At 39.7% G+C, this 57,671-nt stretch carries 52 protein-coding genes (1 of these 52 cut by a window edge); 40 read left to right on the top strand and 12 right to left on the bottom strand.

Going from position 1 to position 57,671, the window contains the following annotated elements; all coding sequences use genetic code 11:
• Positions 1-84: 84 nt before the first annotated feature.
• Positions 85-1,296, top strand: a complete 1,212-nt coding sequence (fabB, locus tag ABN256_RS04475; protein WP_072068638.1) for a beta-ketoacyl-ACP synthase I — start codon at positions 85-87, stop codon at positions 1,294-1,296.
• A 565-nt stretch (positions 1,297-1,861) separates the two neighbouring features.
• On the opposite strand, the gene ABN256_RS04470 is transcribed toward fabB, so the two are convergent.
• Positions 1,862-2,782 carry a DMT family transporter gene (locus ABN256_RS04470; protein WP_072068637.1) on the bottom strand — a complete coding sequence of 307 codons (921 nt, stop codon included), beginning with the start codon at positions 2,780-2,782 and terminating at the stop codon, positions 1,862-1,864.
• Between the two features lie 121 nt (positions 2,783-2,903).
• On the opposite strand from ABN256_RS04470, the gene ABN256_RS04465 reads away from it, so the two are divergent.
• From ABN256_RS04465 to ABN256_RS04415, 11 genes are all read left to right on the top strand, one after another.
• Entirely contained in the window at positions 2,904-3,686 is a 783-nt protein-coding gene (locus ABN256_RS04465; protein WP_072068636.1) for an AraC family transcriptional regulator, read from the top strand.
• Positions 3,687-3,835: 149 nt separating this feature from the next.
• Positions 3,836-4,978 carry a 4-phosphoerythronate dehydrogenase PdxB gene (gene pdxB / locus ABN256_RS04460; RefSeq protein WP_349439183.1) on the top strand — a complete coding sequence of 381 codons (1,143 nt, stop codon included), beginning with the start codon at positions 3,836-3,838 and terminating at the stop codon, positions 4,976-4,978.
• Between the two features lie 45 nt (positions 4,979-5,023).
• Positions 5,024-6,034, top strand: coding sequence for an aspartate-semialdehyde dehydrogenase (locus ABN256_RS04455; protein ID WP_196553773.1), 1,011 nt, complete (start codon positions 5,024-5,026; stop codon positions 6,032-6,034).
• Positions 6,034-6,918 (top strand): tRNA pseudouridine(38-40) synthase TruA, encoded by an 885-nt coding sequence (truA, locus tag ABN256_RS04450; protein ID WP_115350038.1) that lies wholly within the window; start codon positions 6,034-6,036, stop codon positions 6,916-6,918. The genes ABN256_RS04455 and truA overlap by 1 nt, the downstream gene beginning before the upstream one ends.
• A gap of 24 nt (positions 6,919-6,942) precedes the next feature.
• Positions 6,943-7,644 (top strand): DedA family protein, encoded by a 702-nt coding sequence (locus ABN256_RS04445; protein WP_072068633.1) that lies wholly within the window; start codon positions 6,943-6,945, stop codon positions 7,642-7,644.
• A 169-nt stretch (positions 7,645-7,813) separates the two neighbouring features.
• Positions 7,814-8,776 (top strand): acetyl-CoA carboxylase, carboxyltransferase subunit beta, encoded by a 963-nt coding sequence (gene accD, locus ABN256_RS04440; RefSeq protein WP_196553772.1) that lies wholly within the window; start codon positions 7,814-7,816, stop codon positions 8,774-8,776.
• Entirely contained in the window at positions 8,769-10,067 is a 1,299-nt protein-coding gene (gene folC, locus ABN256_RS04435; RefSeq protein ID WP_349439181.1) for a bifunctional tetrahydrofolate synthase/dihydrofolate synthase, read from the top strand. Before accD ends, folC begins: the two co-directional genes overlap by 8 nt.
• A complete protein-coding gene (gene dedD, locus ABN256_RS04430) occupies positions 10,057-10,689 on the top strand; it encodes a cell division protein DedD (RefSeq protein WP_197269015.1) in 633 nt (210 codons plus the stop codon). The genes folC and dedD overlap by 11 nt, the downstream gene beginning before the upstream one ends.
• Before the next feature lie 184 nt (positions 10,690-10,873).
• On the top strand, positions 10,874-11,365 hold the full coding sequence (gene cvpA / locus ABN256_RS04425) for a colicin V production protein (protein ID WP_023581692.1): 492 nt from the start codon (positions 10,874-10,876) through the stop codon (positions 11,363-11,365).
• A gap of 30 nt (positions 11,366-11,395) precedes the next feature.
• Positions 11,396-12,913: an amidophosphoribosyltransferase gene (gene purF / locus ABN256_RS04420; RefSeq protein ID WP_072068629.1), complete on the top strand. Its 1,518-nt coding sequence runs from the start codon at positions 11,396-11,398 to the stop codon at positions 12,911-12,913.
• A 119-nt stretch (positions 12,914-13,032) separates the two neighbouring features.
• Positions 13,033-13,614: a UbiX family flavin prenyltransferase gene (locus ABN256_RS04415; protein WP_340893420.1), complete on the top strand. Its 582-nt coding sequence runs from the start codon at positions 13,033-13,035 to the stop codon at positions 13,612-13,614.
• Positions 13,615-13,826: 212 nt separating this feature from the next.
• Here the strand turns inward: ABN256_RS04415 and ABN256_RS04410 are convergent, their stop codons facing one another.
• Positions 13,827-14,732, bottom strand: coding sequence for a TIGR01777 family oxidoreductase (locus ABN256_RS04410; protein ID WP_349439179.1), 906 nt, complete (start codon positions 14,730-14,732; stop codon positions 13,827-13,829).
• A gap of 64 nt (positions 14,733-14,796) precedes the next feature.
• Entirely contained in the window at positions 14,797-15,414 is a 618-nt protein-coding gene (locus ABN256_RS04405; protein ID WP_196553767.1) for a glutathione binding-like protein, read from the bottom strand.
• A 198-nt stretch (positions 15,415-15,612) separates the two neighbouring features.
• On the opposite strand from ABN256_RS04405, the gene yfcD reads away from it, so the two are divergent.
• Complete coding sequence (gene yfcD, locus ABN256_RS04400; RefSeq protein WP_072068625.1) at positions 15,613-16,155, top strand: NUDIX hydrolase YfcD; 543 nt, start codon at positions 15,613-15,615, stop codon at positions 16,153-16,155.
• On the opposite strand, the gene ABN256_RS04395 is transcribed toward yfcD, so the two are convergent.
• Positions 16,152-17,198 carry a LacI family DNA-binding transcriptional regulator gene (locus ABN256_RS04395; RefSeq protein WP_115350033.1) on the bottom strand — a complete coding sequence of 349 codons (1,047 nt, stop codon included), beginning with the start codon at positions 17,196-17,198 and terminating at the stop codon, positions 16,152-16,154. The two genes, yfcD and ABN256_RS04395, sit on opposite strands and share 4 nt — an antisense overlap.
• 227 nt (positions 17,199-17,425) lie before the next feature.
• On the opposite strand from ABN256_RS04395, the gene ABN256_RS04390 reads away from it, so the two are divergent.
• The 4 genes from ABN256_RS04390 (at position 17,426) to alr (ending at position 20,871) form a co-directional block, all read left to right on the top strand.
• The gene (locus ABN256_RS04390; protein ID WP_072068623.1) at positions 17,426-17,869 is read left to right on the top strand and encodes a PTS sugar transporter subunit IIA; all 444 of its coding nucleotides are present in this window, start codon (positions 17,426-17,428) and stop codon (positions 17,867-17,869) included.
• Positions 17,870-17,899: 30 nt separating this feature from the next.
• Entirely contained in the window at positions 17,900-18,187 is a 288-nt protein-coding gene (locus tag ABN256_RS04385) for a PTS sugar transporter subunit IIB (RefSeq protein WP_072068622.1), read from the top strand.
• Between the two features lie 10 nt (positions 18,188-18,197).
• The gene (ulaA, locus tag ABN256_RS04380; protein ID WP_072068621.1) at positions 18,198-19,454 is read left to right on the top strand and encodes a PTS ascorbate transporter subunit IIC; all 1,257 of its coding nucleotides are present in this window, start codon (positions 18,198-18,200) and stop codon (positions 19,452-19,454) included.
• A gap of 193 nt (positions 19,455-19,647) precedes the next feature.
• Entirely contained in the window at positions 19,648-20,871 is a 1,224-nt protein-coding gene (gene alr / locus ABN256_RS04375) for an alanine racemase (protein WP_349439178.1), read from the top strand.
• Between the two features lie 72 nt (positions 20,872-20,943).
• Here alr and ABN256_RS04370 read toward each other — a convergent pair whose 3' ends face one another.
• From ABN256_RS04370 to ackA, 4 genes are all read right to left on the bottom strand, one after another.
• Complete coding sequence (locus ABN256_RS04370) at positions 20,944-21,087, bottom strand: Hok/Gef family protein (protein WP_340893416.1); 144 nt, start codon at positions 21,085-21,087, stop codon at positions 20,944-20,946.
• 378 nt (positions 21,088-21,465) lie between these two features.
• Positions 21,466-21,609: a Hok/Gef family protein gene (locus ABN256_RS04365; protein ID WP_340893416.1), complete on the bottom strand. Its 144-nt coding sequence runs from the start codon at positions 21,607-21,609 to the stop codon at positions 21,466-21,468.
• Positions 21,610-22,023: 414 nt separating this feature from the next.
• Positions 22,024-24,168, bottom strand: a complete 2,145-nt coding sequence (gene pta / locus ABN256_RS04360) for a phosphate acetyltransferase (protein ID WP_072068618.1) — start codon at positions 24,166-24,168, stop codon at positions 22,024-22,026.
• A 77-nt stretch (positions 24,169-24,245) separates the two neighbouring features.
• On the bottom strand, positions 24,246-25,448 hold the full coding sequence (gene ackA, locus ABN256_RS04355) for an acetate kinase (protein WP_072068617.1): 1,203 nt from the start codon (positions 25,446-25,448) through the stop codon (positions 24,246-24,248).
• Positions 25,449-25,839: 391 nt separating this feature from the next.
• Here ackA and yfbV point away from each other — a divergent pair, with 391 nt between their 5' ends.
• The 5 genes from yfbV to ABN256_RS04330 all read left to right on the top strand — a co-directional run bounded on the left by yfbV (position 25,840) and on the right by ABN256_RS04330 (position 30,991).
• On the top strand, positions 25,840-26,295 hold the full coding sequence (yfbV, locus tag ABN256_RS04350) for a terminus macrodomain insulation protein YfbV (RefSeq protein ID WP_072068616.1): 456 nt from the start codon (positions 25,840-25,842) through the stop codon (positions 26,293-26,295).
• Between the two features lie 139 nt (positions 26,296-26,434).
• Entirely contained in the window at positions 26,435-26,929 is a 495-nt protein-coding gene (locus ABN256_RS04345; RefSeq protein ID WP_072068750.1) for a YfbU family protein, read from the top strand.
• Between the two features lie 34 nt (positions 26,930-26,963).
• Positions 26,964-27,626, top strand: coding sequence for a sugar phosphatase (locus tag ABN256_RS04340; protein WP_072068615.1), 663 nt, complete (start codon positions 26,964-26,966; stop codon positions 27,624-27,626).
• A gap of 109 nt (positions 27,627-27,735) precedes the next feature.
• Entirely contained in the window at positions 27,736-29,565 is a 1,830-nt protein-coding gene (locus ABN256_RS04335; protein ID WP_072068614.1) for an SLC13 family permease, read from the top strand.
• Positions 29,566-29,755: 190 nt separating this feature from the next.
• Entirely contained in the window at positions 29,756-30,991 is a 1,236-nt protein-coding gene (locus ABN256_RS04330) for a hypothetical protein (RefSeq protein WP_340893414.1), read from the top strand.
• Between the two features lie 47 nt (positions 30,992-31,038).
• Here ABN256_RS04330 and yfbR read toward each other — a convergent pair whose 3' ends face one another.
• Together yfbR and ABN256_RS04320 are read right to left on the bottom strand one after the other, a co-directional pair.
• Positions 31,039-31,620, bottom strand: a complete 582-nt coding sequence (gene yfbR / locus ABN256_RS04325; protein WP_049203494.1) for a 5'-deoxynucleotidase — start codon at positions 31,618-31,620, stop codon at positions 31,039-31,041.
• A gap of 135 nt (positions 31,621-31,755) precedes the next feature.
• Positions 31,756-32,970: a pyridoxal phosphate-dependent aminotransferase gene (locus tag ABN256_RS04320; protein ID WP_072068611.1), complete on the bottom strand. Its 1,215-nt coding sequence runs from the start codon at positions 32,968-32,970 to the stop codon at positions 31,756-31,758.
• Between the two features lie 854 nt (positions 32,971-33,824).
• On the opposite strand from ABN256_RS04320, the gene hexA reads away from it, so the two are divergent.
• The 14 genes from hexA to nuoN all read left to right on the top strand — a co-directional run bounded on the left by hexA (position 33,825) and on the right by nuoN (position 50,506).
• Positions 33,825-34,742: a transcriptional regulator HexA gene (gene hexA, locus ABN256_RS04315; protein ID WP_072068610.1), complete on the top strand. Its 918-nt coding sequence runs from the start codon at positions 33,825-33,827 to the stop codon at positions 34,740-34,742.
• 800 nt (positions 34,743-35,542) lie between these two features.
• Positions 35,543-35,995: an NADH-quinone oxidoreductase subunit A gene (locus tag ABN256_RS04310; protein WP_072068609.1), complete on the top strand. Its 453-nt coding sequence runs from the start codon at positions 35,543-35,545 to the stop codon at positions 35,993-35,995.
• A 17-nt stretch (positions 35,996-36,012) separates the two neighbouring features.
• Positions 36,013-36,687, top strand: coding sequence for a NuoB/complex I 20 kDa subunit family protein (locus ABN256_RS04305; RefSeq protein WP_072068608.1), 675 nt, complete (start codon positions 36,013-36,015; stop codon positions 36,685-36,687).
• Positions 36,688-36,763: 76 nt separating this feature from the next.
• A complete protein-coding gene (nuoC, locus tag ABN256_RS04300) occupies positions 36,764-38,560 on the top strand; it encodes an NADH-quinone oxidoreductase subunit C/D (RefSeq protein WP_072068607.1) in 1,797 nt (598 codons plus the stop codon).
• Between the two features lie 2 nt (positions 38,561-38,562).
• Entirely contained in the window at positions 38,563-39,108 is a 546-nt protein-coding gene (gene nuoE, locus ABN256_RS04295) for an NADH-quinone oxidoreductase subunit NuoE (RefSeq protein ID WP_006533305.1), read from the top strand.
• Positions 39,105-40,469 carry an NADH-quinone oxidoreductase subunit NuoF gene (gene nuoF, locus ABN256_RS04290; RefSeq protein WP_072068606.1) on the top strand — a complete coding sequence of 455 codons (1,365 nt, stop codon included), beginning with the start codon at positions 39,105-39,107 and terminating at the stop codon, positions 40,467-40,469. Before nuoE ends, nuoF begins: the two co-directional genes overlap by 4 nt.
• 53 nt (positions 40,470-40,522) lie before the next feature.
• Entirely contained in the window at positions 40,523-43,255 is a 2,733-nt protein-coding gene (nuoG, locus tag ABN256_RS04285; protein WP_196553763.1) for an NADH-quinone oxidoreductase subunit NuoG, read from the top strand.
• Positions 43,255-44,232 (top strand): NADH-quinone oxidoreductase subunit NuoH, encoded by a 978-nt coding sequence (gene nuoH, locus ABN256_RS04280; protein ID WP_006533300.1) that lies wholly within the window; start codon positions 43,255-43,257, stop codon positions 44,230-44,232. The genes nuoG and nuoH overlap by 1 nt, the downstream gene beginning before the upstream one ends.
• A gap of 14 nt (positions 44,233-44,246) precedes the next feature.
• A complete protein-coding gene (gene nuoI / locus ABN256_RS04275; RefSeq protein WP_036935576.1) occupies positions 44,247-44,789 on the top strand; it encodes an NADH-quinone oxidoreductase subunit NuoI in 543 nt (180 codons plus the stop codon).
• Between the two features lie 12 nt (positions 44,790-44,801).
• Entirely contained in the window at positions 44,802-45,350 is a 549-nt protein-coding gene (nuoJ, locus tag ABN256_RS04270) for an NADH-quinone oxidoreductase subunit J (protein WP_072068604.1), read from the top strand.
• Positions 45,347-45,649: an NADH-quinone oxidoreductase subunit NuoK gene (gene nuoK, locus ABN256_RS04265; protein WP_023581731.1), complete on the top strand. Its 303-nt coding sequence runs from the start codon at positions 45,347-45,349 to the stop codon at positions 45,647-45,649. Before nuoJ ends, nuoK begins: the two co-directional genes overlap by 4 nt.
• Positions 45,646-47,481, top strand: coding sequence for an NADH-quinone oxidoreductase subunit L (gene nuoL / locus ABN256_RS04260; RefSeq protein WP_196553761.1), 1,836 nt, complete (start codon positions 45,646-45,648; stop codon positions 47,479-47,481). The genes nuoK and nuoL overlap by 4 nt, the downstream gene beginning before the upstream one ends.
• Positions 47,482-47,500: 19 nt before the next feature.
• Positions 47,501-49,030 carry an NADH-quinone oxidoreductase subunit M gene (nuoM, locus tag ABN256_RS04255; protein WP_349439175.1) on the top strand — a complete coding sequence of 510 codons (1,530 nt, stop codon included), beginning with the start codon at positions 47,501-47,503 and terminating at the stop codon, positions 49,028-49,030.
• 6 nt (positions 49,031-49,036) lie between these two features.
• On the top strand, positions 49,037-50,506 hold the full coding sequence (nuoN, locus tag ABN256_RS04250; protein WP_072068601.1) for an NADH-quinone oxidoreductase subunit NuoN: 1,470 nt from the start codon (positions 49,037-49,039) through the stop codon (positions 50,504-50,506).
• Between the two features lie 66 nt (positions 50,507-50,572).
• On the opposite strand, the gene ABN256_RS04245 is transcribed toward nuoN, so the two are convergent.
• Positions 50,573-51,616 carry an alpha-xenorhabdolysin family binary toxin subunit B gene (locus ABN256_RS04245; protein WP_196553759.1) on the bottom strand — a complete coding sequence of 348 codons (1,044 nt, stop codon included), beginning with the start codon at positions 51,614-51,616 and terminating at the stop codon, positions 50,573-50,575.
• Between the two features lie 14 nt (positions 51,617-51,630).
• Positions 51,631-52,842 carry an alpha-xenorhabdolysin family binary toxin subunit A gene (locus ABN256_RS04240; RefSeq protein WP_196553758.1) on the bottom strand — a complete coding sequence of 404 codons (1,212 nt, stop codon included), beginning with the start codon at positions 52,840-52,842 and terminating at the stop codon, positions 51,631-51,633.
• Positions 52,843-53,053: 211 nt separating this feature from the next.
• Between ABN256_RS04240 and ABN256_RS04235 the strand changes: the two genes are divergently transcribed.
• The 4 genes from ABN256_RS04235 to menB all read left to right on the top strand — a co-directional run.
• Positions 53,054-54,385, top strand: coding sequence for an isochorismate synthase (locus tag ABN256_RS04235; RefSeq protein ID WP_349439172.1), 1,332 nt, complete (start codon positions 53,054-53,056; stop codon positions 54,383-54,385).
• A 350-nt stretch (positions 54,386-54,735) separates the two neighbouring features.
• The gene (menD, locus tag ABN256_RS04230) at positions 54,736-56,430 is read left to right on the top strand and encodes a 2-succinyl-5-enolpyruvyl-6-hydroxy-3-cyclohexene-1-carboxylic-acid synthase (RefSeq protein ID WP_349439170.1); all 1,695 of its coding nucleotides are present in this window, start codon (positions 54,736-54,738) and stop codon (positions 56,428-56,430) included.
• The gene (gene menH / locus ABN256_RS04225; protein ID WP_349439169.1) at positions 56,405-57,172 is read left to right on the top strand and encodes a 2-succinyl-6-hydroxy-2,4-cyclohexadiene-1-carboxylate synthase; all 768 of its coding nucleotides are present in this window, start codon (positions 56,405-56,407) and stop codon (positions 57,170-57,172) included. The genes menD and menH overlap by 26 nt, the downstream gene beginning before the upstream one ends.
• 12 nt (positions 57,173-57,184) lie before the next feature.
• Positions 57,185-57,671 carry the 5' portion of a 1,4-dihydroxy-2-naphthoyl-CoA synthase gene (gene menB, locus ABN256_RS04220; protein ID WP_036935597.1) on the top strand. The gene runs 371 nt beyond the window's last position, so only the first 487 of its 858 coding nucleotides appear in the window; the start codon lies at positions 57,185-57,187; its stop codon lies beyond the right edge, outside the window.

Genomic DNA, 57,671 nt, shown 5'->3' with positions numbered 1-57,671 from the left:
ATCGGACTTGTTCAGCGTACAACTGTACGCTAGAGTGCTACTCAGAAATCCCGCAGCTACAACTATTATTGTAAAGAGGTATGAATGAAGCGCGCAGTGATCACGGGTCTGGGTATTGTTTCGAGCATTGGTAATAACCAGAAAGAAGTGCTGGATTCTTTAAAGGAAGGCCGTTCCGGGATAACTTTCTCAGAAGAATTTAAAGAGATGGGGCTTCGTAGCCACATTTGGGGCAACGTTAAGCTTGATACTGAAGGTCTTATTGACCGTAAAATCCGCCGTTTTATGAGCGACGCATCGGTTTATGCCTATTTATCTATGCAAGAAGCAATAGCAGATTCAGGTCTGAGTGAAGACCAAGTTTCTAATATTCGTTCAGGTTTAGTCGTAGGGTCTGGTGGTGGTTCTCCACGTAATCAGGTTCAAGGTTCTGATGGCATGAGAGCAAAAGGTCTACGTGGCGTAGGTCCTTATATGGTGACTCGTGCAATGGCATCAGGTGTTTCAGCGTGTTTAGCAACACCTTTTAAAATTAAAGGCGTTAACTATTCAATCAGTTCTGCTTGTTCAACATCAGCACACTGTATTGGCCATGCCGTTGAACTTATCCAATTAGGCAAACAAGACGTTGTATTTGCTGGTGGTGGTGAAGAATTAAGTTGGGAAATGACCTGCGAATTTGACGCAATGGGTGCACTTTCAACGAAATATAACGAAACACCAAGTAAAGCTTCTCGTACTTACGATAAAAACCGTGATGGTTTTGTTATCGCTGGTGGTGGCGGTATTGTGGTTGTTGAAGAGTTAGAGCACGCATTAGCGCGTGGGGCACATATTTATGCTGAAGTTGTAGGCTATGGCGCGACTTCCGATGGTGCAGATATGGTTGCTCCTTCTGGTGAAGGTGCTGTGCGTTGTATGCAAATGGCAATGCAAGATGTTGAGAAAGTTGATTATATCAATACACATGGCACTTCAACGCCAGTAGGTGATTTAAAAGAACTGGAAGCTATCACTGAAGTATTTGGCACACATACACCAGCTATTTCAGCCACTAAAGCGATGACCGGCCACTCATTAGGTGCGGCTGGTGTACATGAGGCAATTTATAGCTTGTTGATGTTAGAGCATGATTTTATTGCGCCAAGCATTAATATTGAAGAATTAGATGATAAAGCACTGGGTATGAATATCATTACTCAGCCAACAGAACAAAAGTTGAACACTGTAATGTCAAATAGCTTTGGTTTTGGCGGTACTAATGCTTCATTAGTAATGAGTAAATATAAAAACTAGTTAGTTATACTTATATTTTCTTGTTAAAAAAGGCAGGCTTCATTTTAATGGAGCTTGCCTTTTTATTTTAAATTCACAAGGTAAAATAAATTATTATTCTAATAAAGATGTTTTTCGAATAAGAACTATTAAAAAAAGATTATATAAATAATCTTTAAAAATACCCGTCCTAATAGTTACTTATTTTATTATTCTAATAAAATAGACGGTTTCTAGTAAGTTATTGTTTTAAAATATTAAATAAAATTAATCGTATTTTATTTCAATCGTTTAATTTAATTGTAACTAAAATTATTAAATGTTTTGTTTTATATGGAGTTAGGTTAATAGAAAGGACTAATAGGACAAAAAGAGCTGTAAAAAATTGATCTGGATTATTTTATTACAAATAAGTAGAAGCTATTTAATATAAAAGTTGGTAATGTTTGCCTCGGATACTTGTATTACTTTATATTTTATACTTTGATTTCTTAATGTCAGTTTTATTTATTAAATCTAACATCATGAATGTGACCGGCTAAGAATTTAGCCGGCATTTTTTTATTGTTGTCTTTTTGACATTGACTCACATCTCCTGATGACAATCTGCTTTTTTCGTCGCAGACTGACGTCGGAAATTTAGTGGTGTTCTAAGTTGTTGCACTAAGAGCACACCTAATAACACAATACCACCACCCACTAAATGATAACTATGCATTTCTTCACCAAGAAGTGCGATCGCAATCATTGCTGTAAATAATGGCATTAGGTTCATAAAAATAGAGGTTGTATTCGCACCTAATTTCATCACACCTAAGATCCACAGGTAAGGTGCAAGAATAGAAGCGCCAATACCCGCGAAAATCACTAATCCAATATTGTCTTTCGTTAATGCCACGCTTTCGGCAAGAAAGAAGTTTGGTAATAATAACAGAACACCAAACCCAATTTGAACATAAAGTGATTGCCAATTAGGTAGTGCGATAGACCACCGTTTTGTTAAAACGCCATAAAGCGCGTAAGATGCCGAAGCAATAAACATCATTAGCTCGCCATATCCCAATCCTTGAGAAAGTAACTGAGAAGGTTCTCCACGACTAATTAGCCAGACTAAACCACTAATTGAAAGCACAGTACCAAGTACTATTCCAATAGTAGGCACAACGCGTAAAACAAAAATACTGATAATGACAGTTAGTAATGGGATCAGTGAGTTCAAGATACCCATAAAGGTGGCGCTAACATAATGTGCAGCATAATAAGCTAAACTCTGGTACATCACCATTCCTAATGCACCAAGGATAAATAATTTCCACCAATATTGTTTGACGGTTTTACGATGGTGCCAAACAGGCATGATCAAAAAAGGCGTCATAATTAAAAAGGCGAGAAACCAACGATAAAAAGAGATAGCCGCAGGATCGATAACAGACGCAGCTGCTTTATTGACGACGGCATTAATGGACCAGATCAGAACCGCTAAAAGCGGAAAAATTGCGTTTTTCATTGTTCTCACATCTATTTTTAAACCAGGTCGCTATTGTAAGCCTGTCTGATTAGATATATATAATGAAAACCAGACAACAGATAGGCCAATAAAGACAACATGACAAGAGAACAACATAAAGATGACAATTGAACAACAAAAAATGCAATGGTTATTGTCTGATCCAGATACAGTGCGATTTCGTGATGAGCAACTATTAGCTGAAACGGAGTTTATTTATCATCAACATGACTTTGGTCAGTTGCTTTATGTGATTTCAGGTGTCATGGATTTAGAAGCTGGAGGACAGCGATTTTTAGCACCCCCTGAATTTAGTGTGTGGATACCTAAAAATGTAGGGCATGCCAGTTATAACAAAAAGACACTCTCTTTTAAGGTACTAGATATTGCACCAAGTTGGTGTGAAGGTTTGTTAGATAAGCCGTGTTTAATTCAATTAAGTGCTATTTTTTCAACTATATTTTCTGATTTTTTTCATCGCGGTGTCTGTAAACCACAAACAGAAGAAGATTTTCGCTTAGCACAAGTGTTGATAGATCAACTTAAAGCTTCGCCGATCCATCATACTTACTTACCTTCGTCTAAAGATAAATTACTTGCTCCAATACTTTCTGCACTAGAGCAGAATCCGGCTGATAATACTTCGTTAGAAGAATGGGCTAAAAAACGTTATACCTCAGAGAGAACACTCTCTCGTCGTTGCCAACAAGAGCTTGGCATGTCTTTTAGTGAATGGCGTAAGCGCTTACGTTTTTTACATGCAATTTCTTTATTAGAACAAGGAAAAAGTGTGAATGAAATTGCATTTGATGTGGGATATAGCTCTTCGTCTTCATTTATTGCGATGTTTCAACAATTTGCTGGTACAACACCAGAACGTTTTCGCAGATTACCCAATTGCTAAGTCTTCTTTTCATATATTTACTTAAAATCTAGGCAGATTTTACTGTCAATAATAGGCTTTGTTGTTAATAAGTGGCAAAATAGGACGCTTAAATTTATTTTTCGATTGATTGTTTACACACATAAATACCAAATCAGTGAGATAACACAGTGAAAATTCTGGTTGATGAAAACATGCCTTATGCGGAACAGCTTTTCCGCCAATTAGGTGAGGTAAAAGCGGTTTCTGGTCGTCCTTTACCTATTGATGAACTTAATGATTCTGATGCCTTAATGGTGAGATCGATTACTAAAGTCAATGAATCCTTATTATCAGGCAAGCCAGTGAGATTTGTTGGAACGGCAACGGCCGGTTTTGATCATGTGGATATTGCATGGTTAGAACAACAACAAATTGGCTTTTCATCAGCACCAGGTTGTAATGCTATTGCTGTTGTAGAATATGTATTTTCTGCACTGATGATACTCGCAGAGCAAGATGGCTTTCAATTAACTGATAAAGTTGTTGGTATTGTGGGTGTGGGCAATGTCGGTGGGCGGTTAGCTACACGTTTACGCGCATTGGGTGTAAATGTATTACTTTGCGATCCACCTAGAGCAGATAACGGTGATAATGAAGAATTTCATTCATTGGAAACGCTATTAGAAAAAGCGGACATTTTGACTTTCCATACACCCCTCAATAAATCAGGTCCATACAAAAGTTATCATTTAATTAATGAGAGCAACCTCGAAAAATTACCTGAAGGACACATTTTAATTAATGCGAGCCGTGGTGAGGTTATTGATAATCAAGCATTATTGTCTGTACTTGAGAAAGGAAAATCCTTACGTGTTGTATTGGATGTTTGGGAGCCGGAGCCAGATCTCTCTATTGCGTTATTAAATAAAGTTGATATCGCAACACCACATATTGCAGGTTATACCTTAGAAGGTAAGGCGCGCGGTACAACTCAAGTTTTTGAAGCTTATTGTGATTTTATTGGGCGACCTCAAAAAGTTGAGTTATCAACACTATTGCCTGCCCCTACTATTTCTACCATTTCAGTACAAGGTGAGTTAACACAAACACTTTTAAAACAACTTATTCATCTTGTTTATGATGTGCGTCGTGATGATGCCCCGTTACGAAAAGTGGCAGGAATAAAAGGCGAGTTTGATAAATTACGCAAATTTTATCCTGTGCGTCGTGAGTGGTCTTCACTGCATGTAATTTGTGATAATCAAACCACGGCTAACACATTAAATGCAATTGGCTTTAGTGCTACATATAAAAGTGCTACACACAAATAAAGCAAAATATTATTTTAAAAATTTTACGATATTGGAGGATATCTTATGGGAGAAGGTTGGAATATTGCTGTTGTTGGTGCAACAGGTGCTGTTGGTGAAGCTATTTTAGAGCTGTTGCAAGAGCGTGAATTTCCCATTGGTGAACTGACGGCAATTGCGAGTGAAGACAGCATTGGAAAATCTGTGCGTGTAAACAGTAAAAGTGTTGCAGTTCAAGGTATTCACAATATCGAATGGGCAGATATTCAATTAGCTTTCTTTGCGGCCTCGACAGAAATTAGTGCGCAATATGCACAGCAAGCAGCAGACTCAGGCTGTATCGTCATTGATTGTAGTGGTGTATTTGCCATGGATTGGGATGTACCACTGATTGTCCCTGGTGTGAATAGCTCAATGCTTGCAGAATACCGCACCCGTAATATCGTTTCTATTGCTGACAGCATGGTAAGCCAATTGTTACGTGCAATTAATCCATTAACAGAAGCCGCTGGTTTATCTCGTCTTAGCGTGACCAATTTAATGTCTGTCTCCCGTTTGGGAAAACAAGCGGTTGATGAACTTGCTGGACAAAGTGCGCGTTTGCTCAATGGTGTTCCACCTGAATTAGGCCGCTTTAATAAGCAACTGGCCTTTAATATTCTACCTCTTATGGTTGATGACGAAGGCTCCGTAGAAGAAGAACGTCGCATGGTTGACCAAATTCGTAAAATCTTACAAGACGAAGGCCTTCCAATTTCAGTCACAACATTACAGGCTCCAGTTTTCTATGGTAATGCGCAATCAGTGCAATTAGAAACATCACGCCCAATGGGCTGCGATGAAGCGCGTGAAACATTGCAAGAAAATGAAGATTTGAGTATCAGTGATGAAAATGATTTTCCAACACAAGTGACCGATGCTTCGGGGAATGTGAGCCTAAATTTAGGTTGCTTCCGTAATGATTATGGTATGCCAGAAGCCTTACAATTTTGGTCAGTAGCAGATAATGTGCGCTTTGGTGGGGCATTAATGGCTGTTGAAGTAGCAGAGCAATTAATGCAGGAGCAGTTTTACTAATGAATGCGCCAGTGAGTGCTGAAGTAACAGAACAACCCTTGACTGAGTCAACGGTTATTTCTGAAAGCACAACAATCAAAATTGCGTTAGGCATTGAGTATGATGGTAGCCGTTATTATGGCTGGCAACGTCAAAATGAAGTGCGCAGTGTACAAGAACGGTTAGAAAAAGCGCTTTCACAAGTGGCTAATGAACCCATATCAGTTTTTTGTGCCGGAAGAACAGATGCTGGAGTTCATGCAACGGGGCAAGTTGTCCACTTTGAAACAACCGCACATCGTAAAGATCCCGCATGGACTATGGGTGTTAATACCCATTTACCTGCGGATATCGCTGTGCGTTGGGTAAAAACGGTTTCTGATGATTTCCATGCACGTTTTAGTGCAACGGCAAGACGTTATCGTTATGTGATTTTTAATCATCGCTACCGTCCGGCTATATTATCATCTGGTGTGACGCATTTTCATTATCCTTTAGATGCTGGGCGTATGCATCAGGCCGCACAATGTTTACTGGGTGAAAATGATTTTACCTCTTTTAGAGCGGTTCAATGTCAATCACGAACGCCATGGCGTAACGTTATGCATGTTAACGTTTCTCGATATGGTGATTATGTTGTGGTGGATATTAAAGCGAATGCTTTTGTACACCATATGGTGCGAAATATTGTCGGTAGCCTTTTAGAAATAGGGTGTGGCAATCAGGATATTACTTGGATGGCTGAATTATTAGCCCTAAAAGACAGAACCAAAGCCGCGGCAACAGCTAAAGCAAATGGTTTGTATTTAGTGGCAGTGGATTATCCTGAGCATTTTGAATTACCAAAACCAGCAATGGGCCCACTATTTTTAGCGGATAACCCTATTGAGATATCTCAATCATAAAAACACCCAGTTCTCTGAGGATTTATGGAAATATTAACGCAATTTGTTGATTTGATAAAATTTCTAATTGATTTTATTTTGCATATTGATGCGCATTTAGCAGAGCTTGTCGCACAATATGGTACATGGGTCTATGCCATTTTGTTTCTGATTGTTTTTTGTGAAACGGGGCTGGTGGTAACACCATTTTTACCTGGTGATTCATTGCTGTTTGTTGCTGGTGCTTTAGCTTCTTTAGATACCAATGATGTGAATGTCCATATTATTGTTTTACTGTTGCTTTGTGCCGCGATTTTAGGTGATGCAGTGAATTATTCTATAGGGCGACTTTTTGGCGAAAAGCTATTTAGTAAGCCTAATTCACGTATTTTCCGTCGTGAATATCTGGATAAAACCCATGCTTTTTATGAAAAACATGGTGGTAAAGCGATTATTTTGGCAAGATTTGTGCCGATTATCCGAACTTTTGCGCCATTCGTTGCAGGAATGGGAAAAATGTCATATCGTCATTTTGCCTTTTATAATGTTACTGGGGCAATTGCATGGGTACTGCTATTTACTTATGCGGGATACTTTTTTGGTGACTTAGATATAGTTCAAAAGAACTTAAAATTGCTAATTGTTGCCATTATTGTTATTTCTATTTTACCGGGCGTCATTGAGATCATACGCCATCGCAGAGCGAGCGCAAAAGCGAAGAAAGAAAATGATAGCAAAGAGGTTTGAGCAGTTATCATTAGTTTTTGCCGTAGAATAGCCATAATAAAGAGATGCGCTGAAATTCAGTAAGCGGTATCATCATAAACTTTGCTAACCACACAGCCAGTGCATTGTGGTTGATACGCTCACAATAATATTACTGGCGAAGGTCAGATTCAGACGAAAAGGTCCGTTAATGAGCTGGATTGAAAAAATTCTAAATAAAAGCACTATCACAAGTTCACGTAAAGCCAATATCCCAGAAGGGGTTTGGACTAAATGTGATAGCTGTGGACAGGTACTCTATCGCGCAGAATTAGAGCGTAATTTAGAGGTTTGCCCTAAATGTGATCACCATATGCGCATTTCAGCGCGCCGTCGCCTTGAGACTTTCCTTGATACAGGAAGTACCACAGAATTAGGTAGTGAATTAGAACCTAAAGATATTCTGAAATTCCGCGACTCCAAAAAATATAAAGACAGAATTAGTGCTGCTCAAAAGCAAACCCAAGAAAAAGATGCATTAATTGTCATGAAAGGCACTCTGAAAAAGATGCCAGTTGTTGCTGCTTCTTTTGAATTTGCGTTTATGGGCGGTTCAATGGCATCTGTTGTCGGCGCGCGTTTTGTTCGAGCAGTTGAACAAGCACTAGAAGATAATTGCCCTCTGGTTTGCTTCTCTGCAAGTGGCGGTGCGCGTATGCAAGAAGCGCTGATGTCATTAATGCAAATGGCAAAAACCAGTGCCGCATTAGCAAAAATGCAAGAACGTGGTTTGCCTTATATCTCAGTGATGACTGATCCTACAATGGGCGGTGTTTCTGCAAGTTTAGCTATGTTAGGTGATATTAATGTTGCGGAGCCTAAAGCACTGATTGGTTTTGCAGGCCCTCGCGTTATTGAGCAAACTGTACGTGAGAAACTACCAGCAGGTTTCCAACGTAGTGAGTTTCTGTTAGAAAAAGGGGCGATTGATATGATTGTTCGTCGTCCAGAAATGCGTGATGAGCTGGCTGAATTACTGGCTAAGCTGACTCAATATGATTTAGTCGAAGATGAAGATGAAATTATTGGCGAAGAAATGATTGCTGATGAAATCGAATCTGCTGATAACGAGCCAGAAATTAACATCGAAACGAATAAAAAAGAAGATGTCTAATATCATAACTGCTCCTAAAGCCACATCGCCTCTGTCGGTGTGGCTTTCTTATCTTGAACACTTACATTCAAGCGCCATTGATATGGGGTTAGAACGTGTAGGCGAGGTAGGAAAAATATTAAATGTGTTACGCCCTGCACCTAAAGTCATTACTGTTTCAGGTACAAATGGAAAAGGCACAACCTGTCATATGCTAGAGTCAATCTTGATGGCATCAGGATTGAAAGTCGGCGTTTATAGCTCTCCTCATCTTGTTCGCTACACAGAACGTGTACGTATTCAAGGCAAAGAACTTTCCGAAGATGCTTTTTGTGAAGTTTTTGCAGAAATTGAACAAGCTAGAGGCGATATATCGCTCACTTTTTTTGAATATGGCACTCTGGCTGCGCTGAAGTTATTTCAGCAAGCACAGCTTGATGTTGTGATCCTTGAAGTGGGATTAGGGGGGCGATTAGATGCCACGAATATCGTTGATGCTGATATTGCCGCGATCACCAGTATCGCACTTGATCATACAGATTGGTTAGGTGCAGATAGAGAGCATATTGGTCACGAAAAAGCGGGTATTTTTCGCGCTAATCATTATGCGGTAGTCGGTGAGCCTGATATGCCACAATCCATTGCTCAAGTGGCTGATGAAAAACACGCTACGCTCTTTTGCCGAGGTGCTGATTGGTCTTTTGCTATCGATGGCAGTCATTGGCATTGGCAGTGTGCTGATTGTGAATTTGATACGTTGCCAATCCCTAATATTCCGTTAGCTAATGCGGCGACCGCGATGGGTGTTATTCGTTGCTTGCTCAAATCTGATGATAACGTTAGTCAAGCAATCACACATCAAAGTATTATTGAAGGCATGTCTCGTGCACAATTACCGGGGCGTTTTCAGGTAATTTCACAACATCCTCTGGTTATCTTTGATGTGGCCCATAATCCCCATGCGGCAGGATATTTAGCTGAAAAATTATCACAATTACCGCGTAAGTCTGATACCAAAGTGCGTATTGTTGTTGGTATGCTGGGCGATAAAGATATTGCAGGAACATTAGCGTGCTTAATGCCATTGACGGATAGTTGGTATGTAGCTCCACTTAATGAATTTCGTGGCGCTTCAGCGGATGTGCTTGCTCAACATCTTGAAAACCCATCGATATTTGATAGTGTAGAAACAGCATGGAAACAAGCTATGTCCGATGCTAATCCTAATGATATCGTTGTGGTTTGTGGCTCATTTCATACAGTCGCACATGTGATGGAACTATTAGAAAAGGAGAGTGTGGGTGGCGAGTAAATTTCAAAATCGCTTAGTCGGAGCCGTGGTATTAGTGGCTGTAGGGGTTATTTTTTTACCTGCGTTGCTTGACGGCGATAAGAAATATAACGAAGACCAATTTGCCGCTATTCCTTTAGTACCAAAGCCGGGCGATGAACAAGAAATTGAATCTATCGCGCCAATAGAGCAAACAACAACGCCTTCAACACCATCAGAAGGTGCTTCTGAAGCAATGCTTTCTGAAGCAGTCACTGGTGTTGAACAATCTACGGCAACACCACCACAACCGCCAACCGTTGTTCCTGTTACGCCACCAGTACAGCCAACACCTGCACCACCAGTGGTCACGCCACCTGTACAACCACCTGCACCACCAGTGCAAGAAACTAAACCACCAAAAGGTGAAGCTTGGGTTGTTCAATTAGGTGCATTAAAAAATGCGGCGAAGGTAGAAGAAATTATTGCGAAAATGCATTTCTCAGGTTACCCGGTATATACCGTACCTGCGCGTCCTGTTGCTGGTCAAATGACTCGAATTTACATCGGGCCAAGTGCATCTAAGTCAGAGTTACAGGCTATTTTGCCCCATTTAAAAGAGCTTACTGGCTTACAAGGTGAGGTAAGGGCATATAAGCCTTAATTTTTCTAAACGAGTCATCAGATGAGTGATGTAACAAAGCGTTAACTTATTGCGGCGATTATGATTTTTCATATCGCCGTAAATTATTTTGAAATTAGCGAAAATTAGCATTACGCAAACGTTTTCGTTTTCTGTTAGAATGCTTCCGTATTAATGCGGAGCATCATTATTGGATAAAGAATTTATGGTCTGGATAGATTACGCCATCATTGCCATTATTGGTTTTTCCGCATTAGTCAGCCTGATCCGTGGCTTTGTTCGTGAAGCATTGTCACTCATCACCTGGGGTTGTGGTTTCTTTGTTGCTAGTCAGTTTTATCCTTATCTTGCCGTCTATTTTACCCGGTTTGAAGATGAGCTGGTTCGTAACGGGATTGCAATAGTCACCTTGTTTATTGCGACACTGATTGTTGGTGCTGTTGTGAACTATGTGATTAGCTCTCTTGTTCAACGCACAGGGTTATCAGGTACAGATCGAGTTTTGGGGGTCTGTTTCGGGGCATTAAGAGGCGTGCTGATCGTGTCAGCATTATTGTTTGTTTTAGGGGCATTTACGCCTATGGCAGATAGCGCTGATTGGCAACGTTCTGAACTTATTCCTCAATTCAACCATATTATTAGGTGGTTCTTTGACTACCTGCAAAATGCGTCAAGTTTCGTGTCGGAGAGAATATAACCTCTCCGTCTGGCTGATGAGGATCTATTCATGTGCGGTATTGTCGGTATCGCTGGAGCGAATCCAGTAAACCAATCAATTTATGATGCGTTAACGGTGTTACAACACCGAGGTCAAGATGCAGCTGGCATTGCAACAATAGACGGTAACAATGGTTTCCGTCTTCGCAAAGCTAACGGACTGGTTAAAGATGTGTTTGAAACCCGTCATATGCTACGTTTAAAAGGTACTATCGGGATAGGGCATGTCCGTTATCCAACAGCGGGTAGTTCTAGTGCATCAGAAGCGCAGCCTTTTTATGTGAATTCACCTTTTGGTATTACGTTGGCACATAATGGTAATTTAACCAATGCGCATTTATTACGTCGCCAATTATTTGAAACAGCGCGTCGCCATATCAATACCACTTCTGATTCTGAAATCTTGCTTAATGTATTGGCATATGAATTAGACCGTTTTGACCATTTCCCTCTAGAGCCTGATAATATTTTTGCTGCAGTCGCCGCAATGCATAAAAAGTTACGTGGTGCTTATGCTTGCGTTGCGTTGATTATCGGTCATGGTTTATTAGCTTTCCGTGATCCCTTTGGTATTCGTCCTTTAGTGCTCGGTAAACGTACATTAGAAGATGGTCGTCATGAATATATGGTCGCATCTGAAAGCGTTGCATTAGATACTTTAGGTTTTGAATTCTTGCGTGATGTTGCACCTGGTGAAGCGGTTTATATCACAGAACAAGGACAACTCTTTACCCGCCAATGTGCTGAAAATCCACAATTAATGCCTTGTCTGTTTGAGTATGTTTATTTTGCTCGCCCAGATTCCTTTATTGATAAAATTTCTGTTTACAACGCACGTTTGCGTATGGGGCAAAAATTAGGCGCTAAAATTGCGAAAGAGTGGGAAGATTTACAGATTGATGTCGTCATTCCTATTCCTGAAACTTCTTGTGATATCGCATTAGAGATCGCTCATATTCTTAATAAGCCGTATCGCCAAGGCTTTGTAAAAAATCGCTATGTGGGGCGTACTTTTATTATGCCCGGCCAACAAGAACGTCGTAAATCAGTAAGACGTAAATTGAATGCAAATCGTGCAGAGTTTCGTGATAAAAATGTTTTATTGATTGATGACTCTATTGTTCGTGGCACAACGTCAGAGCAAATCGTCGAGTTAGCAAGAGAAGCAGGGGCGAAGAAAGTCTATTTTGCTTCAGCAGCACCAGAAGTTCGCTTCCCTAATGTGTATGGTATTGATATGCCAAATGCTAATGAGCTTATAGCCCATGGACGTGAAGTGGATGAAATTCGTAAATTAATTGGTGCTGATGGTCTTATCTTCCAAGATCTCTCTGATTTAATTGCCGCCGTACAAGAAGAAAATCCTGATATTAGTCAGTTTGAATGTTCTGTTTTTGATGGTGTTTATATAACGAAAGATATCGACCAAGATTATCTAGATTATTTAGAAAATCTTCGTCGTGATGATGAGCATAAAATTCGTGATCAAAATGAAATAGAAAACTTGGAAATCTATAACGAAGGTTAGTTTTTCGGTAATATAATGCCCTTATAAAGCGTCGATGCTAGTGTGTTCTGCATCGGCGCTTGTTTTTTGAGAGTTAATCATCATAATGATTTATGTTGATATATATTCTGAGGATTATAATGAAAAAGCTGATAGTTGGGCTAAGCGGTGCCAGTGGTGCAATTTACGGTATACGTTTATTAGAAATTCTGAAATCTGTACCGTCAGTTGAAACCCATTTAGTGATTAGCCAAGCTGCTCGCCGTACTATTTCATTAGAAACTGATTATTCGTTAAAAGATATCCATGCTTTAGCAGATGTGATTTATGACGATCGCGATATTGGTGCGTCAATTTCTTCAGGATCGTTTCGTGTCAATGGGATGGTGATTTTACCTTGCTCAATTAAAAGTTTATCTGGCATTGTTCATAGTTATACCGATACTTTAGTCACTCGTGCTGCAGATGTTGTGCTGAAAGAAGGGCGTAAATTGGTGCTATGTGTACGTGAAACGCCTTTGCATTTAGGCCATTTGCGCTTAATGACACAAGCGTCCGAATTAGGTGCAGTGATTATGCCACCAGTTCCAGCTTTCTATTTTCAGCCTAAAACCATTGATGATATTGTCAATCAAACGGTTAACCGTGTACTCGATCAGTTTGAGATTGATTTGCCTGATGATTTATTTCAAAGATGGGAAGGGGATAAGCCAGCTCGCTAAGTATATTCGCCATACTTATTACTCGTCATACTTCAAGTTGTAGCGTTGTTGACTGTACTCACTCACTTGTCGCCTAGCTACACCTCGAATTATTTAGAGTATTTACTCGTCATATTTTAAGGTGCAGCGTTGTCGACTAGCTACACCTCGAATTATTTAAAGTATCTATTCAATAGAGTATTTATTCTGAATCATTGAGAATAGAAAAGAGATTATTTTCCAGTGGTAATAATATCTTTTAATGCCTCTTCTAATTGTGGGTAACGAAACTCAAAGCCCGCATTAAGTAATTTTTCAGGGATAGCTTGTTGCCCACCTAATACTAATGTGGCGCTTTCTCCCATTACTAAACGTAATACACTTTCAGGAACTGTCATTAAGGCAGGGCGATTAAACGCTTTTCCTAATAGACGAGTAAATTCTTTATTTTGTACAGGATTAGGCGCTGTTAAGTTAAAGGCACCCTTAGCATCTTGAGTCTTAAGCAAGAAAATAATCGCGCTGACCATGTCATCAATATGGATCGATGGCATATACTGTTTTCCGCTTCCTAATTTGCCACCTAATCCTAATTTAAAGGGTTTACTCATTTTAGGTAGAGCACCACCTAGTGTTGAAAGCACAATTCCTGTACGTAATAAACAAACACGTGTTAATGGTGTTTGTGCTTCAAGAGCAATACTTTCCCACTTAGCACAGAGCTCATGTGTAAACTCAGGATTTGCTGGTGTTTGTTCAGTAACTTGCAAATCACCTTGGTCACCATAAAAGCCAACCGCAGAGCCAGAAATGAAAACAGAAGGAGGAGAGTCGCTGGCTTTAATTAACTCAACCAATTTTTGAGTTAAATCACAACGACTGTTAATGAGTTTTTGCTTTTGAGCTGGTGTCCAACGGTTATCGGCAATGGGTTCTCCAGCAAGATTAATGACCGCATCAAACTCATTAAGATTTTGTTTATCACTGAGTTGAGTCCAACAGGTGATTTCATTACAAAAATGCGAATAGACTTTTTGAGGTGAGCGAGAAAGCACTGTAATATCATTATTAGACAGTGCAAGTTCACACACTAATGCTTTACCAATTAATCCTGTACCACCTGTGATAAGTATTTTCATCACCATCCTCCTGATCATCTTGCCTAATAAAGAATAAATATCATCCTGACACTATGAATTGCTTTTATTCACCAAAGAGCTTTTTAGCTGCTGGGCGCTGGTTTATCTTATTTAGCCATTTTTCTATCGCAGGGTAATTAGCCAAATCAATATTGTGGTGAGCGTGAAGACGGGCCCATGTATATGTGGCAATATCCGCAATGCTGTATTCTTGTCCACCAAGGTAAGGTGATTGCGCTAACCTTTTTTCCAACACGCTATATAGACGCTGTGTTTCTTCAGTATAACGTTTAATTGCATAAGGTACTTTTTCTGTGGCATAGCGAGTGAAATGATGATTCTGTCCTAACATGGGGCCAAAACCTCCCACTTGCCAAAACAGCCATTGCAGTTGTGTTGTTTTTTCACGTAAATTTTGGCTAATTAATTTGCTACTTTTTTCAGCTAGATAGATAAGAATAGCACCAGACTCAAAAATAGAGAGTGGTTCGCCCCCATCTGCGGGTGAATTATCGACGATGGCAGGAATTTTGTTGTTAGGGGAAATTGCTAAAAACTCAGGCTTAAATTGATCGCCTTTACTGATGTCAATGCGATGTAATTGATAAGATAGGCCTGCTTCTTCAAGAAAAAGTGTTATTTTCTGACCATTTGGGGTATCTGCATAATATAAATCAATCATTGAAAGCTCCAAAGTAAAGTAGGCACGAAATGTTTAGTATAACCACAGTCTGCCTTCTAACATCATAAAAAGCAAAAAAGCGCAAGATAGATAAGACAAGTCTCGTATGATTATTGTAGTGGTGAAAAATAGTGATTTTGGTATATTCAGGATAAAAATTACGATCGTTTAGTATCGGTTAAAAAAGGTTTGTTGAGGATGGAACAAGAAAAGACGGCATTGGTTGAGTGGGTTGATATTGTTGATGATAAAAATGAAGTCGTTGCACAAGCAACACGTCAACAAATGCGAGCTGAAAACCTACGACATAGAGCAACGTATATTGTTGTTCATGATGGGATGGGCAAAATTTTGGCGCAACGTAGAACAGAAACAAAAGATTTTTATCCTGGCTGGTTAGATGCCACAGCAGGTGGTGTTGTCCAACAAGGTGAAAATTTACTGGAAAGTGCGCGCCGTGAAGCAGAAGAAGAACTCGGCATTGCGGGGGTTCCTTTCGCTGAACACGGACAATTTTATTATGATGATAAAAGCTGTCGTGTCTGGGGAAGTCTATTTAGTTGTGTTTCTCATGGGCCTTTTGCTCTGCAAGCAGAAGAAATCGAGGAAGTGTGCTGGTTAACTCCCTCTGAAATCACAGAGCGTTGTGATGAATTTACGCCGGATTCACTAAAAGCGCTTTCTCTTTGGCTAACACGTAATAATAGTACACGCTTAGAAACTCGAGAAACCGTCGATTAAGGGGTACTTTGCCCTATTTCAAAGCGATAAGCATAGTTGATAACGGTATCTTCGAATATAGCGTTATCATCTTCGTCTTTTAAGCGTTGTAAAAGGGCGATAAGGTGTTTTCCTGCCTCTTTTCCCATTTTGTGATAATCAAAGCGAATTGACGTGAGAGATGGGGATATCTGATCACTATTATCAGAGCCTTCCAAACAGGCAATGGCCAGATCTTGAGGGATCTTAATTAATCGTCTTTGACACTCAAAAATCATTCCTAATGCAATGCTCTCATGACTACAAATAACGGCATCTAATTCAGGTTGACGCAATAAAATCTCTGTTAAAGCCTGTCTACCATAAGCCATAGAAGCAGGATCGGGGGTTGTAACGCTTTGTTCGGCATTTAAATAATATTTGAGTAGGGCTCGTGACCAACCTGTAATTTGCTGATGGTGTAAACGCTGTCCTTGTAAAGCGCCAATATAGCCAATGCAACGTCTTCCTTGAGTGACTAAATGACTAGTTAAATCATATGCAGCTTGTTCATAAGAGCAATCAATACTAATGGCAGCCTGCTCATCGGATTGACTTGCAACACTGACAACAGGCACGTTGGCATTACTAATATTTAAAAAATGAGTGGGACTGAGTTGTGAGCCAAAGACAACTAATGCGGCAGGATTGCTTTGTAATAGCATATTAATCACATCACTGGCTTTATGCGGTTGATGCTCATAACAACCAACGAGAATTTGATATTGATGGCGATTTAATATTTGCTGTAAAGATTGCATAAAATCAGCACTGGCTTTATCTGTAAAAGAGGGTAACAGTACTGCAATAATATGACTTTGAGCCGAAGCTAACGCACCTGCCGAGGCATTAGGAATATAACCAAGTTCTTCTACGGCTTGATTAACTTTCTCTCTTAATTTATCAGAGACCAACTCAGGGGTTCGTAATGCACGCGAAACAGTCATTGAACCGACTCCAGCGTGTTTAGCGACATCTTGTAATGTGACGCGACCTGTATTTCGGCGCTTACGTGTTTTGATCATGTGTGATTATGCTTGCTTAGCCTATTTTATTAACCGCAGATCCTACCTGAAATCTTTCCATTATGCTGAAACAATACAGTGTCAATTGTTGGCATTTTCTGCAATTAACATTTTATTAAAATGATAGCGCTATCACAATTACGAATGATCTATCTAGATAGCGCTACCATTAATGATTACTATCCTTAATAACAAAGCTCAAAGAGAGTCTTATTGAGGTTACAAAGATGCTTAAAACATTATTAACACCTGATGTGGTGCAAGTAGTTCCAAGCGTTAGTGATTGGCGAGAAGCCGTTAAAGTGGCGTGTCAGCCATTAGTTGATAAAGGGTGTGTTGAACCTCGTTACATCGATGCTATTTATAAATCACATGAAAAAATAGGGCCGTATTATGTTTTGGGCCCTGGTATTGCGATGCCTCATGCTCGTCCTGAAGATGGTGTTAATCAACTTTCTCTTGCATTAACGATTGTTGAGCAAGGTGTGGAATTTGGTGCTGATGAAAACGATCCGGTGAAATTACTGATTGTTTTAGCTGCAACAGATAACGATAGCCATATTAATGCCATTATGAAATTAGCCGAACTTTTTGATAACGATAAAGATATTCAAACGTTATTTAATGCGAAAAGCAAAGCGGATGTATTAGCAGTTATCAACAACTATTAATGACAATTTAAAATTACCAAGGGGAATACCATGAAAATTACAGTTGTGTGTGGAAATGGTTTAGGCAGTAGCTTAATGATGGAAATGAGTATCAAAAGTATTTTAAAAGATCTCGCTGTCAATGCAGAAGTGGATCACGTTGATTTGGGTTCAGCAAAAGGTACGCCAAGTGATATCTATGTTGGAACTCGTGATATTGCTGAGCAACTTAGTGCTCAAGCTGTAAATGGAAGAGTCGTTTCACTGGATAATATGATTGATAAAGTCGCGATGAAAGAAAAGCTTTCTGTCGCATTACGTGAATTAGGCGCGTTATAAGGAGCCTATCATGGACTTTTTCCGCTTTCTAATGAGTGATGTGCTTTCAGAGCCTTCTATTTTAGTGGGTTTGATCGCATTGATTGGCTTAATCGCCCAGAAAAAACCAGTTACAGAATGTATTAAAGGCACGGTAAAAACCATTATGGGTTTTGTGATTTTAGGTGCTGGTGCAGGTCTTGTCATTAACTCACTGGGTGATTTCTCAACGATTTTCCAACATGCATTTGGTATTCAAGGTGTTGTGCCTAATAACGAGGCAATTGTCTCTATTGCACAAAAAAGCTTTGGTAAAGAAATGGCTCTGATTATGTTCTTTGCCATGTTGATTAATATCTTAATTGCTCGTTTAACGCCGTGGAAATTTATTTTCTTAACGGGTCACCATACATTATTTATGTCAATGATGGTGGCAGTTATTCTGGCAACAGCAGGCTTAGAAGGCGCTGTATTAGTTGCGGTAGGTTCATTCGTTGTTGGGGTTTCAATGGTGTTTTTCCCAGCCATTGCACACCCTTATATGAAAAAAATTACCGGTTCTGATGACGTTGCATTAGGGCATTTCTCAACTATCTCTTATGTCGTTGCCGGTTTTATCGGAAGTAAATTTGGTAATAAAGAGCATTCAACTGAAGAGATGAATGTGCCTAAAAGTTTACTCTTTTTACGTGATACACCCGTTGCCATTGCTTTCACCATGGGCATTATCTTTATCATTACCTGTTTATTTGCGGGCGATACATTTGTTCGTGAAGTCAGTGGTGGTAAAAACTGGTTTATGTTCTCATTAATGCAATCCATTACCTTTGCCGCAGGTGTTTATATTATCCTGCAAGGTGTGCGTATGGTTATTGCTGAGATTGTTCCTGCCTTTAAAGGTATTTCAGATAAGTTAGTGCCTAATGCAAAACCTGCTTTAGACTGCCCAGTTGTATTCCCTTATGCACCCAATGCAGTATTAGTAGGTTTTTTAAGTAGCTTTGCAGCGGGTGTTATCGGTATGTTCATTCTGTATGCTTTAGATTGGACAGTAATAATTCCTGGTGTGGTTCCTCACTTCTTTGTGGGTGCAACAGCAGGGGTATTTGGTAATGCGACCGGTGGGCGTCGTGGTGCGATTTTAGGCGCATTCGTTCAAGGTTTATTAATCACATTCTTACCTGTGTTCCTATTACCAGTACTTGGTGATATCGGTATTGCTAACACTACATTTAGTGATGCAGACTTCGGTGTTATCGGTATTCTGTTAGGTATTATTGTTCGTTGATTGTTTTAAGAATTAAGATACATAAACGCCTCATTGAGATTAATTCACTGAGGCGTTTTTTTATATGAATTTATATGTTTATTTTATGAATAACAATGCTATTATCCTGAGTGAATATTCACGATGTGTATATTTTCGTACCTAATTAATTATAAAAATAGGTTTAACATCACAATCACTAAGGAAAAAGAAGATGTCTTTTGGTATTCGATATCTTGCGTTGTTACCACTTTTTGTTATCACTGCTTGCCAACAACCTGTTAATCACAACCCACCAGTAACACAAACTGCTCAAGTTCAACCTGCTATCGTGAATAATTCATGGATTGAGATCTCACGAAGTGCGCTTAATTTTAATGTGAAAAAAGTCCAATCACTGTTAGGTGATAAATCCTCACTTTGTGCCGTTTTAAAAGGGGATGCATACGGCCATGATTTATCATTAGTTGCACCTGTTATGATTGAAAATGAGGTGCAATGTATCGGTGTTACTAATAATCAAGAATTCAAAACAGTACGTGATCTTGGGTTTCAAGGTCGTTTAATGCGTGTGCGTAATGCGACAGAGCAAGAAATGGCTCAGGCGACAAGCTATAACGTAGAAGAATTAATTGGTAACTTAGATATGGCTAAGAGATTAGATGCCATTGCTAAACAGCAAAATAAAGTGATCCCTATTCATTTAGCCTTAAATTCAGGTGGAATGTCTCGTAATGGATTAGAAGTGAATAACAATGCGGGGCTTGAAGAGGCGAAGCAAATTGCTCAATTAGCTAACCTTAAAGTGGTTGGTATTATGTCTCATTATCCTGAAGAAGATGCTGATAAAGTAAGAGAAGATCTTGCTCGTTTTAAACAGCAATCCCAAAAAGTATTGGATGTTACTGGGCTAAATCGTAAAGATGTCACTCTGCATATGGCAAATACGTTTGCCACAATTACCGTACCTGAATCATGGCTAGATATGGTACGTGTAGGCGGAATTTTCTATGGCGATACCATCGCAAGTACAGATTACAAACGCGTAATGACGTTTAAATCGAATATTGCTTCAATCAATTATTATCCTAAAGGTAATACTGTTGGTTATGACCGTACTTACACACTAAAACGTGACTCGGTATTAGCTAATATTCCTGTTGGTTATGCAGATGGCTATCGTCGGGTTTTTAGTAATGCAGGACATGCATTAATTGGTGGCCAACGTGTACCTGTTTTAGGCAAAACGTCAATGAATACGGTGATTGTTGATATTACAGATCTTAAAAATATCAACTCAGGGGATGAAGTTGTATTCTTTGGTAAGCAAGGCAATAGCGAAATTACAGCGGAAGAAGTTGAAGATATTAGTGGCGCACTGTTTACAGAAATGTCGATTTTATGGGGTGCGACCAATCAACGGGTATTAGTGGATTAAAGTAGGGTGCTTGTAACCACAAAACGCAACAACCTGTTATGAGAAATTGTGGGGGAAAATTCCCCCACAAAGCTATTTATCGCAAGATAAAGTCGCTTGAACTACTGTATGACCACTACGAATATTGAAAGAGCATAATCTTTCATGCCTAAGTAATGATAAACACAGTACTGTCACACAGACAGCAATCAGCCCCATCAGGGCAAATTTAGCCATTTCTCTTGACACTCCTTTATAAAGGAGACAGAATCAAGTTGTTGAGGTCTTGAGACTGCCTCGAATTTTAATAAAATAGAATTCGGGGCTTTCGTCTTTTTGGCGCTCGCAAATGCTTGAACCAAAATGATCCAAGCACCCACCAGCATACTAACAGAAACGCATCTCATTCCTATCTTTTTTGAATAAAAATAGTATGAATATATTAGTTAAAACAATGCATTAGTTGATTTTGTTATTGTGAAAACAAAAGTAAAAGAGAGGGAGCGAGGTGTGGATTACTCATTTGTATATTGTAAGTCATTAAAGTAGGGTGCTTGTGATCACCAATCTCAACAACTTTTGAGAGAAATTGTGGGGGAAAATTCCCCCACAAAGCTATTTATCGCAAGATAAAGTCGCTTGAACTACTGTATGACCACTACGAATATTGAAAGAGCATAATCTTTCATGCCTAAGTAATGATAAACACAGTACTGTCACACAGACAGCAATCAGCCCCATCAGGGCAAATTTAGCCATTTCTCTTGACACTCCTTTATAAAGGAGACAGAATCAAGTTGTTGAGGTCTTGAGACTGCCTCGAATTTTAATAAAATAGAATTCGGGGCTTTCGTCTTTTTGGCGCTCGCAAATGCTTGAACCAAAATGATCCAAGCACCCACCAGCATACTAACAGAAACGCATCTCATTCCTATCTTTTTTTGAATAAAATGGGTTCATATAAATAATTAAAATCAATGTGTTAGTTGTTTTTATAATGGTGGTTATATGTAGTATTATCTCTTGATTGACCTTGTCAAAAAAGACCGCAGTCAAGTTGTTGAGCGTTGAGGTAGCTTCTCATTTTAATCAATGAAAAGATTGACAGAATAAAAAAACGCCAGATGAAATCAATCATCTGGCGTTTGTCTAGTTTGAAGCGAAGTTCAATAATTATGCGTTTTCTTGTTGGCTTGCTTGAATCGCTGTCAACGCAACGGTGTAGACGATATCATCGACTAATGCACCACGAGAAAGGTCATTCACTGGTTTACGCATACCTTGTAACATTGGTCCGATTGAAACCAAGTCAGCTGAACGTTGTACCGCTTTGTAAGTGGTATTACCGGTGTTCAGATCAGGGAAGATAAACACAGTCGCTTTACCTGCAACAGGTGAATTTGGCGCTTTAGATTTAGCAACGTCAGCCATAACAGCCGCGTCGTATTGTAAAGGACCATCAATTATCAGATCAGGGCGTTTTTCTTGTGCTAAACGTGTCGCTTCGCGTACTTTCTCTACATCGCTACCAGCACCAGAATTACCCGTAGAATAAGAAATCATTGCAACGCGAGGGTCGATACCGAATGCAATGGCAGAATCAGCGGATTGGATTGCAATTTCAGCCAGTTGTTCAGCCGTTGGATCTGGATTAATTGCACAGTCACCATAAACATAAACTTGCTCAGGTAACAGCATAAAGAACACAGAAGACACTAATGAGCTACCAGGTGCAGTTTTGATTAACTGTAGTGGTGGGCGAATAGTGTTAGCAGTTGTATGAACAGCACCAGAAACAAGACCGTCTACTTCGCCTTTTTCTAGCATTAATGTGCCGAGAACCACGTTATCTTCTAACTGTTCACGAGCAACAACTTCTGTCATACCTTTATTTTTGCGCAGTTCAACTAAACGAGGTACGTAAATTTCACGAACTTCTTTCGGATTGACTAATTCAATACCGGTGCCTAATTCAACGCCTTGTGCTGTAGCTACACGACGAATTTCTTCAGGATCACCTAACAGCACGCAAGTTGCGATACCACGATCAGCACAAATTGCTGCCGCTTTAACGGTACGTGGCTCATCACCTTCAGGTAAAACGATACGTTTTTTCGCTTTACGTGCTAATTCTGTTAATTGATAACGGAACGCTGGTGGTGATAGACGGTTAGGACGCTCAGAGTTTGCTGTCAGTGAATCAATCCATTGTGTATTGATGTGTTGAGCAACGTAGTTCTGAATTTTTTCAATACGCTCATGGTCATCAGCAGGCACTTCTAAGCTAAAGCTTTGCAGATTTAAAGAGGTCTGCCAAGTGTTCGCATTAACCATAAAGATTGGTAAGCCAGTCTCAAATGCACGTTCACAAAGTTGTTTGATTGGTGCATCAATTTGGTAACCACCTGTTAGTAGGATTGCACCAATTTCAACGCCATTCATTGCTGCAAGGCACGCTGAAACTAATACATCAGGGCGATCCGCTGAGGTAACTAACAGTGAGCCAGGGCGGAAGTGCTCTAACATATGGGGAATGCTACGTGCACAGAAAGTGACAGATTTAATACGACGGGTTTCAATATCGCCTTTATTGACGACAGTCGCATTTAAGTGTTTTGCCATATCTGTTGCACGGGTAGCGATTAAATCGAAGTTCCATGGAATGCAACCCAGCAAAGGCAGTGGGCTATTTTTTTCAATGGTTTTTAAATCGACATTGGAGATAATCGCTTTACTTGAATCATCAAAGATTTCAGATAAGTCCGGGCGAGTACGACCTTGATCATCAACAGGTGCATTTAGTTTGTTAACAATAACGCCTGTGATATTTTGGTTTTTTACACCGCCAAATTCAGCACGCGCAAATTCGATACGCTCTTTTAGCTGTTCAACCGTGTTGTTACCTAATGCAGTAACGAAAACAATTTCAGCACCTAATGTTTTTGCAATTTCATAGTTTAATGATTGTGCAAAAGGGTGCTTACGCATAGGTACCAGACCTTCGATGAGAATAACTTCAGCATCAGCGGTGTTTTCATGGTATCTAGCAACAATTTCTTCCATCAGAACATCTTTTTGGTTTGAGCTGAGCAGAGACTCAACATAATCCATATTTAAAGGTTCTGATGATTGAATAGTGGAGTGAGAGCGGATAATCGCAGTTGTCTGATCTAATGCGCCTTTTACACGAGGTTGTGCAATAGGTTTGAACACGCTAAGGCGAACGCCTTTTTGTTCCATAGAACGGATAACACCCAAGCTGACGCTGGTTAAACCTACGCGTGTATCAGTTGGGACTAGCATAATTGTACGGGACACGGAAACCTCTTTAAATATCGGTTGCTCGTTATGTAAAACAGTACTGCCAGCATGACACTGGCAGTACATCAAAGAACTTAAGCGGTCAGGCGACTTGCGTCCTGAGCGATAACTAACTCTTCGTTAGTTGGGATAACAACAGCAAGGCGGCTGTTATCGGTAGTGATAGTGCCTGATTTACCGAAACGTGCATCTAGGTTACGCTGATGGTCAACTTCAAAACCTAATAGAGCCAGTTTTTTCAGAGATAATTCACGTACCATTGCTGCGTTTTCACCGATGCCACCAGTAAAGATAATAGCATCTAAACGACCTTCCATCAGTGCACAGTAAGAACCGATGTATTTCGCTAAACGATGGCAATAAACGTCCATGGCACGTTTAGCATCTGCTTTAGTTTCGTAGTTATCTTCAACATAACGGCAGTCACTAGTGACTTCAGTTAAACCTAATAAGCCAGATTCTTTAGTTAGCAGTTTATTAATGTCATCAACACTCATACCTAAAGTATCATGTAAATGGAATACGATAGCAGGGTCGATATCACCACTACGTGTACCCATCACTAAACCTTCTAATGGAGTCAGACCCATAGAAGTATCAACACATTTACCGTTAACGATAGCAGAAACAGAACCACCATTGCCTAAGTGGCAAGTGATTACATTCAGTTCATCAACAGGTTTGTTTAACATTTTAGCAGCTTCACGGGAAACGAAGAAATGGCTAGTTCCGTGAGCACCGTAACGACGGATGCTGTGATCTTTATATAAGCTGTATGGCAGTGCATACAGATAAGCTTCTTCTGGCATTGTTTGGTGGAATGCAGTGTCAAATACCGCAACCATTTTTTCAATTAAATGAGGGAATGCTTTACGCGCTTCTTCAATACCAATAAGGTGAGCTGGGTTATGTAATGGAGCAAATGGGATAGCAGCTTCAATACCTTTGATAACTTCGTCAGTGATCACGACAGATTTAGTGAATTTCTCACCACCGTGAACAATACGGTGACCAATTGAAGCAATTTGTGCAGACAGTTCTGGTTTTTCAGCCAGAATAGTATTTACGATAAAGTTTAATGCTTCGCTATGAGCAGCACCTGCGCCTAACGCAGCTTCATGTTTTTGGCCATCCATTTTCCACTTCAGGCGGGCTTCAGGAAGGTTGAAGCATTCAGCCAAACCTGAAAGGAATTCTTCACCATTTTCTGGGTTGATAATTGCAAATTTAAGAGAAGAACTACCGCAGTTCAGTACCAGCACCAGCTTACTTGACATGGAATTACCTATTTATCTTGTTGTCGTAGTGTCTTTTATATTATAAAGACGGTGGTTAATAAAACGTCAATCATAAAAGCCTATCGCATTACTATGATGACATTAATGACGCGCATCATGCTTAAAGTAAAAACTTGATGCTAATTATAGTTGCCAATCATTAATTGGACGATTTTTATTCACCCATTAGCTTTTCGCGTTAAAATCGTCGAAAAGGGTTGAAAATCACGCCGGCAAACAAAATATAGCGCTTTATTGCCACAAACCTTTAGAATGGGCACAGGATACAGAGTAAAGGCAACAAAGACAAAATATACTTAATTCTACTAAAAGATTTTTATTCTTTATAGATATTTTTTAAAAGTTACAGAAGAAATTGATTGAGGTCATTATGAGCGAACCGACAGTGACTCCTCCCGGCTTTTTTAAGAAGCTTCGTTTGGGTAATGAGTATTTAAAAACCTGGCCGGTTGAAAAGCAATTAGCCCCCGTATTCCCTGAAAATCGCATTGTCAAAGCAACACGATTTGGCATTCGCTATATGCCGCCGATCGCCATTTTTACGATGACTTGGCAAATTGCTTTAGGGGGGAGTTTAGGGCCTGCAATTACAACGGCGTTATTTGCCTGTAGCCTGCCAATGCAAGGGTTATGGTGGTTAGGTAAGCGTGCTGCAACACCTCTTCCTGGCACATTATTACGCTGGTTTTATGAGATACGCGAGAAATTTGAAGAAGCCGGTATCGCTTTAGCACCTGTTGAACAAACGCCAACTTACCTTTCTCTAGCACATTTATTAAAACGGGCTTTTAAGCAACTTGATCGCTCTTTTCTTGATGATGTGTAGAACATTTGTTCTACCTTCGTCATTTGTCATTATTGTCCTTAGAATTACCCCCTTGAGATCAAAAAACGCGTAGTTAACACTACTCAATACTTTTGATTAATGTCATGCTCTCCTCAATGATTTCTTTGGAGAATTAATGATGGAAATGACACACGCACAACGCTTGATCCTCTCTAATCAATATAAAATGATGACTATGATGGATCCTGATAACGCTGAACGTTATCGTCGCTATCAGACAATCATTGAACGCGGTTACGGATTACAATTACGTGAACTAGACCGTGATTTTGATGAAATGTCTGAGGAGACTTGCCGTACCATTATTAACGTCATGGAAATGTACCATGCACTGCAAGTTTCTCGCGATAATTTAAAAGATCAAGAAATGCCAGATGCTCGTCGTGTCGCATTTATTGGCTTTGATGCGGCGACAGAATCCCGCTATCTTAGTTATGTGCGTTTTATGGTGAATACAGAAGGGCGCTATACGCATTTTGATAGTGGTAGTCATGGTTTCAACTCACAAACACCAATGTGGGAAAAATACCAAAGAATGCTGGCTGTTTGGTTAGCCTGCCCTCGGCAATATCACCTTAGCGCCGTTGAAATCCAACAAATTCTTAATGCGTAATACGTAACGCATCATTCTAAGGTAGGCATAAATTATGGCGATCACATGTAAAGGTTTTCTGTTTGATTTAGATGGAACATTAGTTGATTCATTACCCGTTGTTGAATATTGTTGGGCGTTATTTGGTGAACGCGTTGGCGTATCAACACAAGAGATTAATGACTATATCCACGGAAAGCCTGCTATTGAGTCGATTCGCCATTTTATGCCTAATGCTACAGAACAAGAGATAACAGATACTTTTCGCTGGTTAGAAAAATTAGAATCAACACAAACCGAAGGTTTAGCACCTCTTCCTGGGGCCATTGAGTTAATCAATCACCTTAATGAATTAGATATTCCTTGGGCAATAGTGACTTCTGGTACCGTACCAATCGCATCAACACGCCAATCGGTCACGGGTATTCCTGAGCCTAAACATTGGGTGACGGCTGAATGTATTAGTAAAGGTAAGCCTGATCCTGAACCTTATCTTTTAGGCGCAAAAAAATTAGGTTTATTGCCTCAAGAGTGTGTGGTTTTTGAAGACGCAGCAGCCGGTATTTACTCTGGTTTAGATGCAGGATGTCAAGTCGTTGCTGTACATGCCCCTTTATCCCTTCCTCGCCGTAATGAGATTCATTTAATTATTGATTCTTTAAATGATATTCAAATCGAGAAGCAAGCTGAAAAAGTGATAATAACGCACAAAAGATAGTCTTTTCTTTGATCATACTAGAAGACTTATTGATGTAAAAATGGTCTACTTATCAATGTAGTGAATTGATGTCTTAACCTGTTTTCACTTATTGCTGATCGAGGCCATTTTGAATAGCGAATTATTATGGGTTTTAAGCCTGCTATTGATAGCTATTGTCCTTTTTACGACCAATAAAATCCGTATGGATGTGGTCGCTTTACTTGTCATCATCGCATTCGTTCTTAGCGGTACACTTACATTAAATGAAGCTACAGTAGGATTTAGTGATCCTAACGTATTACTAATTGCTGCCCTTTTTGTTATTGGAGAAGGGTTAGTGAGAACAGGTGTGGCTTATCAAATGGGGGACTGGCTTGTACGTGTCGCGGGTAGCAGTGAAGTTAAAATGCTTGTGCTATTAATGATATGTGTTGCAAGTTTGGGGGCTTTCATGAGCTCAACAGGGGTGGTAGCTATCTTTATTCCTGTTGTGCTGAGCGTTGCTGCTCGTATGAAAACATCACCAGGTCGTTTAATGATGCCACTAGGTTTTGCGGGCCTTATCAGTGGATTAATGACCTTAGTGGCGACTCCACCTAATATGGTTGTTAACAGTGAATTAGTCAGAGAAGGATTGCCAAGTTTTCAATTTTTCTCCATTACACCTATTGGCATTGCTGTATTGTTTGCCGGTATTCTATATATGCTGGTGGTACGCCGTTGGTTAGGAAATAACGATAATGGTAAGCAAAAAGAGGCTTATCGTCGTACTTTCCGTGATCTTATTCGTGATTATCAATTAGCAGGACGTGCTCGTCGTTTAGCTATTCGTAAAGGTTCCCCACTTATAGGTCATTCACTTGATGAATTGCACCTACGTTCTCGTTATGGTGCAAACGTTGTTGGTATTGAACGCTGGAGGCGGTTTCGGCGCGTGATGGTCAGCGCAACAGGGGGCACTGAATTAAGAGAGCGTGATGTTTTATTGGTAGATATGTCTGCCAGTGATGTTGATTTGCGCGAATTTTGCCGTGAACAGATGTTAGAGCCGATGGTATTACGTGGAGAATATTTCTCTGAACAGTCACGTGATGTAGGCCTTGCTGAAGTATCCATGAATCCAGATTCAGAGTTATTAGGCAAATCATTAAGAGAGATAAAATTCCGTACTCGCTACGGGTTAAACGTTGTTGCTATTCGCCGAGAAGGTAATGCGTTGCCGGGTAAAATTGTTGATGAACCATTACGCCTCGGTGATGTGCTGTTGGTTATTGGTGATTGGAAACTTATTCGTGTTTTATCGACTAAACCACGTAATTTCATCGTGTTAAATTTAGCTGCAGAAATTGAAACTGTTGCGCCAGCCTCATCACAAGCACCTCATGCATTATTTTCGTTAGCATTAATGGTAGCGTTAATGGTGACAAATGAAGTACCCAACTTTATTGCAGCACTTATTGCTTGTTTATTAATGGGTAAATTCCGTTGTATTGATATGGAAAGTGCCTATCGTTCTATCCATTGGCCAAGTATTATTTTGATTGTAGGTATGATGCCATTTGCCGCTGCATTACAAAAAACAGGTGGTATTGAGCTTATTGTGAATGGTTTAATGGATGTTGCGGGTAGTGCTGGGCCTCAAGTGATGTTGGTGTGTTTATTTATACTCTGTGCGTCAATTGGGTTGTTTATCTCAAATACAGCAACGGCAGTATTAATGGCACCCATTGCGATTGCTGCTGCGAATCAAATGAATGTTTCACCATTACCCTTTGCAATGGTTATTGGTGTTGCGGCATCCGCAGCCTTCATGACACCGGTTTCCTCGCCCGTTAATACGCTTATTCTTGAACCGGGTGGATATAAGTTTGCTGATTTTATCAAGATTGGTGTGCCATTTACGATAATCGTAATGCTGATTAGTGTCTTCCTGATCCCGCTATTATTCCCATTCTAATTATCAATATTTTTGTTTTGCTGAAACGCTGTTTGTTAATTAATAGACAGCGTTTTTTATTTATTGTGCGATGTTTTTTATTTGATGTATGCGATATATCTATGAATGTGTGTTTTCTGAAAATCTTTCTTAGAAAAAAAAGTATAGTCATATTATTGATCTGAAAATAATTTAATAAGAGAGATATATAATGTGTATAAATTCAATAAGCACCCCAAACAACATTTTGATTCAGAATGATAAAAATACTCAAGATGACAAGAGAATAAGCACTATATCAAACAATAGTAGAGAGTTTAAAACTAATGGCAATAATCATACATCAAAAGGAAGTAACAAAGTATTAAGTAATAAAATAAAAAAGATAATAATAGAAAAAAATAGCCAGGGTAAATCAACAGCAAGAGTAAATAATAAAAACATTATTTTTTCTAGTGAACATAATAAAAATTTGACTCAAAGTGTTAGCGATGATCTAAAACAGATAAAACAGGCTATTTCTACACGTCGTACTGTTTTTAAAGGATTGATCGCGAATAATTTGATGAATAATAAAGAAAGTGTGGGGAATGAGATATTATCAAAGTATAATAATTTTACTTCATTAGCACCTGAGTTTCATGATAAAGCATCAAAAGCAATGACTAATTTTTCTATTTCATTAGAATTAAACAATGCAGATGAGGCAATAATTTTTTCTATATTAGAAAATAATAATAAGAATGATTCTGTTGAGTATGTAAAGGATTATTTAAATGAAAAATACCAAGAATATATAGACGCTGAAAAAAATAAGTTGAATATCACTAATAGAGCAAAAAATATATTAAAAACAATGGAGTCAAATAAATTTGATAAAAAAATAGAAGGTCTTTTTGAACTTGTTAATGATTTTAAAAATAAAAATATTGTTAGAAATAAAAGTGATTTAAATACACATGATATTTTTCAAGGAATTGCTGAACACTATCTTAATGACAATAATATTCATGTTAATTTAGAACAAGCCGAAAATATTATTGAAAAAATGATCAAAGATCAAGGTTTAGAGTTTGCTGCTACATTAAACGCAGAAAAACGATTAGAGACAGTTAATTCGGCAATTGACCAAACATTAGATTATATGAAAGCACTAAGACTTAATGAAAATAAAAATGATATAATAATGCTTGCTATGGGAAAAACAAAAAGTATCAATAGAAGTAATGTATTTATTAGAGGTATGAAAGGAATAAGAAATCTAGTTATTGGTAAAGATAATAGCAAAATTGATAGGCTAAATAAATTAACAGAAGGTTTGATCGTAAGTTTTGAATCCAATACATTGAAGTTTTTAGCAGAAAATATAAAGGAAATGGAAAATATACAAGGTATGAATGATAAGGATATTAATCCTGATAAAAACGATGTAAAAAATGAAGATTGATTTATATCATTAAATTACAGTATCAACTTTAAAGTGAGTGATTATTATCACTCACTAATTTCATCAAGCGATAAACTAAACCCTGGTACAAACACCTTCATAAAATAGTCCATCTCCGGGCTGTGTCTTTCTGCTAGGGTCTTTTCTAACCGATTTTTAGCCAGATTAAATTCGCTATTGCCTGCGGCTAACTCTTCAAGACATTTTAAATAAGCGCACAGACTATCTGCTTGCTTAACAATAAAGGTTTCTTCTTCACTATGTAATTGTTCATCGATCAGCGGACGAAAATCATCTTGTAACTCTTCAGGTAGCATTTCAATTAATTTTTGCTGTGCATATTTTTCTATTTTTTTATATTCATGGGCAATTTGCGGATTGTGATATTTAATGGGGGTTGGCATATCGCCGGTGATCACTTCGCTGGCATCATGATACATCGCTTGTAATGCGATACGCTCAGCATTGACATTACCATCAAACTTACGATTTTTAATCACCGCTAAAGCATGGGCGACAAAAGCGACTTGTAAACTGTGCTCAGAAACATTTTCTTGGCGAATATTACGCATTAAAGGCCAACGAGTAATGAGTTTCAAGCGAGAAAGGTGGGCAAAAAAGTAACTCATAATATCTCCCAATTGTGTGATTGAAGACATTATTGTGAGTGGATAATTAACAGATGTAAACGCCAATAAAAAAGAAAATAAAAAAACGCAATATAACGGGTTGTTATACTGCGTTTTCTCTAATAGAAGACAATTTTATTGGTGATAACCCACAATAAAGCGTCCAAATTTTTGAATTGCCATATCTAAATCATCTTCACGGGGAAGGGTGACGATGCGGAAATGGTCTGGGTATGGCCAGTTAAAGGCAGTACCTTGTACCAGTAAAACTTTTTCTTGCAGTAATAAATCAAGGATCATCTTCTGATCGTCTTTAATACTGTAGCGATTAAGGTCTATTTTAGGGAACATATATAATGCACCCATAGGTTTAACGCAAGACACACCAGGAATTTGATTGATCAGTTCCCAAGCGCGATTGCGTTGTTCATATAAGCGACCACCCGGTAGAATAAATTCGCTAATACTTTGATAACCACCTAATGCAGTTTGAATAGCGTGTTGCATCGGAACGTTGGCGCATAATCGCATGGAAGCCAGCATATTTAAGCCTTCAATGTAGCTTTTAGCATGCTTTTTAGGGCCGTTTAATACCATCCAACCTTGGCGGAAACCCGCAACGCGATAGGTTTTTGATAAGCCATTAAAGGTGACTGTTAATAAGTCAGGTGCCATCGCTGCAATAGAATGGTGTTCCGCATCATCATAGAGAATTTTATCGTAGATTTCGTCGGCAAAGATAATTAGGTCATGTTGACGAGCTATTTCAACGATTTCCATCAAAATATCTTTGCTATATACCGCACCAGTTGGATTGTTTGGATTAATAATAACAATACCACGGGTATTTTTTGTAATTTTGCTACGAATATCATCGAGATCAGGGAACCAGCCTTGCTGTTCATCACACATATAATGAACTGCGTTTCCTCCAGAAAGGGAAACGGCAGCTGTCCATAAAGGATAATCTGGAGCGGGCACTAGCATTTCATCGCCATTATTTAATAAGGCTTGCATTGCTTGCACGATTAACTCAGAAACACCATTACCAATATAGATGTCTTCAACAGTGACGTCACGCATGTCACGAGCTTGATAATGCTGCATGATAGCTTTACGTGCAGAGAACAGTCCTTTTGAATCACTATAGCCCTGTGAGCTTGGTAGATTACGAATAACATCTACTAAAATTTCATCAGGTGCTTCAAAGCCAAAAGGTGCCGGGTTACCAATATTGAGTTTTAAAACTTTATTACCTTCTTCTTCCAGACGTTTTGCTTCTTGCAAAACCGGACCTCTAATGTCGTAACAGACATGTTCGAGTTTGTTTGATTTTTTAATTTGATTCATAGCGCGTTTACCTAATAGGGTCTGACGTGTATCTCTACTGTGGTGACTTAGCGACATTTATCGCCAATTGCTATTCATATAGAAAGATACAAATGAAAAGGCTGCCCCAGCAAATAACTGTTCTATCACTCTACTCTTACGTTACAAACTTTTGAAGATGCTAGGTAATTTTTGGTGTAAAAGGTCAGTTTATTCTTAGAATGTTATTCTGATGACTGATTGTGTGGTTTATGGCGGGTTTATATTTCAGTTTTGATAATAATTCTAGATTATTATTCTAGTGAATAAGGGCTTTTTAGTGTGGTGATCAGAAATAAGTTGATGTGATACATAGATAGATGGGATGTTGCATAATCAATTATTGAATAATTTTATCGGATTTGTATTATCTGACTTAATATATTAAATTTTCAAATAATATGGTTAAATCTACTTTATTCTATAGCAATCAATCGGTTTAAGTATAAATTAAATTTAAATCTTAAATTTAATTTATAGGGGAAGATACTTAAATTGGAATGCATAGTTAAGATAATTTAAATTATTTTCAAAATGTTAAAATTTATGTACGAGAAAACAATATAGTATGATCCAAGTCTAACTTGTGATGATGGTATGCAGTTCTTTCTTGTGAATGCTTGAAATGATAATAAAATTTAATTTGTTACAAAAAGATGCAATTCCTTTCTATCTAGGAGGTGTAAACGATAAGAAACAAATGTAAAGTATTCGGTATGTCTTTGCTCTCCTTTTCAGAGTAGAGTACTGTCTAATTAGAAGTCTTTTTTAGACTTTTGATAAAAAAACACCAGGTATATGTAATTTAAAAATCAAAAATAAGTGAAGAATAAACAATGATTAATGCAAATCGTCCGATAATGAATCTCGACCTCGATCTGCTTAGAACGTTTGTAGCTGTAGCAGATTTAAACACGTTTGCAGCCGCAGCTGCTGCTGTATGTCGAACCCAGTCAGCTGTTAGTCAGCAGATGCAACGTTTAGAGCAATTGGTGGGCAGAGAGCTTTTCGCCCGTCATGGTCGTAATAAGTTACTTACAGAGCATGGCCTTCAATTATTAGGTTATGCTCGTCAAATTTTACGTGCGAATGATGATGCAACTGCGTCATTAACGTATAGCGATGCAGAAGGGGAGCTACGTATTGGTGCCTCTGACGACTCTGTTGATACTTTATTGCCTTTTTTATTAAACCGTATCGCGTCAGTATATCCACGTTTAGCGGTTGATGTACGTATTAAACGTTCTCAATATATTGAAGCAATGCTAGATAATCATGAAATTGATTTAGCATTAACAACAGCCCGTATTGGTCATCACCCGCGTACAGCGTTACGCACCGCACCTGTGTTATGGCACTGTGCGCCTGATTTCCAAATACAAATGAATGAGCCTATTCCTTTAGTTGTGATGGATGAAACAAACCCATTCCGTCAATTAGCAACGAACACACTAGATGATGCAGGCATTCAATGGCGTATTGCGTATGAAGCTGCTTCTTTATCTGCTGTTCGTGCGGCCGTAAATGCAGAAGTGGGTATTACTGCGCGTCCACTTGAAATGCAAAATGCCGATTTACGTATTTTAGGCGAAAGTGAAGGTTTACCGCGTTTACCTGAAACACAATATTGGTTATATCGTAACTTTGATGAACAAAATGAAGCGGTGTTAACAGTGTTCAATGCAATTGAAAACAAGAAAACACCTTATACCGTCACTGCACCTGAAGATATTAGCTCGACTGAGCTGGAATAATCACATTAATCGTTGTGTAGATATTGAGTGTTAAAACACAAAAATTAAAGATTAAAAAAATAGTCAAATAAGACTAAATAGTGATGAATAATGATAAACGGGAATAGATGCAATTAAGCGCATTTATTTCCGTTTTTTTATTGTCATATTTGGATATAGTAACATTGTGTTAATATTTATGTTGATTTATGTATTCATCTTTGTGACATTTCATTCTATAACCGCCTTAACTGCTTGTTAAAAAAATGTTTACCTTCCCCCTTGGTTAATCACTTGTAGGATTTGTTAACAAATAAAAAGATTGTCTAGGTTTTTAGAGAATAAAAACACAAATCAAAACGGATATTTGACCTCCTCCACAATATTGGAAAGTTAATTTGTTAAAATTTGGATAAATTTTAAACTGATTAAGTATTTTTTCGACTATTTTGTGAGTTTGATCAAGAAAATAAGGCACATTTGCCTGTGTTGAGTCAGGTTTTTCCTGAGATACTGGTGTAGTAAAATCGAATTATCGGTTAGACTAAGCGTGTTAGTAAAAATTTTGTAGATTGACTGACACGTTTTAGCATTAGCCAGTAATTGGGTGTTAAAAATGAGTGTTAAATTTGTTAAATCGCGATAGAAAACAGTGTGATTTATTACAAAGTTTTCTAAAAAATAAGAAAGGTATAAATAGACTGTTATTAGTTGTTTAATTAGCAAGTCTGTTTAATACGCCTTTTTTTTCGTAATTAGAAATGTGGTGTAAACCGCCGGATAAGAGTTGGTTAATTGACACCACCTTTGATGAGTAAGCAATGAGTATGTCTACAACCACCGAAGTTATCGCCCATCATTGGGCATTTGCTGTCTTCCTCATAGGCGCATTGGGGTTATGTTCGCTCATGTTGTTGGGCGCCCGCTATTTAGGCGGACGCGCACAGGCAAGGGCAAAGCATGTTCCTTATGAATCTGGTCTTGATTCTGTTGGCAGCGCTCGTCTGCGCATGTCGGCTAAATTCTATTTAGTTGCCATGTTTTTCGTTATTTTCGATGTTGAAGCATTGTTTCTTTATGCCTGGGCTGTTTCCGTTCGTGAAGTCGGCTGGTTAGGCTTTATTGAAGCATCAGTCTTCATCGCTATTTTATTAGCTGGATTATTCTATTTGGTTCGCATAGGTGCATTAGATTGGACGCCTATTCGCTCTCGCCGTGAAACTGCGAGTAAAAGCCATGTTCGATTAACCAGCGGCAAACATCCGCAGCAGTAATAAGCGAGGCATTAGAAATGGATTATACCCTCACCCGCATAGATCCGAACGGTGAGAATGACCGTTATCCCCTGCAAACACAGGAAATTGTCAGTGACCCATTAGATGCTCACGTTCATCGCAGCGTGTATATGGGAAAACTGGAACATGCGTTGCATGACGTTGTGAACTGGGGACGGAAAAACTCTTTATGGCCATATAACTTTGGTCTTTCTTGTTGTTACGTTGAAATGGTGACGTCATTTACAGCAGTACATGACGTGGCTCGTTTTGGTTCCGAAGTCTTACGTGCATCCCCTCGTCAAGCAGACTTTATGGTGGTTGCAGGTACGTGCTTTACGAAAATGGCACCTGTTATTCAGCGTTTATATGATCAGATGTTAGAACCTAAATGGGTTATCTCTATGGGTGCATGTGCTAACTCTGGTGGTATGTATGACATCTATTCCGTAGTGCAAGGTGTGGATAAGTTCATTCCAGTTGATGTGTATATTCCTGGATGTCCGCCACGCCCTGAAGCTTATATGCAAGCATTAATGTTATTACAAGAGTCCATTGGTAAAGAACGTCGCCCATTATCGTGGGTTGTCGGCGACCAAGGTGTTTACCGTGCCAATATGCAATCAGAACGAGAAAGAAAACACGGTGAGCGTATCGCAGTCAAAAATCTGCGTACTCCTGACGAAATTTAAAGGCTTTTGCCTAAGACGTAACCAGAGCAATGTGTTGCGATCATAGTAACCCTGATCAAAGTTGTGGTGAATAGAAATGACCGATCAGATAGCGCAAAAAAGCGCTCGGCCAGCGTGGGAAACGACCGATCATATTGATGATCAGGTGGTTAATGAACTGCGTCAGAAATTCGGGCCAGATGCGTTTACGTTCCAGCCTACTCGTACTGGCATGCCAGTTGTTTGGGTTAAACGGGAACAACTTATTGAGGTAATGCAATACCTCAAATCTTTACCAAAACCTTATGTCATGCTGTTTGATATGCATGGTTTTGATGAGCGTCTTCGTACGCACCGTCAAGGCTTGCCAGCAGCAGACTTTTCCGTTTTCTATCATCTGATATCAATCGATCGTAATAAAGATATTATGTTGAAAGTCGCATTAAGTGAAAATGATCTTAATGTTCCGACTATCACATCTCTCTTTCCTAACTCGAATTGGTATGAGCGTGAAGTCTGGGATATGTTTGGGATTGTCTTTAATGGGCACCCGAACTTACGCCGTATAATGATGCTTCCTGATTGGGAAGGTCATCCACTGCGTAAAGATTATCCTGCTCGTGCGACAGAGTTCGATCCTTATGTGCTGACAAAGCAGAAACAGGATCTGGAAATGGAATCGCTGACATTTAAACCTGAAGAGTGGGGGATGAAACGCGGTACTGAGAATGAGGACTTTATGTTCTTAAACCTCGGCCCTAATCATCCATCTTCTCACGGTGCATTCCGTATTATTCTTCAGCTTGATGGCGAGGAAATCGTCGACTGTGTACCCGATGTGGGTTATCACCACCGTGGTGCTGAAAAAATGGGTGAGCGCCAATCTTGGCACAGCTATATCCCATATACAGATCGAATCGAATACCTTGGCGGATGCGTTAACGAAATGCCTTATGTACTTGCAGTCGAAAAACTTGCGGGTATCGAAGTGCCTGAACGTGTTAAAGTCATTCGTGTCATGCTGTCTGAGCTATTTCGTATTAATAGCCACTTACTGTATATCAGTACCTTTATCCAAGACGTTGGTGCAATGACACCAGTGTTCTTCGCCTTTACTGATCGTCAAAAAGTCTACAACATTGTTGAAGCGATTACGGGATTCCGTATGCACCCCGCATGGTTCCGTATTGGCGGTGTTGCTCATGACTTGCCTCGCGGTTGGGAACGTTTATTACGTGAATTCTTAGATTGGATGCCAAAACGTCTAGATTCTTACGTAAAAGCAGCGTTGCAAAACAGTATTTTGAAAGGTCGTACTATCGGTGTTGCCTCATATAACTCGAAAGAAGCGTTAGAGTGGGGTGTCACAGGTGCGGGTCTTCGTGCAACAGGCGTTGAGTTTGACGTGCGTAAATGGCGTCCATATTCAGGTTATGAAAACTTTGAATTTGAAATTCCGGTCGCAAGTAATGGTGACTGTTACGATCGCGTAATGCTGAAAGTAGAAGAGTTACGCCAGAGTTTACGCATTTTGGAACAGTGCTATAAAAATATGCCAGAAGGGCCATTTAAAGCAGACCATCCACTGACAACGCCTCCACCAAAAGAGCGCACATTACAGCATATCGAAACTATGATTAACCATTTCTTACAGGTTTCATGGGGCCCGGTTATGCCTGCTAATGAATCATTCCAGATGGTTGAAGCCACTAAAGGGATCAACAGCTATTACTTAACCAGTGATGGCAGCACAATGAGCTACCGTACACGTATTCGTACGCCTAGTTTTGCTCACCTGCAACAAATCCCAGCGGTTATCCGCGGTAGCTTGGTTTCTGACTTGATTGTGTATCTGGGAAGTATTGATTTTGTAATGTCGGATGTGGATCGTTAATCATGCAAAATGAATTAAACCAAAAAGATGACGCGGTGCAGATTGAAATTGTTGATGTCACACATTCAAAGAAAGCGACGTTTGTATTAACTGAAGAAGAACGCGCTGAAATTGAACAAGAAAAACATCACTACGAAGATCCGCGAGCTGCATCTATAGAAGCACTGAAAATTGTGCAAAAGAACCGTGGATGGGTGGAAGACGGCGCGATCTATGCGATTGCGGATGTGCTTGGGATACCAGCTAGCGATGTTGAAGGCGTTGCTACGTTTTATAGCCAAATTTTCCGTCAACCCGTTGGTCGTCACATTATTCGTTTTTGTGACAGCGTGGTTTGTCATATTACAGGTTATCAAGGCATTCAAGCAGCAATTGAAAAGCATCTTAATATCATCCCTGGTCAAACAACACCAGATGGTCGCTTTACATTACTGCCAACCTGCTGTTTAGGTAATTGTGATAAAGGTCCTACCATGATGGTAGATGACGATACTCACAGCTTTGTTAAACCTGAAGAGATTGAAACGTTACTGGAGCAGTATCCATGACAGCAATTTCAGGAGCAAAACCGATTATCCGTAGCGCAGAAACGCACCCGCTAACGTGGCGCTTACGTGATGATCGTCAGCCTGTATGGCTGGATGAATACCGTGCTAAAAACGGTTATAAAGCGGCAGAAAAAGCATTAAAAGGCATGTCACCGACTGAAGTCACAACGGAAGTCAAAGATGCTGGCCTAAAAGGTCGTGGTGGTGCTGGATTCTCAACGGGCTTGAAATGGAGCCTGATGCCAAAAGATGAAAGCATGAATATCCGTTACATCCTTTGTAATGCAGATGAAATGGAGCCGGGAACATATAAAGACCGTCTCTTAATGGAAGAGCTTCCACATCTGTTAATTGAAGGGATGATTATCGGTGCTCACGCACTAAAAGCTTATCGTGGTTATATTTTCCTTCGTGGCGAATATATTGAAGCGGCTAAGCATTTACGCCATGCGATTGAGGAAGCAAAAGCAGCAGGTTTCCTTGGTAAAAATATCTTCGGTTCAGGGGTTGATTTTGAGCTGTTTGTTCATACAGGTGCTGGTCGTTACATCTGTGGTGAAGAAACGGCATTAATCAACTCTTTAGAAGGGCGTCGTGCTAACCCGCGTTCTAAACCGCCATTTCCTGCAACATCAGGTGCATGGGGTAAACCAACTTGTGTCAATAACGTTGAAACACTGTGTAACGTGCCCGCGATTATTGAGCATGGTAAAGATTGGTATATCGGCTTAAGTGAAGGCAAAAGCCCAGATGCGGGTACTAAATTAATGGGATTCTCTGGTCGCGTGAAGTATCCGGGCTTATGGGAATTACCATTTGGTACGACAGCGCGTGAGATCCTTGAAGATTACGCAGGTGGAATGCGTGATGGCCTCAAATTGAAAGCGTGGCAACCAGGTGGTGCTGGCACTGACTTTCTCACTGAAGATCACCTCGATCTCCCAATGGATTTTGGCACGATTGCAAAAGCAGGTAGCCGTTTAGGCACAGCGCTTGCAATGGCAGTAGATAATGAAATTAATATGGTTTCATTAACTCGCAACTTAGAAGAATTCTTTGCGCGTGAATCTTGTGGCTGGTGTACACCTTGTCGTGATGGCCTGCCATGGAGTGTCGAAATCTTACGTGCGATAGAAAATGGTAAAGGTCGTCCTGGTGATATCGAAACTCTTGAGCATTTATGTCGTTCTTTAAGTCCAGGACACACATTCTGTGCTCACGCACCGGGTGCTGTAGAACCTTTACAAAGCGCCATTAAATATTTCCGTGAAGAATTTGAAGCTGGCATTATTCAAGAAGATTATACCAATGCCAACTTAATCAGAGGTATTCAGCCTAACTTGCTGAAAAGCCGCTGGTAATTTTTCACGATACATTCTAGGTTTAACGCCTGCTGCGCAGGCCTTTGGGAAGCATGCTGACTATGGCTACGATTCATGTAGACGGCAAAGAATATGAAGTTAACGGGGCTGATAACCTGTTAGAAGCCTGTCTTAATTTAGGCTTAGATATTCCTTATTTTTGCTGGCACCCAGCGCTGGGAAGCGTTGGCGCTTGCCGCCAGTGTGCGGTTAAGCAGTATCAAAATGCTGAGGATACCCGCGGTCGTTTAGTGATGTCTTGTATGACGCCAGCGACTGATGGCACGTTTATTTCTATTGATGACGAAGAAGCGAAGAAATTCCGCGAAAGCGTTGTTGAATGGTATATGACAAACCATCCTCATGACTGTCCAGTTTGTGAAGAAGGGGGTAACTGCCACCTTCAAGATATGACGGTAATGACAGGTCATACTATGCGTCGCTATCGCTTTACGAAGCGTACACATAGAAATCAAGATCTGGGACCGTTTATTTCTCATGAAATGAACCGTTGTATTGCTTGTTACCGCTGTGTTCGTTACTACAAAGACTATGCTGATGGCACTGATTTAGGTGTTTTTGGTGCACATAACAACGTTTTCTTTGGACGTGTTGAAGATGGCACGTTAGAGAGCGAATTCTCGGGTAACTTGGTAGAAATTTGTCCGACAGGTGTATTTACTGATAAAACTCACTCATCACGTTATAACCGTAAGTGGGATATGCAGTTTGCACCAAGTATTTGCCAAGGTTGTAGCATGGGTTGTAACACAAGCCCGGGTGAACGCTATGGTGAATTACGTCGTATTGAAAACCGTTATAACGGAACTGTAAACCGCTATTTCCTCTGTGACCGTGGTCGTTTTGGCTATGGTTATGTGAACTTAGCAAGCAGACCTCGCCAACCTAAAAAACGTTTAGGTAGTAACTGGTTAGAGATCAGTGCGGTTCAAGCAACTCAAGCCGCTGCGGATATGCTGAAGAAAAGCCAGCGTATCGTTGGTATTGGCTCACCGCGTGCAAGTATCGAAAGTAACTTTGCATTACGTGAAGTTGTTGGTGTTGAAAACTTCTATAGCGGTATTTCTACATCAGAGCAGAAACGTTTGACATTAATGCTAGAGATTTTACAAAAAGGTGGCGTTTATACTCCATCTCTACGTGAAATTGAAGATTACGATGCGGTTTTAGTGTTAGGTGAAGATTTAACGCAAACCGGTGCTCGTATGGCATTGTCTGTACGCCAAGCAGTGAAAGGCAAAGCGCGTGAAATGGCAGCTGCTCAAAAAGTCGCTGACTGGCAAATTGCTGCGATTATGAATATTGGGCAACGTGCGAAATATCCTCTGTTTGTAACTCATGTTGATGAAACTCGCCTTGATGATGTTGCTGCGTGGAGTTATCGCGCGCCTGTTGTTGATCAAGCACGCTTAGGTTTTGCGATTGCCAATAATATTAACGGTGAAGCACCTGCGGTTGATGGTATCGATGATGCGCTGAATAAACATATCGAGATGGTTGTTCAAGCACTTTCTCAAGCAAAAAAACCATTAATTATCAGTGGTAGTCATGCCGGTAGTGAAGACGTTATTAAAGCTGCTGCCAACATTGCGTTTGCATTAAAAGCAAAAGGCAATGAAGTGGGGCTTTCTTTCGTTGCTGATGATGCAAACAGCATGGGTCTTGCCATGATGAATGCGCAACCTCTTGATGATGCGTTAAAAATCATGCGCAGTGGTCAAGCTGACACCGTTGTTGTTATGGAAAACGATTTATATCGCCATTTTGACGCCGATATGATTGATGATGCGATTGCGAAAGTTGATAACTTAATTGTTATTGACCACCAGCAAACAGACATTATGGCGAAGGCACATTTGGTTCTCCCTGCTTCTTCGTTTGCTGAAAGCGACGGCACCATGGTTAGCCAAGAGGGTAGAGCACAACGTTATTTCCAAGTATTCGAACCTTCTTTCTATAACAAAGAAGTCGTGATGCATGAAAGCTGGCGTTGGTTAAGTGCGGTTGATTCACAATGGCATGAAAGAACACTGGATTGGACACAGTTAGACAATGTGATTGAGCATTGTGCGACACGCCTTCCTCAGTTTGCAGGCATTGTTGATGCAGCTCCGAATGCGTCATTCCGTATTCGTGGTCAAAAACTGGCGCGTGAACCACATCGTTACAGTGGTCGTACTTCCATGTTAGCGAATGTGTCTGTTCATGAACAGCGTCAACCAAAAGATATCGACACCCCATTTGCGTTCTCAATGGAAGGTAATAACAGCCCAACAGCACCTCGTCAGCAAATTCCATTTGCATGGGCGCCGGGTTGGAACTCACCTCAAGCATGGAATAAATTCCAAGCAGAAGTGGGTGGCAGCTTACGCTTTGGTGATCCGGGTGTGCGTCTAATTGAATGTGGTGATAGTACTCTTGGCTACTTCACGGATATTCCTGCGCCATTTAATGCACAGAAAAATCAATGGACTGTTGCACCTTGCTACCGTTTATTTGGTAGTGAAGAATTATCACAACGTGCAGAAGTTATCCAATCTCGTATGGAAACGGCTTATTTAACATTGAGCGAATCTGATGCACAAGCATTAGCGTTAACTCAAGGTCAGCAAGCCATGTTTACTTACGAAGGTCGTGAATTCACCTTACCTGTGAAAATCAGTGCTCACCTGACTCAAGGTCAAATTGGCTTGCCGTTAGGTATGGCAGGTATTTCTCCATCGCTGGTGGGTGTATCGGTTCGTCAACTGCGGGGTATTGCATAATGAGCTGGTTATCTCCTGAAGTTACAGAGATTTTACTCACCGTTCTAAAAGCCGTGGTGATCTTGCTTGTCGTGGTCACCTGTGGTGCTTTTATGAGTATGGGGGAACGCCGTTTACTGGGATTATTCCAAAATCGTTATGGGCCTAATCGTGTAGGTTATGCAGGTTCAGCACAGCTAATTGCGGATATGATCAAAATGTTCTTTAAAGAGGACTGGATCCCAAAATTTGCTGACCGCTTTATCTTCACCATAGCACCAGTAATTGCGTTTTCATCTTTATTGCTGTCATTTGCCATTGTACCTGTTAGCTCAACATGGGTTGTTGCTGACTTAAACATCGGTATTTTATTCTTCTTGATGGTTGCGGGTATCGCGGTTTATGCCGTGTTATTTGCAGGTTGGTCAAGTAACAATAAATATTCATTGTTAGGTGCAATGCGTGCATCAGCACAAACCGTAAGTTATGAGGTGTTTTTAGGACTCTCAATCTTAGGGGTTGTTGCTCAAGCAGGCTCTTTTAACTTGACAGATATTGTGAATTCACAAGCGAATATGTGGAATGTTATCCCACAATTCTTCGGCTTTATTACGTTTGCGATTGCCGGTGTTGCTGTTTGTCACCGTCATCCATTTGACCAACCAGAAGCAGAGCAAGAACTTGCTGATGGTTATCACATTGAATATTCCGGTATGAAATTCGGTCTGTTCTTTGTTGGTGAATATATCGGGATCGTTGCGGTATCAGGTCTTATCGTGACGTTATTCTTTGGTGGTTGGCAAGGTCCTTTCTTACCGTCATTCATTTGGTTTGCACTGAAAACAGGATTCTTCATGATGATGTTCATCCTTATTCGTGCTTCGTTACCGCGCCCGCGTTACGACCAAGTGATGTCTTTTGGTTGGAAAATTTGCTTACCGTTAACTCTTATCAATCTGCTGGTAACTGCTGCAGTGATACTTTACAACGCTCAATAAGGGGTGATTGAACCATGACTTTAAAAGAGTTATTGACTGGTTTCGGCACCCAGGTACGAAGCATTTGGATGATTGGCTTACACGCCTTCGCCAAACGTGAAACACAGATGTACCCGGAAGAACCTGTCAATGTTGCACCACGTTACCGTGGACGTATTGTATTGACGCGTGATCCCGATGGTGAAGAGCGCTGTGTTGCTTGTAACTTGTGTGCAGCAGTTTGTCCAGTTGGCTGTATTTCATTACAGAAAGCAGAACATGAAGATGGCCGTTGGTATCCGGAATTTTTCCGTATCAACTTTTCTCGCTGTATTTTCTGCGGTTTATGTGAAGAAGCTTGCCCAACAACGGCGTTGCAATTGACGCCTGATTTTGAAATGGGCGAGTTTAAGCGTCAGGATCTGGTTTATGAAAAAGACGATCTGTTGATTTCTGGACCCGGCAAATATCCTGAATATAACTTTTACCGTAAAACAGGTATGGCGATTAACGGCAAAGATAAAGGTGAAGCTGATGATGAAGCTAAACCTATCGATGTCAAAAGCCTGTTACCGTAAGGAGCGATATTCATGGAATTTGCATTTTACATCGCGGGACTGATTGCCATCCTTGCAACATTGAGAGTTATCACTCATACCAATCCAGTACACGCATTGTTGTACTTAGTGATTTCATTGATTGCACTCTCTGTGGTTTTCTTCTCGCTGGGCGCCTATTTTGCAGGTGCATTAGAAATCATCGTTTACGCTGGCGCCATTATGGTGTTGTTCGTTTTCGTGGTGATGATGCTCAACCTAGGTAAATCCGTCGTTGATCAAGAAAGAAAGTGGCTGCAACCGAAGTTTTGGATTGGGCCAGCACTTTTATCTCTGATGCTATTAGTCGTGCTTATTTATGCAATTAGTAGTGTCACTCACGGTGAAATTACTGGAGAAATAATTGGCGCGAAAGAGGTCGGTATTAGCTTATTTGGGCCTTATATTCTGGCTGTTGAGTTAGCATCTGTTCTCTTATTGTCAGGGTTAATAGTTGCATATCACATTGGTCGTGATCAGAGCCATGATGATCTCGTCGAAAACGACATCGTTGAAAACGAAAATGCAGGGGAGCAAAAATGATACCTCTTCAACATGGTTTGATCTTGGCTGCGGTACTGTTTGTGTTAGGTTTTACCTGCTTAGTACTTCGCCGCAACCTGTTGTTTATGTTGATCGGACTAGAAATTATGATTAATGCGGCTGCACTGGCATTTGTTGTCGGTGGTAGCTTTTGGGGTCAAACAGATGGTCAGATAATGTATATTCTGGCTATCAGCTTGGCGGCGGCAGAGGCAAGTATTGGTCTGGCATTGTTGTTACAGCTTCATAGACATCGCCAAAACATCAATATTGATACAGTCAGTGAGATGCGCGGATGAATATACTCTATTTAACCATTCTGCTACCACTGCTGGGATTTTTACTGCTCGCTTTCTCACGTGGTCGTTGGTCTGAAAACGTATCAGCATGGATTGGTACAGGTTCGGTTGGTTTATCGGCTTTAGTTGCACTTTGGGCTGGTATGGATTTCTTTGCCAATGGGCAAGAAACTTATGTTCTGACTTTATGGAATTGGATGTCAGCAGGGAATTTTAATATTCCGTTCACTCTGGTTCTTGACGGTCTTTCATTAACCATGCTGGGTGTTATTACGGGTGTTGGCTTCCTTATTCATATGTATGCATCGTGGTATATGCGTGGCGAAGAAGGGTATTCTCGCTTCTTTGCTTATACCAACTTATTTATCGCAAGTATGGTTGTTTTAGTACTGGCTGATAACATGATGCTGATGTATATGGGTTGGGAAGGGGTTGGTCTATGTAGTTACCTGTTAATTGGTTTCTATTATAGCAATCCAGCTAATGGCGCAGCAGCGATGAAAGCGTTTATTGTAACGCGTATCGGTGATGTGTTCTTAGCTATCGGTATGTTTATCCTGTTTGACCAATTAGGCACATTGAGCTTCCGTGAAATGGCAGTGCTTGCTCCTGAGCAATTAGCAGTAGGTTCAAGTGTCATTAACTGGGCAATGTTAATGGTATTAGGCGGTGCCGTAGGTAAATCTGCACAGCTTCCATTACAAACTTGGCTAGCCGATGCAATGGCAGGTCCAACACCGGTATCTGCATTAATTCACGCCGCAACCATGGTTACAGCGGGTGTGTACTTAGTGGCACGTAGCAATGCGCTATTCTTAATGGCACCAGAAGTACTGGAATTAGTCGGCATTATCGGTGCAGTTACATTAGTGCTAGCGGGTTTTGCAGCTTTAGTACAAACAGACATCAAACGTATTCTTGCTTATTCAACCATGAGCCAAATTGGTTATATGTTCTTGGCTTTAGGCGCTCAAGCATGGGATGCGGCAATTTTTCACTTAATGACTCACGCTTTCTTTAAAGCATTACTGTTCTTATCCGCAGGTTCGGTAATTGTAGCCTGCCACCACGAACAGAATATCTTTAAGATGGGCGGGTTACGTAAGAAGATCCCGTTTGTTTATGCTTGTTTCTTAATTGGTGGTGGCGCATTAGCAGCATTACCACTGTTAACAGCAGGGTTCTTCAGTAAAGATGAAATCTTATGGGGTGCGTACTCAAACGGGCATTTTAATTTAATGCTAGCAGGGTTAATTGGTGCGTTATTTACGTCACTTTATACCTTCCGTTTGATTTTCATCGTATTCCATGGTGAAACCAAAACCGAAGCACACCAAGTTAAAGGTTTTACACATACTTTCCCATTAGCGGTATTAGCACTGTTATCAACGTTTATCGGTGCATTAATTACTCAACCGTTAGGTGCTGTTTTCCCTGAAGTAAATGCATCTCATGATGGTAAGTATGTGTTAGAAATACTTTCTGGTGTGGTAGCGATTGTAGGCGTTGCCATTGCAGCATGGTTATACCTGAAACAGCGTCAATGCGTTTCTAAGGTTGCCAATACTCGTACCGGTCGTTTCTTCTCAACATGGTGGTTCCATGCTTGGGGATTCGATGCACTGTATGAAGTGCTGTTTGTCAAACCTTATAAAGGGGCGGCGTGGCTTATCCAAAATGATCCTGTGAACCAATTCTTTAATTTATTTGGTTGCTTGCTTAAAGGCACCAATAAAGGACTAAGTTTCAGTGAAAATGGATTAGCACGTTGGTATGCGGCTTCTCTCGGTTTAGGTGCAGTGCTGGTTATCGCTCTGCTGCTTCTGGTTTAATTAAGGGACACATTGCGCCATGTTATTACCCTGGCTAATACTTATTCCCTTCATCGGTGGCCTGCTAAGTTGGCAGGCTGAACGAATCGGCTCGCAAGTTCCTCGCTGGGTTGCGTTGCTGACGATGGGATTAACACTCGTTATTTCTGTGCAACTATGGTTGCAAGGCGATTATCAACTACTCAGTGCTGATGGAGCGCCACGCTGGACAGAGTATTACTTTGTGCCGTGGATACCTGCATTAGGGATAAACATCCAGTTCGCACTTGATGGTATGTCATTGCTGATGGCTGTTTTAACCGCAATTTTAGGTATTTTAGCGGTACTCTCTTCGTGGAGTGAAAACCAACCATCACAAGGTGCTTTCCATTTTAACCTGCTGTGGATCTTAGCAGGTGTAATGGGAGTATTTTTAGCAACAGACTTGTTCTTATTCTTCTTCTTTTGGGAAATGATGTTGATCCCAATGTATTTCCTGATTTCTTTATGGGGACACAAAGGAAGTAGTGATAAAGCACACGTCAGTGCAGCAACGAAATTCTTTATCTATACGCAGGCAAGTGGCCTGTTAATGTTGCTGGCTATTATCGGTTTAGCGGTTGCTTTCTACCGTGAAACAGGTATTTGGACGTTTAGCTATGACACCTTATTACAAGCACACACCGTATTAAGTACTGAGCTACAATTTATCCTGATGTTAGGTTTCTTCGCTGCATTTGCGGTGAAAATGCCAATCGTTCCTGTTCATGGCTGGTTAGCCGATGCGCACGCAGAAGCACCAACAGCGGGTTCTGTTGACTTATCCGGTATTTTGTTAAAAACAGCAGCTTACGGTTTATTGCGTTTTAACTTACCACTATTTCCAGAAGCATCAGCATTGCTTGCTCCTGTGGCAATGTGGTTAGGTTTAATTACCGTATTTTATGCAGCACTACTGGCATTTCGTCAGACAGATATTAAACGTCTTGCGGCTTACAGTAGTATTTCTCACATGGGCTTTATCGTGATTGCGATTTATGCTGGCTCTGTATTGGCTTACCAAGGTGCTATCATTCAGATGATCACTAACGGCTTGTCAGCTGCAGGTCTATTTATCATGTGTGGCATGCTATATGAACGCTTAGGTACACGTGATATGAATCAAATGGGTGGATTGTGGAAAAGCATCCGTTTCTTACCAGCGTTTTCGCTGTTCTTTGCGGTCGCCTCTTTAGGTATGCCAGGAACAGGTAACTTCGTCGGTGAGTTTATGATCCTGTTTGGTACTTATGGCAACTTTAAGCTGATCACGATTATTTCGGTCTTTGGTTTAGTCTTTGCATCTGTTTACGCACTATGGATGATGCAACAGGCTTACTACGGTTCACCGAAAACAGCTGAAAGAACCTATAAAGGGTTGGATCTGAGAGAATTCTTTATCCTGATCACCTTGGTGGTTTTACTGGTTATTCTGGGCTTCTTCCCACAACCAGTATTAGACACTTCGGCATCAGCGATGGAAAATCTCCAGACTTGGTATTCCGCTTCTATTTCAACAGTAAGGCCGTAATTCGCCATGACAATAACTCCTGAACAATTGATCGCAATGCTACCGCTATTAATCGTCGGATTGACGGTGGTGGTTGTGATGCTGTCCATTGCGTGGCGACGCGATCATTTCACCATTGCCACTTTGACAGCAACGGGTTTCATTATTGCGTTGGGATCACTCTATTACGTTAATGCATTAGGCGTCGTTGACGTGACCACGCTTTACCATGTTGATGGATACTCTAGCTTCTTTACTGCGCTAGTTATTCTTTCTGGTATTGGTACTATCGCTTTTGCTTATCCTTGGTTAGAAGGCTATCAAGATAACAAAGAAGAGTTTTACTTGCTGATTTCGATTGCAGTAGTGGGGGGAATTTTACTCTCATCTGCTCATCATTTCGCATCGATGTTTATTGGTATTGAATTGCTGACATTGCCACTGTTTGGTCTTATCGGTTATGCATTCCAACAACGTCCATCACTGGAAGCGGGCATTAAATACATGTTGCTTTCAGCAGCTGCGTCTTCTTTTTTACTGTTTGGTATGGCACTTCTCTATGCAGAAGCAGGAAACCTTTCCTTTACTGCCATGGGACAAAGTTTAAGTGATAGCAATATCCATAAACCATTAGTGCTTGCAGGTTTAGGCATGATGCTGGTGGGAATTGGATTTAAATTATCTTTATTCCCATTCCAATTATGGACACCAGATGTTTACCAAGGTGCACCGGCACCAACAGGGGCATTCTTAGCCACAGCAAGTAAGATTGGTATTTTTGCGGTTGTGATGCGTTTATTCCTTGAAGCGCCTGCGGCAGATAGTGAAACTTTACGGATGATCTTAGGTTTCATGGCAATTGCCTCTATCCTGTTTGGTAACATTATGGCGTTAACGCAAAAAAGCGTGAAGCGCTTACTGGGTTACTCGTCGGTATCACATCTTGGTTATCTACTAGTAGCATTAATTGTATTGCAATACAGTCCTGTGCTGGCGCAAGAAACGGCTGAAATCTATTTAGCGGGTTACTTATTTGCAAGCTTAGGTGCATTTGGTGCAATCGCGGTAGCTTCAAGTCCTTATCGCGAAAGCGAAATGGATTCACTAGAGGATTACCGTGGATTATTCTGGCGCCGCCCTGTTGTTGCTGTGGTTATGTCTCTGATGATGTTATCACTGGCTGGTGTGCCAATTACCTTAGGGTTCATTGGTAAACTATATGTGATTATTGCAGGTATTAACTCAAGCTTATGGTGGTTAACCGGTATGGTCGTGTTAGGTAGTGCAATTGGTTTATTCTACTACCTACGCGCTGCTGCAATTGTCTTCTTACGTAAACCAGATAATGACAATACGCCTGCTATTGCAACAACATCACAAAATATGGCGACATTTGTTGCATTAATTTGTGCGATTGTTGTGATTGCATTAGGTGTATGGCCACAACCATTAATTGAATTGACGAATTTTGCGATTATTGCACCTGTAGCAAACTAATTGATAAAAAGCGTCTTCAAATATTAAAACGGCTCTTGTGATAGAGCCGTTTTTTTATCGATATATTTATTTATCATTCATTATTTTTTTATTATCACCATAGTATAAGGAGAAGTTATCTAAAAATAAGAATAGAGGAATGATAAAGTGTTCAGTTAATGAAATATTTTCTTTTAATTCGATGAGTTGCTGTTGAATAACAAGCCAGTACTCGTTTAATAAAAGCATTTGATTAATGAATATTTTTAAAAAATGATCAATATCTGTTAAAGCGTAGTAATGTTTTAATTCAAAGAGGATATTTTGTTTCTTATTTTTTAACCTACTAATCTCCTTAATTTGCTTTAGATAAAGATCGGTTAATTGATGACGAGCATCAACAATATTTGTATAAGAAAAACCACTATCCAAAATAGAGAATAATTTTGAGAGTATATTAATTAATGTGTTTAGTATGTTTTTATCATTGACTTCAATATCGAGATTTTCAATGATCTCTTTAGAGGGGATAGAATTTGTGAAAAGATAGAGAAAACCTTTCTCATGTAAAATAATTTCGCTTTTTTGTATAATATCGAGTTCTTTCTTGGTTTCACTACAAATGTTATCTAAACTAATAAGCTCTTGTGTAAGTGAGTTAATTAATCTTTCTTTCTCTTTGATAGATGGCATGAGTTCATCAAGAATAAATTGTGTATTTAAATAGTCAATTTCTGAAGAGATAAATACACAGTGTTCAATAATAATACTAACCGTTTCATCAACTTCATTAGAATAGATATTTAATATACTTTTTTTTTCTTCTTCCAGTCTTATTTTTAGCTCAAGACTGATTTTGTTGCTATCAATTTCATTGTTAATTTCGTTAATCGTTCTAAATGTTTCATTGAGTAATTTCTGTCTCAATCTGCTTTTTAATAATAGTGAAAAATAAATGATTTTTTCAATGTTTTTATTATTTCTTTCTAAGAAAAGTGTAATATTCCTATTCATTTTATCTTCTGTGTAACACTTGTTATTGCCCAAATAAAGGATGTTACGATAAGCATAAAATAATTTATTGTGTTCAAAGGGCGAATCTAATACTAAAGAGTTATCATTATTTTTCATAACAATTCCTTTTGTTAATTTGATGAGTAGAAAGAAGAGAGTGCATTATCAAAAGAAAGTAGAATTTCTTTAGAGTAACCAATAACCATATACCAAGGAGAAATAATTTTTTCAAAGTAAATACTAAATTTAATAAGTTCTAATGCGTTGTTTATTTTATTGAAATTGGCAAGAGAAACGTCTATTTCAGTTAATATTGCTTGCCAAACATATTCAATATGTTCAAGAGCCATATTCGTATCTTCAATAAGCTGTTCAATTTCTTCTAATTCAATATAAAAAGAGCTTAAGCAAAATGATAAACTGGTATACTTATCTATATTATCATTAAGTTTTTTTACCTTTTCAATTAATTCATTTTTCTTTTTGCGTACTTTCTCTGCTTTTGCTCCAAAAATACCCCCAGTAATAATGACACCAATAATACCTGCCGCAAGCCCTGTAAAAGCAAGTCCGACATAGTTTTTATACTCCTCTTTGAGTAATGAAATATCTTCAATAAGCAGGTCTCTCTCTTCAATAAGTGAGCTACGATCATTATTATAAAACTCATTCACAAATTTCTTTTTATTTAGAATTTCATGATATATTGAATGGTGTACCGTCTCTTTACTTTCCACTCCGCCAACAATTTTATTTCTAAATATTGATAAACTTTTTTTTATTTTTAATGTTTTCTTTTTCTCTGCTGTTATATCTTTTTTCATACTTTCTAATATATGAATAAGCTGAGTTGTTACTTGTTTATCTTGATCGCTATATTGGATTTGTTCTAATTCTTTATCTGAAAGATCGCTAACTAAAGTGCCAATTTTTACTAATAATGGCATTTGGTTAATAAATGATATTATTTTTTCACCCGTAGACGTGATTTCTCTACCCATAATTTCTAGATCTATTGCTTGCTGTTTTATATTGTACTCAATTTTATTCCACTCAAAAGCATGCTCACGCATTCTAACAAAAAGGGATAAGATATTATCCGGAGAGAGTTGAGGTACACTTATTTCATTATAACCAACAAAATCGATAACATCTTCTTGTGTGAAAGGAAGGGAAAGTGTTTTATTAACATAAGATTTTATTTTAATTAAATCATGTGAAGTAACTATGCCAGGTAATCGACCATTTTTGATACCCTTTCCTAATATTAAGCCGAGTGCAACTTTAGGGATATCCGGTGATTCAATAATTTGATCAACCTGTTCAAAGATGGTTGTATCCATATAACCTCTCTTATGTATAATGATTTTTTATCTATACAGCATGTTTTTAGAATGATTTGTTTACTATTTAGAATTTACAGATTAATGCTCCTACTTTGTAACATGAAAAATACAAAACTTTGATAAATGACAAAGGTTATAATTAATCAGTCCTTTGATAATTCTTATAGAGACGTATAATCTCCTTTTTAATTAGTTGTGGGTATTTGGAGTGGAAAAGGTTAATCCTGTGTTTTCGACACTGTACGAAAAAGTTAAAAAAATAAATCTGACAGCACAAGGTAATCTTTTACATTTGAAAGTCGCCTTGCCGTCAGATGTTTCGTTCTCATTGCTCTCATGGCTTGCTGCTCAGGTGTATTATCCGCAATTTTATTGGCAGCACCGCGATGAGAGTGAAGAAGTGGCAGTGTGTGGGCAATTATGTTGCTTTAATCATATTCAAGACGCTCGCCAATTTTTAGCAACGCATCAGTCTGGTCTAAATATTGATGATGTGCGTATTTGGGGCTTAAATGCGTGGGATACCATTATTCCTGGCCGTATAGATGAGATAAACGGGGATGATGCCTATCTTTTTTTACCTAGGATTGAAATTAGACGCCACCAGCAAGAGCTTTCTGTTCATTTAAATTTACTTGATGACGCTGATAAAAAAGACACCTTAGATTTTCTGCAAACATTAAATCAATCGCTAGATATTGAGCCTCTCTCTGTTTCTGTGACTCAAGTTAATCACTCTTTAACGCAAGAGCAATGGACTCATTATCTTAATATTGCATTAGATGAAATTAACCAAGGCTTATTTGAAAAAGTGGTGCCAGCAAGGGCTACGTGCTTAACATTGGATAATCCACTTAAAGCTATTCAATTTATGAAAGCAAGTCGTGATGTCAATCATCATTGCTATCATTATATGTTGGCATTTTCACCTTCAGATGCCTTTATGGGATCAACACCTGAAAGATTATATAAACGTGATGAGTTGATGCTGTATACCGAAGCGTTAGCAGGAACCGTAGCGAGTTCGGATAATGAGCAACAAGCAATAGCATTTGCAGATTGGCTGATGAATGACAAAAAAAATCAGCATGAAAATTTGGTTGTCGTTGATGATATTTGTCAACGATTACAAGGTGGTGTTGACGGTATCGATGTCTCTCCAGCTGATGTTATCCGCTTACGGAAAGTGCAGCATCTTCGTCGTTATATTCATGGAAAGTTAATTAATTCAAATGATATTGATTGTTTAAAACGATTACAGCCAACTGCGGCGGTGTGTGGATTACCAAGAAGTGTTGCACGCGCTTTTATTCGTAAACATGAGCCTTTTGAGCGCCGTTGGTATGCTGGATCCGCTGGGTATTTATCGCTTCCTCATGCAGAATTTGCAGTAAGCTTGCGTTGCGGTGAGTTGCATGATGATACCTTGACGCTATATGCGGGTGCGGGTGTTGTGGCCGACTCTGATCCACAGCAAGAGTGGGTAGAAATTGAAAATAAAGCGGCAGGTTTACGAACGTTGCTGGAAAAAGAGAGTTAATTTTCTACCGAAAATCGGAGTTAAAATAAATAGCATCAGCAATAATAATCATAATTTGATGAGTATTTTTTAAGCCAGTTATTTAGTGCTACTCTTCAAATAACCACTGCTAGTTGTTAATTAATTGATGCTATTCTTTAGCTCTGTAGCGTTATTTATTCTTATTCTTAATGATAAAAAAGAGCGCTTTGAAAATAAGGCGGACAATTTGCCTAAATAATGCACTCTTTGAGTGTTTTCTTTAACGATTTATTTAACGAAAACTTCTGTTCATTGAACTAGGCTAAGGAAAAGTATTTAGGAACAGATATTATAATAGCAATTGCAGGTTTTCGTTGTTGGGATGATCAATGTCTAATAGTTCGTTTAATCGCCAATGGGCTAAAGTTATACTCGAAACTTTGACTCGTCATGGTTTACGCCATATCTGTATCGCACCTGGATCTCGTTCGACTCCTTTAACACTTGCAGCTGCCGCTAATCAAAAATTAATATGTCATACGCATTTTGATGAACGTGGGCTTGGGCATTTAGCCTTGGGATTAGCAAAAGCGTCAAAAGAGCCTGTGGCGGTGATTGTGACATCAGGTACCGCTGTCGCTAATTTGTATCCGGCATTAATTGAAGCGGGATTAACGGGGGAGCGTGTTATCTTTTTAACCGCAGACCGACCGCCCGAATTAATTGATTGCGGTGCAAATCAAGCTATCCGTCAGCAAGGTATCTTTGCAACGCATCCTTCACAAACACTCTCTTTACCACGACCGACAACGGATATTCCCGCAAGTTGGCTAGTTTCTACACTTGATAATGCGATGAATACATTGGTTCATGGCGCATTACACGTTAATTGTCCTTTTGCTGAACCGTTATATGGTGATGATGTTGAAACATCAACGCCATGGACTGAGGCTTTAGGAAATTGGTGGCAAAATGATAAACCGTGGTTACAAGAAACTCGTTTTAACGCCGTTTCAACACATCCTCAATGGAATGAATTACGTCAGAAAAAAGGTGTTGTGATCGCTGGGCGTATTAGCCCAGAAGAAGGGAGGGAAGTCACAAAATGGGCATCACAATTAGGTTGGCCTTTATTAGGTGATGTATTGTCCCAAACTGGACAACCGCTACCTTGTGTCGATTTATGGTTGAATAACTCGCAAGCAAAATCAGAACTCAATAACGCCGAAATTGTTATTCAATTTGGCTCAAGCTTAACAGGTAAACGTTTATTGCAATGGCAAGTGGGATGTTCTCCCAACGCTTATTGGATTGTTGACTCTATTCCAGGGCGCTTAGATCCCGGGCATCATCAAGGTGAAAAATTTACATTATCACCCATGCAATGGTTAAGGGCGCATCAGGCTGTTGATAATTTACCTTGGACTAAAGCATTAACAGGTATCGCTACACAAACCTATCAAAAGGTAAGTGAAATAACGAATTATTTTGGTGAAGCGCAAGTTGCACATCAATTAGATAAATTACTTCCTAGTGATGGACAGTTATTTGTTGGCAATAGTCTGATTGTTAGATTAATCGATGCATTTGCTCAATTACCACAAGGTTATCCTGTAATGAGTAACCGAGGTGCAAGTGGTATTGATGGTTTGATTTCAACCTCTGCGGGTGTTCACCGCGCGACAAAAAAGCCAACATTAACAATTTTGGGCGATTTATCGGCACTGTATGATCTGAATAGCTTAGCGTTACATCAACAAGTTTATGCGCCTAATGTTATTATCGTGGTGAATAATAATGGTGGACAAATATTTTCTATGTTACCCACGCCAGAGGCAGAGCGAGAACGTTTTTACTGTATGCCTCACTCATTAAATTTCAAACATGCAGCCGCAATGTTTGGCTTGCATTATGTATCACCAACAAGTTGGGATGCACTGTTAACGACTGTTCAGGAATGCTGGACAGGGGCGCCAACAACGACATTAATTGAATTAATTGTTGATGATACTGATGGTGCAAAAACATTAAATCAGCTGGTAAAACAGGTAACATCTCATGACTTTAGCATGTCAGCGATATAATACCCATAACGAAGGGCCTTGGTTAGTTTGGTTGCATGGGCTATTAGGTGAAGGTTGTGAATGGGAGCCTGTCATTCAGGCTTGCCATGAATATCCATCACTTGTGATTGATTTGCCTCGTCATGGTGGTTCTGCATCTATCAGTGCGAAGGATTTTGTTGAAGTTAGTACATTACTAACTGACACATTAAAAGAACAACGTATCGATCATTATTGGTTAATTGGTTACTCGTTAGGTGGCAGGATCTCGATGTATCATGCATGTTTTGGTGATACAACAGGATTAATGGGATTGATTGTAGAAGGTGGCAACCCAGGTTTATATGATGCAATAGAAAGGCAAAGTCGCATTGCACATGATAAACGTTGGGCTGAGCGTTTTCGTAATGAACCTATTTGTGATGTATTAACACAATGGTATCAACAACCCGTGTTTGCTGATCTTAGTGACAAAAACCGACGATTATTGGTTGAAAAACGTCGTCATAATGCGGGGTTTTGTATTGCAGAAAGTTTAGAGATGCTTTCTTTAGGCCATCAGCCTTGGTTAGTCTCTGAATTGCAGCAACTCACTTTGCCATTTATTTGGCTTTGTGGTGAGAAAGATAGAAAATTTCAAGCGATAGCGCAGCAATATTCGCTACCATTAACGACTATCCCGCAAGCTGGGCATAATGCGCATCAGGCACAGCCAGCGGCTTATGCTGCGGTGATAAATCATGTTTTATCCCTCTTTGGTTAAAGGAACCTAATTATGCTTTACCCGAGCGAAGAAAAGTTATATGCACCGATTGAATGGTTAGATTGTTCTGAAGGTTTTGAAGATATTCTCTACCATAAATCAGTCGATGGTATTGCAAAAATTACGATTAACCGCCCGCAAGTGCGTAATGCTTTCCGTCCTTTGACAGTGAAAGAGATGATCCAAGCATTAGCTGATGCACGTTATGATGACACAATTGGTACTATCATTTTAACGGGTGCGGGTGAAAAAGCATTCTGTGCGGGTGGTGACCAAAAAATTCGTGGTGACTACGGTGGATATCGCGATGATAGCGGTACACATCACCTAAACGTGTTGGATTTCCAACGCCAAATCCGTACTTGTCCGAAACCGGTTGTGGCAATGGTCGCTGGTTATTCTATTGGTGGTGGCCATGTGCTTCATATGATGTGTGACTTAACTATCGCGGCAGAAAACGCTATCTTTGGTCAAACAGGCCCTAAAGTGGGTTCTTTTG

Source organism: Proteus sp. fly-1008 (genome assembly GCF_040140305.1).
In the GTDB taxonomy this organism is placed as follows: Bacteria; Pseudomonadota; Gammaproteobacteria; order Enterobacterales; family Enterobacteriaceae; genus Proteus; species Proteus vulgaris_B.
The sequence above is the reverse complement of the archived record's forward strand: the minus strand, read 5'-3'. Positions and strand labels throughout refer to the sequence as shown.

Coding starts and splice junctions, on each gene's coding strand:
- ABN256_RS04365 (WP_340893416.1), bottom strand. CDS start 21,609: ATGGCTAAATTTGCCCTGATGGGGCTGATTGCTGTCTGTGTGACAGTA.
- menH (WP_349439169.1), top strand. CDS start 56,405: ATGACTTTAGCATGTCAGCGATATAATACCCATAACGAAGGGCCTTGG.
- nuoC (WP_072068607.1), top strand. CDS start 36,764: ATGACCGATCAGATAGCGCAAAAAAGCGCTCGGCCAGCGTGGGAAACG.
- hexA (WP_072068610.1), top strand. CDS start 33,825: ATGATTAATGCAAATCGTCCGATAATGAATCTCGACCTCGATCTGCTT.
- ABN256_RS04320 (WP_072068611.1), bottom strand. CDS start 32,970: ATGAATCAAATTAAAAAATCAAACAAACTCGAACATGTCTGTTACGAC.
- accD (WP_196553772.1), top strand. CDS start 7,814: ATGAGCTGGATTGAAAAAATTCTAAATAAAAGCACTATCACAAGTTCA.
- purF (WP_072068629.1), top strand. CDS start 11,396: ATGTGCGGTATTGTCGGTATCGCTGGAGCGAATCCAGTAAACCAATCA.
- ABN256_RS04345 (WP_072068750.1), top strand. CDS start 26,435: ATGGAAATGACACACGCACAACGCTTGATCCTCTCTAATCAATATAAA.
- ABN256_RS04455 (WP_196553773.1), top strand. CDS start 5,024: ATGGGAGAAGGTTGGAATATTGCTGTTGTTGGTGCAACAGGTGCTGTT.
- ackA (WP_072068617.1), bottom strand. CDS start 25,448: ATGTCAAGTAAGCTGGTGCTGGTACTGAACTGCGGTAGTTCTTCTCTT.
- fabB (WP_072068638.1), top strand. CDS start 85: ATGAAGCGCGCAGTGATCACGGGTCTGGGTATTGTTTCGAGCATTGGT.
- ABN256_RS04240 (WP_196553758.1), bottom strand. CDS start 52,842: ATGGATACAACCATCTTTGAACAGGTTGATCAAATTATTGAATCACCG.
- alr (WP_349439178.1), top strand. CDS start 19,648: ATGTCTTTTGGTATTCGATATCTTGCGTTGTTACCACTTTTTGTTATC.
- truA (WP_115350038.1), top strand. CDS start 6,034: ATGAATGCGCCAGTGAGTGCTGAAGTAACAGAACAACCCTTGACTGAG.
- nuoM (WP_349439175.1), top strand. CDS start 47,501: ATGTTATTACCCTGGCTAATACTTATTCCCTTCATCGGTGGCCTGCTA.
- folC (WP_349439181.1), top strand. CDS start 8,769: ATGTCTAATATCATAACTGCTCCTAAAGCCACATCGCCTCTGTCGGTG.
- ABN256_RS04465 (WP_072068636.1), top strand. CDS start 2,904: ATGACAATTGAACAACAAAAAATGCAATGGTTATTGTCTGATCCAGAT.
- cvpA (WP_023581692.1), top strand. CDS start 10,874: ATGGTCTGGATAGATTACGCCATCATTGCCATTATTGGTTTTTCCGCA.
- ABN256_RS04390 (WP_072068623.1), top strand. CDS start 17,426: ATGCTTAAAACATTATTAACACCTGATGTGGTGCAAGTAGTTCCAAGC.
- nuoN (WP_072068601.1), top strand. CDS start 49,037: ATGACAATAACTCCTGAACAATTGATCGCAATGCTACCGCTATTAATC.
- ABN256_RS04305 (WP_072068608.1), top strand. CDS start 36,013: ATGGATTATACCCTCACCCGCATAGATCCGAACGGTGAGAATGACCGT.
- nuoK (WP_023581731.1), top strand. CDS start 45,347: ATGATACCTCTTCAACATGGTTTGATCTTGGCTGCGGTACTGTTTGTG.
- yfcD (WP_072068625.1), top strand. CDS start 15,613: ATGGAACAAGAAAAGACGGCATTGGTTGAGTGGGTTGATATTGTTGAT.
- nuoI (WP_036935576.1), top strand. CDS start 44,247: ATGACTTTAAAAGAGTTATTGACTGGTTTCGGCACCCAGGTACGAAGC.
- nuoG (WP_196553763.1), top strand. CDS start 40,523: ATGCTGACTATGGCTACGATTCATGTAGACGGCAAAGAATATGAAGTT.
- ABN256_RS04410 (WP_349439179.1), bottom strand. CDS start 14,732: ATGAAAATACTTATCACAGGTGGTACAGGATTAATTGGTAAAGCATTA.
- ABN256_RS04445 (WP_072068633.1), top strand. CDS start 6,943: ATGGAAATATTAACGCAATTTGTTGATTTGATAAAATTTCTAATTGAT.
- menD (WP_349439170.1), top strand. CDS start 54,736: ATGTCTAATAGTTCGTTTAATCGCCAATGGGCTAAAGTTATACTCGAA.
- ABN256_RS04405 (WP_196553767.1), bottom strand. CDS start 15,414: ATGATTGATTTATATTATGCAGATACCCCAAATGGTCAGAAAATAACA.
- ABN256_RS04340 (WP_072068615.1), top strand. CDS start 26,964: ATGGCGATCACATGTAAAGGTTTTCTGTTTGATTTAGATGGAACATTA.
- ABN256_RS04330 (WP_340893414.1), top strand. CDS start 29,756: ATGTGTATAAATTCAATAAGCACCCCAAACAACATTTTGATTCAGAAT.
- ABN256_RS04395 (WP_115350033.1), bottom strand. CDS start 17,198: ATGATCAAAACACGTAAGCGCCGAAATACAGGTCGCGTCACATTACAA.
- nuoJ (WP_072068604.1), top strand. CDS start 44,802: ATGGAATTTGCATTTTACATCGCGGGACTGATTGCCATCCTTGCAACA.
- yfbR (WP_049203494.1), bottom strand. CDS start 31,620: ATGAGTTACTTTTTTGCCCACCTTTCTCGCTTGAAACTCATTACTCGT.
- ulaA (WP_072068621.1), top strand. CDS start 18,198: ATGGACTTTTTCCGCTTTCTAATGAGTGATGTGCTTTCAGAGCCTTCT.
- yfbV (WP_072068616.1), top strand. CDS start 25,840: ATGAGCGAACCGACAGTGACTCCTCCCGGCTTTTTTAAGAAGCTTCGT.
- ABN256_RS04470 (WP_072068637.1), bottom strand. CDS start 2,782: ATGAAAAACGCAATTTTTCCGCTTTTAGCGGTTCTGATCTGGTCCATT.
- nuoH (WP_006533300.1), top strand. CDS start 43,255: ATGAGCTGGTTATCTCCTGAAGTTACAGAGATTTTACTCACCGTTCTA.
- ABN256_RS04370 (WP_340893416.1), bottom strand. CDS start 21,087: ATGGCTAAATTTGCCCTGATGGGGCTGATTGCTGTCTGTGTGACAGTA.
- nuoE (WP_006533305.1), top strand. CDS start 38,563: ATGCAAAATGAATTAAACCAAAAAGATGACGCGGTGCAGATTGAAATT.
- ABN256_RS04415 (WP_340893420.1), top strand. CDS start 13,033: ATGAAAAAGCTGATAGTTGGGCTAAGCGGTGCCAGTGGTGCAATTTAC.
- ABN256_RS04385 (WP_072068622.1), top strand. CDS start 17,900: ATGAAAATTACAGTTGTGTGTGGAAATGGTTTAGGCAGTAGCTTAATG.
- ABN256_RS04310 (WP_072068609.1), top strand. CDS start 35,543: ATGAGTATGTCTACAACCACCGAAGTTATCGCCCATCATTGGGCATTT.
- nuoL (WP_196553761.1), top strand. CDS start 45,646: ATGAATATACTCTATTTAACCATTCTGCTACCACTGCTGGGATTTTTA.
- ABN256_RS04245 (WP_196553759.1), bottom strand. CDS start 51,616: ATGAAAAATAATGATAACTCTTTAGTATTAGATTCGCCCTTTGAACAC.
- nuoF (WP_072068606.1), top strand. CDS start 39,105: ATGACAGCAATTTCAGGAGCAAAACCGATTATCCGTAGCGCAGAAACG.